Annotated in this window: 46 protein-coding genes (1 of these 46 only partly in view); 25 read left to right on the plus strand and 21 right to left on the minus strand. The window is 65.5% G+C overall.

Annotation, left to right across the window (positions count from 1 at the left end):
• From ACFOHJ_RS24925 to ACFOHJ_RS19235, 7 genes are all read right to left on the minus strand, one after another.
• Positions 1 to 143: IS1/IS1595 family N-terminal zinc-binding domain-containing protein (locus tag ACFOHJ_RS24925; RefSeq protein WP_449224169.1), on the minus strand; the 143-nt coding region annotated here is incomplete at its 3' end.
• A 165-nt stretch (positions 144 to 308) separates the two neighbouring features.
• A complete protein-coding gene (locus ACFOHJ_RS19210) occupies positions 309 to 1313 on the minus strand; it encodes a xanthine dehydrogenase family protein molybdopterin-binding subunit (RefSeq protein WP_378223526.1) in 1005 nt (334 codons plus the stop codon).
• Between the two features lie 3 nt (positions 1314 to 1316).
• Complete coding sequence (locus tag ACFOHJ_RS19215; RefSeq protein ID WP_378223529.1) at positions 1317 to 2684, minus strand: xanthine dehydrogenase family protein molybdopterin-binding subunit; 1368 nt, start codon at positions 2682 to 2684, stop codon at positions 1317 to 1319.
• 205 nt (positions 2685 to 2889) lie between these two features.
• The gene (locus ACFOHJ_RS19220; RefSeq protein WP_378223532.1) at positions 2890 to 3372 is read right to left on the minus strand and encodes a (2Fe-2S)-binding protein; all 483 of its coding nucleotides are present in this window, start codon (positions 3370 to 3372) and stop codon (positions 2890 to 2892) included.
• Positions 3373 to 3384: 12 nt separating this feature from the next.
• Positions 3385 to 4173 carry an FAD binding domain-containing protein gene (locus ACFOHJ_RS19225; protein ID WP_378223534.1) on the minus strand — a complete coding sequence of 263 codons (789 nt, stop codon included), beginning with the start codon at positions 4171 to 4173 and terminating at the stop codon, positions 3385 to 3387.
• A 19-nt stretch (positions 4174 to 4192) separates the two neighbouring features.
• Positions 4193 to 4636, minus strand: a complete 444-nt coding sequence (locus ACFOHJ_RS19230; RefSeq protein ID WP_378223537.1) for an SRPBCC family protein — start codon at positions 4634 to 4636, stop codon at positions 4193 to 4195.
• A gap of 114 nt (positions 4637 to 4750) precedes the next feature.
• Entirely contained in the window at positions 4751 to 5578 is an 828-nt protein-coding gene (locus ACFOHJ_RS19235) for a helix-turn-helix domain-containing protein (RefSeq protein ID WP_378223540.1), read from the minus strand.
• Positions 5579 to 5807: 229 nt separating this feature from the next.
• Between ACFOHJ_RS19235 and ACFOHJ_RS19240 the strand changes: the two genes are divergently transcribed.
• The 3 genes from ACFOHJ_RS19240 (at position 5808) to ACFOHJ_RS19250 (ending at position 9473) form a co-directional block, all read left to right on the plus strand.
• Positions 5808 to 6542 (plus strand): FadR/GntR family transcriptional regulator, encoded by a 735-nt coding sequence (locus ACFOHJ_RS19240; protein WP_378223542.1) that lies wholly within the window; start codon positions 5808 to 5810, stop codon positions 6540 to 6542.
• A gap of 47 nt (positions 6543 to 6589) precedes the next feature.
• Positions 6590 to 8143 carry an alkaline phosphatase family protein gene (locus tag ACFOHJ_RS19245; protein ID WP_378223545.1) on the plus strand — a complete coding sequence of 518 codons (1554 nt, stop codon included), beginning with the start codon at positions 6590 to 6592 and terminating at the stop codon, positions 8141 to 8143.
• A 100-nt stretch (positions 8144 to 8243) separates the two neighbouring features.
• The gene (locus tag ACFOHJ_RS19250; RefSeq protein ID WP_378223548.1) at positions 8244 to 9473 is read left to right on the plus strand and encodes an MFS transporter; all 1230 of its coding nucleotides are present in this window, start codon (positions 8244 to 8246) and stop codon (positions 9471 to 9473) included.
• A 19-nt stretch (positions 9474 to 9492) separates the two neighbouring features.
• Here the strand turns inward: ACFOHJ_RS19250 and ACFOHJ_RS19255 are convergent, their stop codons facing one another.
• The 7 genes from ACFOHJ_RS19255 to ACFOHJ_RS19285 all read right to left on the minus strand — a co-directional run bounded on the left by ACFOHJ_RS19255 (position 9493) and on the right by ACFOHJ_RS19285 (position 22425).
• Positions 9493 to 10479, minus strand: a complete 987-nt coding sequence (locus ACFOHJ_RS19255) for a sulfate ABC transporter substrate-binding protein (RefSeq protein ID WP_378223551.1) — start codon at positions 10477 to 10479, stop codon at positions 9493 to 9495.
• A 147-nt stretch (positions 10480 to 10626) separates the two neighbouring features.
• A complete protein-coding gene (locus tag ACFOHJ_RS19260; RefSeq protein WP_378223554.1) occupies positions 10627 to 11673 on the minus strand; it encodes a sulfate/molybdate ABC transporter ATP-binding protein in 1047 nt (348 codons plus the stop codon).
• Positions 11674 to 11684: 11 nt separating this feature from the next.
• On the minus strand, positions 11685 to 12566 hold the full coding sequence (gene cysW / locus ACFOHJ_RS19265) for a sulfate ABC transporter permease subunit CysW (protein ID WP_378223557.1): 882 nt from the start codon (positions 12564 to 12566) through the stop codon (positions 11685 to 11687).
• Positions 12559 to 13413, minus strand: a complete 855-nt coding sequence (gene cysT, locus ACFOHJ_RS19270; RefSeq protein WP_378223560.1) for a sulfate ABC transporter permease subunit CysT — start codon at positions 13411 to 13413, stop codon at positions 12559 to 12561. Before cysT ends, cysW begins: the two co-directional genes overlap by 8 nt.
• A gap of 34 nt (positions 13414 to 13447) precedes the next feature.
• Positions 13448 to 14476 (minus strand): sulfate ABC transporter substrate-binding protein, encoded by a 1029-nt coding sequence (locus ACFOHJ_RS19275; RefSeq protein ID WP_378223563.1) that lies wholly within the window; start codon positions 14474 to 14476, stop codon positions 13448 to 13450.
• A gap of 195 nt (positions 14477 to 14671) precedes the next feature.
• Entirely contained in the window at positions 14672 to 16753 is a 2082-nt protein-coding gene (gene pbpC / locus ACFOHJ_RS19280) for a penicillin-binding protein 1C (protein WP_378223565.1), read from the minus strand.
• A 194-nt stretch (positions 16754 to 16947) separates the two neighbouring features.
• Positions 16948 to 22425 carry an alpha-2-macroglobulin family protein gene (locus ACFOHJ_RS19285; RefSeq protein WP_378223568.1) on the minus strand — a complete coding sequence of 1826 codons (5478 nt, stop codon included), beginning with the start codon at positions 22423 to 22425 and terminating at the stop codon, positions 16948 to 16950.
• A 255-nt stretch (positions 22426 to 22680) separates the two neighbouring features.
• On the opposite strand from ACFOHJ_RS19285, the gene ACFOHJ_RS19290 reads away from it, so the two are divergent.
• The 6 genes from ACFOHJ_RS19290 (at position 22681) to ACFOHJ_RS19315 (ending at position 35574) form a co-directional block, all read left to right on the plus strand.
• On the plus strand, positions 22681 to 24612 hold the full coding sequence (locus ACFOHJ_RS19290) for an autotransporter assembly complex protein TamA (protein WP_378223570.1): 1932 nt from the start codon (positions 22681 to 22683) through the stop codon (positions 24610 to 24612).
• 4 nt (positions 24613 to 24616) lie between these two features.
• Entirely contained in the window at positions 24617 to 28798 is a 4182-nt protein-coding gene (locus ACFOHJ_RS19295) for a translocation/assembly module TamB domain-containing protein (RefSeq protein WP_378223573.1), read from the plus strand.
• Between the two features lie 259 nt (positions 28799 to 29057).
• Complete coding sequence (locus tag ACFOHJ_RS19300) at positions 29058 to 30716, plus strand: ABC transporter substrate-binding protein (protein ID WP_378223575.1); 1659 nt, start codon at positions 29058 to 29060, stop codon at positions 30714 to 30716.
• Positions 30717 to 30972: 256 nt separating this feature from the next.
• Complete coding sequence (locus ACFOHJ_RS19305) at positions 30973 to 32007, plus strand: ABC transporter permease (protein WP_378223577.1); 1035 nt, start codon at positions 30973 to 30975, stop codon at positions 32005 to 32007.
• Between the two features lie 12 nt (positions 32008 to 32019).
• Positions 32020 to 33177, plus strand: coding sequence for an ABC transporter permease (locus ACFOHJ_RS19310; RefSeq protein WP_378223578.1), 1158 nt, complete (start codon positions 32020 to 32022; stop codon positions 33175 to 33177).
• A 12-nt stretch (positions 33178 to 33189) separates the two neighbouring features.
• The gene (locus ACFOHJ_RS19315) at positions 33190 to 35574 is read left to right on the plus strand and encodes a dipeptide ABC transporter ATP-binding protein (protein ID WP_378223581.1); all 2385 of its coding nucleotides are present in this window, start codon (positions 33190 to 33192) and stop codon (positions 35572 to 35574) included.
• Between the two features lie 70 nt (positions 35575 to 35644).
• Here the strand turns inward: ACFOHJ_RS19315 and ACFOHJ_RS19320 are convergent, their stop codons facing one another.
• From ACFOHJ_RS19320 to ACFOHJ_RS19330, 3 genes are all read right to left on the minus strand, one after another.
• Positions 35645 to 36235, minus strand: a complete 591-nt coding sequence (locus ACFOHJ_RS19320; protein WP_378223583.1) for a transglycosylase SLT domain-containing protein — start codon at positions 36233 to 36235, stop codon at positions 35645 to 35647.
• A 139-nt stretch (positions 36236 to 36374) separates the two neighbouring features.
• Positions 36375 to 36764 (minus strand): DoxX family protein, encoded by a 390-nt coding sequence (locus tag ACFOHJ_RS19325; RefSeq protein WP_378223585.1) that lies wholly within the window; start codon positions 36762 to 36764, stop codon positions 36375 to 36377.
• A gap of 121 nt (positions 36765 to 36885) precedes the next feature.
• A complete protein-coding gene (locus tag ACFOHJ_RS19330; protein ID WP_378223588.1) occupies positions 36886 to 37662 on the minus strand; it encodes a VOC family protein in 777 nt (258 codons plus the stop codon).
• A gap of 233 nt (positions 37663 to 37895) precedes the next feature.
• Between ACFOHJ_RS19330 and ACFOHJ_RS19335 the strand changes: the two genes are divergently transcribed.
• From ACFOHJ_RS19335 to ACFOHJ_RS19355, 5 genes are all read left to right on the plus strand, one after another.
• Positions 37896 to 39248 carry an NAD(P)-dependent oxidoreductase gene (locus ACFOHJ_RS19335; RefSeq protein WP_378223590.1) on the plus strand — a complete coding sequence of 451 codons (1353 nt, stop codon included), beginning with the start codon at positions 37896 to 37898 and terminating at the stop codon, positions 39246 to 39248.
• Between the two features lie 4 nt (positions 39249 to 39252).
• Positions 39253 to 39672 carry a GFA family protein gene (locus tag ACFOHJ_RS19340; RefSeq protein WP_378223592.1) on the plus strand — a complete coding sequence of 140 codons (420 nt, stop codon included), beginning with the start codon at positions 39253 to 39255 and terminating at the stop codon, positions 39670 to 39672.
• A gap of 107 nt (positions 39673 to 39779) precedes the next feature.
• Positions 39780 to 41093 (plus strand): NAD-dependent dihydropyrimidine dehydrogenase subunit PreA, encoded by a 1314-nt coding sequence (gene preA, locus ACFOHJ_RS19345; RefSeq protein ID WP_378223594.1) that lies wholly within the window; start codon positions 39780 to 39782, stop codon positions 41091 to 41093.
• Between the two features lie 182 nt (positions 41094 to 41275).
• Complete coding sequence (locus tag ACFOHJ_RS19350; RefSeq protein WP_378223596.1) at positions 41276 to 41803, plus strand: RrF2 family transcriptional regulator; 528 nt, start codon at positions 41276 to 41278, stop codon at positions 41801 to 41803.
• Between the two features lie 2 nt (positions 41804 to 41805).
• Positions 41806 to 42264, plus strand: a complete 459-nt coding sequence (locus ACFOHJ_RS19355; RefSeq protein WP_378223598.1) for a carboxymuconolactone decarboxylase family protein — start codon at positions 41806 to 41808, stop codon at positions 42262 to 42264.
• 128 nt (positions 42265 to 42392) lie between these two features.
• Here ACFOHJ_RS19355 and ACFOHJ_RS19360 read toward each other — a convergent pair whose 3' ends face one another.
• Both ACFOHJ_RS19360 and ACFOHJ_RS19365 read right to left on the minus strand, forming a co-directional pair.
• On the minus strand, positions 42393 to 43127 hold the full coding sequence (locus ACFOHJ_RS19360) for an NYN domain-containing protein (protein WP_378223600.1): 735 nt from the start codon (positions 43125 to 43127) through the stop codon (positions 42393 to 42395).
• Positions 43128 to 43186: 59 nt separating this feature from the next.
• Positions 43187 to 43819 (minus strand): TetR family transcriptional regulator C-terminal domain-containing protein, encoded by a 633-nt coding sequence (locus tag ACFOHJ_RS19365; protein WP_378223602.1) that lies wholly within the window; start codon positions 43817 to 43819, stop codon positions 43187 to 43189.
• Positions 43820 to 44057: 238 nt separating this feature from the next.
• On the opposite strand from ACFOHJ_RS19365, the gene ACFOHJ_RS19370 reads away from it, so the two are divergent.
• The 11 genes from ACFOHJ_RS19370 (at position 44058) to ACFOHJ_RS19420 (ending at position 55414) form a co-directional block, all read left to right on the plus strand.
• Positions 44058 to 45386, plus strand: coding sequence for an aspartate aminotransferase family protein (locus ACFOHJ_RS19370; protein ID WP_378223605.1), 1329 nt, complete (start codon positions 44058 to 44060; stop codon positions 45384 to 45386).
• Between the two features lie 5 nt (positions 45387 to 45391).
• The gene (locus ACFOHJ_RS19375) at positions 45392 to 45682 is read left to right on the plus strand and encodes a cupin domain-containing protein (protein WP_378223607.1); all 291 of its coding nucleotides are present in this window, start codon (positions 45392 to 45394) and stop codon (positions 45680 to 45682) included.
• Between the two features lie 17 nt (positions 45683 to 45699).
• Positions 45700 to 46950 (plus strand): Zn-dependent hydrolase, encoded by a 1251-nt coding sequence (locus ACFOHJ_RS19380; protein ID WP_378223610.1) that lies wholly within the window; start codon positions 45700 to 45702, stop codon positions 46948 to 46950.
• 59 nt (positions 46951 to 47009) lie between these two features.
• A complete protein-coding gene (hydA, locus tag ACFOHJ_RS19385) occupies positions 47010 to 48461 on the plus strand; it encodes a dihydropyrimidinase (protein WP_378223612.1) in 1452 nt (483 codons plus the stop codon).
• The gene (locus tag ACFOHJ_RS19390) at positions 48461 to 49291 is read left to right on the plus strand and encodes an ABC transporter ATP-binding protein (RefSeq protein ID WP_378223614.1); all 831 of its coding nucleotides are present in this window, start codon (positions 48461 to 48463) and stop codon (positions 49289 to 49291) included. The genes hydA and ACFOHJ_RS19390 overlap by 1 nt, the downstream gene beginning before the upstream one ends.
• A 159-nt stretch (positions 49292 to 49450) precedes the next feature.
• A complete protein-coding gene (locus ACFOHJ_RS19395; protein WP_378223616.1) occupies positions 49451 to 49879 on the plus strand; it encodes an endonuclease domain-containing protein in 429 nt (142 codons plus the stop codon).
• Positions 49880 to 49881: 2 nt separating this feature from the next.
• Positions 49882 to 50760, plus strand: a complete 879-nt coding sequence (locus ACFOHJ_RS19400; RefSeq protein ID WP_378223618.1) for an ABC transporter permease — start codon at positions 49882 to 49884, stop codon at positions 50758 to 50760.
• Positions 50757 to 51869 (plus strand): ABC transporter permease, encoded by a 1113-nt coding sequence (locus ACFOHJ_RS19405; RefSeq protein WP_378223621.1) that lies wholly within the window; start codon positions 50757 to 50759, stop codon positions 51867 to 51869. The genes ACFOHJ_RS19400 and ACFOHJ_RS19405 overlap by 4 nt, the downstream gene beginning before the upstream one ends.
• A gap of 24 nt (positions 51870 to 51893) precedes the next feature.
• Positions 51894 to 52859, plus strand: a complete 966-nt coding sequence (locus tag ACFOHJ_RS19410) for an ABC transporter substrate-binding protein (RefSeq protein ID WP_378223623.1) — start codon at positions 51894 to 51896, stop codon at positions 52857 to 52859.
• A 352-nt stretch (positions 52860 to 53211) separates the two neighbouring features.
• Positions 53212 to 54495 (plus strand): cystathionine gamma-synthase family protein, encoded by a 1284-nt coding sequence (locus tag ACFOHJ_RS19415; protein ID WP_378223626.1) that lies wholly within the window; start codon positions 53212 to 53214, stop codon positions 54493 to 54495.
• Positions 54496 to 54604: 109 nt separating this feature from the next.
• Positions 54605 to 55414: a class I SAM-dependent methyltransferase gene (locus tag ACFOHJ_RS19420; protein ID WP_378223627.1), complete on the plus strand. Its 810-nt coding sequence runs from the start codon at positions 54605 to 54607 to the stop codon at positions 55412 to 55414.
• A gap of 220 nt (positions 55415 to 55634) precedes the next feature.
• Here the strand turns inward: ACFOHJ_RS19420 and ACFOHJ_RS19425 are convergent, their stop codons facing one another.
• Positions 55635 to 57284, minus strand: a complete 1650-nt coding sequence (locus tag ACFOHJ_RS19425; RefSeq protein ID WP_378223629.1) for a thiamine pyrophosphate-binding protein — start codon at positions 57282 to 57284, stop codon at positions 55635 to 55637.
• Positions 57281 to 57671, minus strand: the final stretch of a protein-coding gene (locus ACFOHJ_RS19430; RefSeq protein WP_378223632.1) for a CaiB/BaiF CoA transferase family protein. It continues 782 nt past the right edge of the window; the window shows 391 of its 1173 coding nt (coding positions 783-1173); the start codon falls outside the window, past its right edge — the gene reads right to left on this strand; it ends in the stop codon at positions 57281 to 57283. Before ACFOHJ_RS19430 ends, ACFOHJ_RS19425 begins: the two co-directional genes overlap by 4 nt.

A 57671-nucleotide genomic window follows, 5' to 3' on the forward strand; every position in this document is an offset into this window, starting at 1 on the left:
AACCGGCGCGGCCTGTCGGTGCAGTAGCGGCCGCAGGAGCGGCAGCAATAGCGCTGAGCCCCGGCCTTGGGGCCCGTCTTGCGAAGCTCCTCACTGTGGCAACGGGGACACTCCAATGGGCTTCTCCTCGGCAAATCAAACAAACAGCCGAAGAAGAATCCAAACTAAGTCTGATGTAAACACTGCCCCCTTGTGGGGAGGGGTCAGGGGTGGGGGTAGCCTGGTCAGCCACAGCCGTACCGTTTCCCGAGAGAGGTTCGGCAGGCGGTCGACTGTGTGGGGATGAAAACACCTTGCCGGCCTCCGGGCTAAGCCGCCCGTTGTTCCTTGATCGCGCGCAGGACGCGTTCCGGCGTGATCGGCAGTGTGTCCACGCGCACGCCGACCGCGTCGAAGATGGCGTTGGCGACGGCCGGGATCTGCGGGTTGGCGCACATTTCGCCCGGTCCCTTGGCGCCGTACGGCCCGTCGCCGGAAGGCCGCTCCAACACCACGATCTCGGTTTTCGCGACGTCGCCCGGCCCCGGCATGACATATTCGCCGAAGTCGATGCCGCCATGGTCGCGGTTCGGGTAGTAGGGTTCCGTCGTTTCGTAGAGCGCATGCGAAATGCCCATCCACGAACCGCCGACGAGCTGCTGCTCGACCATTTTCGGGTTCAGCGCGCGGCCGATCTCGAACACGTTCTTCACGTCGAGCACCGTCACCTCGCCGGTCTCGTCGTCCACCTCGACCTCGGCCACCGTGCAGGCGTGGGCGTAGCAGGTGGAGGGCTTCATCGCGCCGGTTTCCTTTTCCGGGTAGGAGCGCGGGATCAGGAACATGCCGCGTCCGGAAATCGAGCGGCCGCGCTTGAAATGCGCCGACAGCGCCACGTCGAAGATCGAGATCGATTTCTGCGGCGCGCCCTTCACCACGACGTTGCCCTGGCCGTCGGTTTCGAGGTCGTCGGCGTTCACTTCCAGTTCCTCGGCCGCCACTTCCAGCATCACCTGGCGCGCTTCCTTGGCCGCCTGGATGACGGCGTTGCCGGCGCGGTGGGTGCCGCGCGAGGCGAAGGTGCCCATGCAGTGCGGGCCGGTGTCGGTGTCGGCGGTGTCGACGGTGACGCGATCGGTCGGCACGCCGATCGTCTCGGCGCAGATCTGCGCCATGATCTGCTTCATGCCCTGGCCGAGGTCGACCGAGGACAGCGTCACCATGAAGTTCCCGGTCGGGGTGGAATGCACCAGGGCCTGCGTCGGGTCGCCGCCGAGGTTCATGCCGGTCGGGTAGTTGATGGCGGCAACGCCGCGTCCGCGCCTGATCGCCATTCTTCAAGCCTCCCTTGGATGCGAGGACAAAACGTAGAACCTATCCGCCACCGGCCAGTCGGCGAGGCGCGAGGCTTCCTGCATACACTCGATCAGCGCCGCCCCCTCGGTCGGCTGGCGATGCGCCTTGATGTCGCCGTCGCGGTAGGCGTTGATGAAGCGGAACTCGAGCGGGTCCATGCCGATCAGCCGGGCCAGCTTGTCCATCTGCACCTCCAGCGCGAAGTCGGCGATGGTCACGCCGAAGCCGCGCATGGCCGAGGACGGCGTGCGGTTGGTGTAGACGCAATAGGTGTCGATCCACACGTTGGGGATGGTGTAGGGGCCGGGATAGTGACCAGCGCCCTTCTGCGCGCCATAGGGTGAATGGCGCGAATAGGCGCCGGCATCAGTGTAGCCGGTGACCTTGCGCGCGACGATGCGGCCGTCGTTCATGACGCCGTCGCGCAGCACGATCTTCTCGGCGGCGCGCGGCGAGGAAATCTGCATCTCCTCCTCGCGGCTGTAGATGAAGGCGACCGGGCGACCGGTGAGCTTGGCGGCGAGGATGGCGACCGGCTCGGTGGTGACGTCCACCTTGCCGCCGAAGCCGCCGCCGACGGTGCCGCCGACAAGATGCAGCTTGCTGCCTTCCATCTGCAGGATGATCGAGGCGTTATCGAGCGTGAAGAACATCGCCTGCGTGTTGGTATAGCAGGTGAAGCGGCCGCTTCCATCCGGCACGACGATGCAGCCGGTGGTTTCGGTCGGCGCATGCTCGATGGGCGAGGACCAGTAGATCTGCTCGAGGATATGGTCGGCCTCGGCGAAGCCGGCCTCGACATCGCCGAACCGCACCTTCCGGCACTCGCCGCTGTCATACATGTAGTAGTTCTGGCCGTGGTATTCGTTGACGACGGGCGCGCCAGGGGCGAGCGCGCTTTCGATGTCGAGGACCGGCGCCAGCACCTCGTACTCGACCTTGACCTTGGCCGCAGCTTCCTGCGCGGCGCGCTCGCTGTCGGCCAGCACCGCGACGACGGCCTCGCCCTTCCAGCGCACCTTGTCTTCGGCCAGCACATGCTCGTCCTCCGGCCCGACCTGGATCAGGATCAGCACGGTGTAGAGGTTGTGCGGCACGTCCCTGGCGGTCAGTACCCGCGCCACGCCGGGATACTTTTCGGCTTCCGAGGTGTCGATGCTGACGATGCGGGCGTGATGGTGGGGGCTGCGCACCATTTTCAGGTGGAGCAGGCCGGGGAAGGTCCGGTCGGCGAAGAACGCCGTCCTGCCGGTGACGTGTCCCGGCGCATCGGAGCGCGGCCGGCCCTGGCCCAGCTCGTTGAGGTCGTCCTTGCGCTCGTCGGCGAAGTAGCTCTTGCGAAGTTCCATCGTCAGTTCCTCTCAACACCGATCGGAATGGGCGCGGGTAGTACCCCCACCCCTAACCCCTCCCCACGAGGGGAGGGGAAACCTGCGTCGGTGGCACTACCGGCTAACGCTGGCGATCTGTTCACGACGACAATGTCGGTGTCTCCCTCCCCCTTGTGGGGAGGGGACAGGGGTGGGGGTAACCGCCGCAGAAATCCAACCATCGTCAAGACGCGTTCTGCGAGTTGGCGCGGGCGGCCGTGAGAACGGCCCGGATGATCGGCTCGTAGCCGGTGCAGCGGCAGACATTGCCGGAGATCGCCTCGACCACGTCTTCGCGCGTCGGGTTGGGATTGTGGTCGAGCAGCGTCTTGGCCGCCATCAGCATGCCCGGCGTGCAGAAGCCGCACTGGGTGGCGAATTCGTCGAGGAAGGCGCGTTGCAGCGGGTGCAGAACGCCGCCGTCGGACAGGCCCGCCGTGGTGCGGATATCGGCGCCGCTGCAGGTCTCGGCGAGCATGAGGCAGGAAAGCTTCAGCTCGCCGTCGACGATGACCGAGCAGGCGCCGCAGCTTCCCTGATGGCAGCCGCCCTTGGGCGAGGTATCGCCGATCTTGTCGCGCAGCGCGTTGAGCAGTGTCGTGCCGCTCTCCACGAACTCGGCCGTTTCGGAACCGTTGAGGGTGAACTGAACCGGGACTTTCGCCATTTTCTCCCCCTTTTAGCCGAGCAGCAGCCGGCCGAGATGAACCGGCAGGACTTCCGAGCGATACCAGGCGCTGGCGACGGCATCGGTGGCGGGCGAGGTGCCTTGCGCGGCCACGGCCAGCGCCGGGGCGATGCCGTCCTCGGTACGTTTGCGGCCGACCAGCGCCTTTTCCGCCGCCCTGGCGCGCATCGGCCGGTCGGCCATGCAGCCAAGCGCGATGCGCGCCGAGGTGATGGTGTTGTCCGCGCCTTCCTCGACGACGGCGGCGAGGCTGAGGACGGAAATGCCTTTCGGCTTGACCCGCGACACCTTGAGGAAGCGGAAGCTTTTTTCCGGCGGCAGGGCGAAGCTGACGGCGGTGACGATCCCGCCGCCGCGCCGCTCCAGAAAGCCGTCGATGGGGACGGCCGTATCACCGGTATGGACGGTGGCGTCGAGCGCCAGCAGCGCCACCGCGAAATCCCCATAGGGGGCGGGCGCGAACAGGTTGCCGCCGACGGTCGCCATGTTATTCACCGCCGGCCCGCCGACCGCCCGTGCCGCGGCGGCGAGGATAGCAAGCTGCGGATGGCGGGCGACCTGCGCCATCGTAATGGAGGCGCCGATCTTCGCCTTGCCGCCGGAAATCTCGATCCGACCGAGCGCCGGATCGGTGGCGCGCACGTAAGTGGAGAAGGAGAGGTCGCCTTCGTTGGCGGCGCGCACCACCAGCGTGCCACCGCCGAGATAGCGGGTCCCGGCAGCCTTCAGGGCGGCGTTGGCGTCGGCTACCGTGGAGAATGTCTGGAGAGCAAGCGGCATGGCAATCTCCCGGTCCGGATCAGCCCTGTTTGGCGAAATGTTCCTTCAGGGCATTGAAGCCACCTTGGAACACGTTCTGGCCCATGCCCTGCGCCAGCTTCTCGGCGTCTTCGGGCGCGGTGTCGAAGGTTGCCGTCCACTCGGCATAGGTGCGGTCGCCGTCGGTCACGCGGCGCAACTGCAGGGTCGATGCGTGGTTCGTCAGCGGCTGCGGCGTTTCCAGGATGGAATAGGAGACGAGGTAGTCGGCGTCGGAAAAGGCTGTCAGCTTCTCACGCAACGTCGGGCCGCTGGCGAGCTGGAAATTGCGCACACAGCCGATCTCGGTGGCGTCCTTGCCGTCCTCGATATGGCTGGAAACCATGCGCGGGTGCCAGTTCGGCAGGCCGTTGAAGTCGCGAATACGCGCCCAGACCTTTTCTACCGGCGCGTCGATGACGCTGGAAATGGTGACTTTCGCCATGATGTTGGGCTCCTAGCTGGCCGATCCGTTGAGCGAGGAGCTTAGGCCGGCTTGTGAGCAGATGCTTATCAATGCGTCTGGCCGGCTTATCGCAGCGTCTGAAAAAGACGCCGGTCAGGCCGTCATGCGCGCCGCCTCGCGGTAGAGCGTCGGCGGAACGCCGACATGGTCGCGGAAGAAGCGGGAGAAATTGCCCTGCGTGGTGAAGCCGAGATTGCAGGCGACGGAAATCAGCGACGCTTCCGTGCCCTGCAACTGGCGCACCGCTTCCTGCATGCGCAGCGTGTTCCAGTAGATGTTGGGCGTCAGGTTGGTCTGTTCCTTGAACAGCGCGAAGAAATGCGGCCGCGACAGGCCAACGCTGCGGGCCACCTCGTCGAAGCAGATGCGCTCGCACACATTGCTCTTCATCAACTGGATGGCCTTGCGGACGCGGAAGTCCTGCATGGCCATGGCCCGCGGGCGCTCGCAGGCGGGCTCGGTCGCATCGGCGGCATCGAGCACGCTGTCGAGGAAACGCTCGATCTCGTAATGGGAGATGTCGCCCGCGCCGTCCATGTCGTCGAGATGGTCGAGCAGGGCGCCCGCCGCCTTGTGCAGCCATGAATCCAGCGCGATGGCCGGCTGGCGAAACAGCGGCGCGTTGGCGGGAAGGTCGCGGCGTGCCCGTGCCCACTCCGGATCGAGGTAGAAGGCGAGGAACAGGCCCGGCCTGCCGTCCTTCGACAAGGCATGGCTGTGCGGCTCGAAGGAATTGATGCCGGCGGCGGTTCCCGGCCCCAGCCGGACCGTCTCGCCGCCGATGTTCATCTCGCCGGCGGTGCCCTCCAGCCAGATGATGAGATGGGCTTCGACATGGGCGTGGGTGACGAAGTCGTTTCCCACATTGAGAACAGAAACATGCCCGAACTGGCCCCGATAGAGCCTGATCGCTTCCGTCATGGGTCTTACCTCCCGCAGGCTACCGGCCTCCCTTCACCTGCGGGCGGAATTGTGCGGGCGTGTTTTGCCCCCGTCAAGGCGCGCGAAAACAAGTTGACCGGCCCCGGATCGGCAGTGCGCCGATTTTCAGACTGAGTGATAGGAGACCGGTTGCGGCGGCCGTGCTGCCTTGGCAGTGGCATTCGGCGGCGCGGCCATGTAGCTTTGCGCCGCAAGGACAGAGGACGACATGGCGGACGGGAAAGCCGACAGGGATAAGCGGGGCGTGGGGCGCGGGGCGGGCGAGAGCGTGCATGCCTCGCTCGCCAACGAGATCGGCTTGCGCATCGTGCGCGGCGACTATCCGCCCGGCGCTCTCCTGCCCAACGAGGCGCAGTGGTCGCAAACCTTCAATGTCAGCCGCTCGGCGGTGCGCGAGGCGATCAAGATGCTGATGGCCAAGAGCCTGCTCGCCTCGCGGCCCAAGGTCGGCAGCCGCGTCGAGCCGAGGGAGCGCTGGAACCTGCTCGACCGCGACGTGCTCGCCTGGTACGCGACCTCGCCCGACCGCGAGTCGTTCCTGCGCACGGTGCAGGAGTTCCGCCACATCATCGAGCCGGAAGCGTCCGCTTTTGCGGCGCTGAGGCGCAGCGACGAACAGATGGAGGAGATCGGCCAGGCCTGCCGGGACATGGCGAGCGCGCCGACGCTGGAGGAGCGCACCCGCGCCGACACGCGCTTCCATCTCGCCATCCTGCGCGCCGCGGGCAACGATCTGCTGGTGCCGCTGGGCGTCCTCATCGAATCGGCGTTCGATCATCTGTTCAAGCACGTCACGCGCGAGGGCGACGACCTCGACTACGCGCAGGGCCTGCACGACACGATCGAGCGCAGCATCCGGATGAAGCGGCCGGAGGCGGCGCGGCGGGCGGTGCGCAAGCTTCTCGCCAATACCGACACGATCATCGGCCGGCCGCCCGAATAGAAGCGCGCCAGGCCGTCCGACCTTCCCCTCCAGCCGTGACAAGAGACATGCCGACGCGACGCCCCAATGTGTTGTTCATCTGCGCCGACCAGTGGCGGGCCGATTGCATTTCAGCGCTCGGCCATCCCAATGTGAAGACGCCCAATCTCGACGCGCTGGCGGCCGACGGGGTGCTGTTCCGCAATCATTTCGGCCAGTGCACGCCCTGCGGACCGTCGCGCACCAGCGTCCTGACCGGGCTTTACCTGATGAACCACCGCTCCGGCCGTAACGGCACGCCGCTCGATGCGCGGCACACCAACCTTGCGCTGGAAGCGCGCAAGGCGGGCTACGAGCCGACGCTGTTCGGCTACACCGACACCAGCATCGACCCGCGCGGAAAGGATCCGAACGATCCGGCGCTGACCGGCTACGACAAGGGCGTGATGCCGGGTTTCGTCACGCCGCTGCACCTGCCGGACGACATGGCACCCTGGGTCGCCGACCTCGCCGCCAAGGGCTACGACGTCAGGAACGGCCGCGACGACGCCTTCAAGCCGAAGACGCCCTTCGACAAGCCCGAGGATCGCGGTTTCCGCTTCATCCCGACCGTCTTTCCTGCCGCGCACAGCGAGACGGCGTTCCTGACCGACGCCTTTCTCAAATGGCTTTCGGTGCGAAGCGACAAGCCGTGGTTCGCGCATTTCGTGTTCTACCGGCCGCATCCGCCGCTGATCGCGCCCGAACCTTACAATCGCGCCGTGCATCCGAAGGACGTCGTGTTTCCGCAGCGTACGGCCACCGTGGAGGAAGAAAAGCGGCAGCATCCGCTGCTTGCCTACGAGCTCGACCGCATCAGCCAGCCGGGCCGCTACGATGAGCACAGCCCGCTCGATCCGGTGGCGGCAGACGACCTCGAAATCCGCCAGATGCGCGCGGCCTATTACGGGCTGGTGGCCGAAGTCGACCACCATCTCGGTCGCATCATCGAGCATCTCAAGGCAACCGGCGAATATGAGCGCACGCTCATCATCGTCACCAGCGACCATGCCGAGATGCTGGGCGAGCACTATGTCTGGGGCAAGGAAATCTATTTCGACCAGGCTTTTCGCCTGCCGCTGGTGATTCGCGATCCACGCCCGGATGCCGACGCCACGCGCGGCACCAGGGTCGAGGCCTTCACCGAGGCGGTGGATATCATGCCGACCATCCTCGACTGGGTCGGGCTCAAGGCGCCGCGCAGTTGCGACGGACGCTCGCTGGTGCCGTTCCTGCGTGGCGAGGCGCCGGAAGACTGGCGCGACGCGGTGTTCTTCGAGCACGACTTCCGTAACGTGAAGACGCAGGCCGCCGAGACGGCACTGGGCATTTCCTCCGACGAGTGCAGCTATGCGGTGATCCGGGACGGGCGCTACAAATACGTGCATTTCGCGGCCCTGCCGCCGCTTCTGTTCGACATGGTCGAAGACCCGCACGAAACCCGCAACCTGGCCGACCGGCCGGAGATGGCGGCGACCGTCCTGCATTATGCGCAACGGATGCTGAGCTGGCGGCTGAGCCATGCGGAGCGCACGCTGACCAACATGCAGCTTACCAAAGACGGCGTGTTTTCCCGGCCCTGATCTGGCTGGTTCCACCAGCGCGTCGCTGTGGCGCTGACCTCGGCGCGACGCCGGCTGTATCGTGGTTGCTTCCTCGACCCGATTGCAAAGAGAACACCGCGTGAGACTGGAAACGAGAACCGGCACCCTGGCCGACATCGACGGCAACTATGCCTGGCTGCGACTGGTCGTCTCCATGCTGTTCGGCACGCTGGGCGGCGTCGGCATGTGGGCGGTGGTGCTGGTGATCCCGACCGTGCAGGCCGAGTTCGGCGTCGACCGGGCGGATGCGTCGTTGCCCTATACGGCGGCGATGCTGGGCTTTGCCGTGGGCAACGTCATCGTCGGCCGCGCCATCGACCGGATCGGCTTCTGGATGCCCGCGCTGGGCACCGCGCTCGTGCTGGGAACGGGATTCATCCTGGCGGCGTCGACCACGTCGATCCTGCAGTTTTCCCTCGCCCACGGGTTGCTGATCGGCGTCGGCACCGCGTCGAGCTTCGGCCCGCTGATCGCCGACCTGTCGCACTGGTTCAACCGGCGGCGCGGCCTGGCGGTTTCTTGTGCCGCGACCGGCAGCTACCTGGCGGGCGTGTTGTGGCCGGCGGTCATACCCGGTGTGGTGGAGGCGCATGGCTGGCGTTTCGCCTATGTCGCGATCGGCATCGTCTGCTTCCTCGCCATGGCGCCGTTGACGCTGCTGCTGCGCCGCCAGCCGCCGCATGCCGCGCTTGCCGAAGGGCAGGGCGGCGGCCCTTCCCGGCCGCTGTCGTTGTCGCCGACGGCCTTACAAACCCTGCTGGTGATCTCGGGGTTGGGATGCTGCGTGGCGATGTCGATGCCGCAGGTGCACATCGTCGCCTATTGCCTCGACCTCGGCTACGGCATCGCGCGCGGGGCCGACATGCTGTCGATCATGATGGCGGCGGGGATCGTCAGCCGCATCGGTTCCGGCTTCATCGCCGACCGCATCGGCGGGGTGAGGACACTGCTCATCGGCGCCGTGCTGCAATGCCTGGCGCTGTTCCTCTACATCCCGTTCAACGGGCTGGCCTCGCTTTACGTCGTGTCGCTGGTGTTCGGCCTGTCGCAGGGCGGCATCGTGCCCTGCTATGCGGTGATCGTGCGCGAGACCATGCCGGCGAAGGAGGCCGGCCAGCGGGTCGGCATCGTCATCATGGCGACGATCCTCGGCATGGCCATCGGCGGCTGGATGTCGGGCTGGATCTACGACCTGACCGGTTCCTACGCCGCCGCCTTCCTCAACGGCATCGGCTGGAACTTCCTGACCATTTCGGTGGCGCTGTTCCTGCTGTGGTCGGCCCGCCGCGCTTCCTACGCCGGGCCGTGACCGTGGGTGCGCCGAACGGTCAGCGCTTGCCGTAGATCTGGTCGAGCAGGGCGCCTTCGGCGAAATGCTCCTTCTGGACCTTTTCCCAGCCGCCAAACACGTCTTCGACGGTGACGAGGCGGACCGGCGGGAACTTGTCCTTGAATTCAGCCGCGACCTTTTCGTCACGCACGCGCAGGCTGTATTCCGCCTCGATCTTCTGGCCTTCCGGCGTGTAGAGGAATTCGAGGTAGCTCTTGGCGAGCTCGCGGCTGCCGTTTTCATCGGCCACCTTGTCGACGATGGCGACCGGGAACTCCGCCAGCAGGCTGATCGAGGGGGTCACCGTCTCGTATTTGTCGGTGCCGTATTCCTTGGCAATGCCCTGCGTTTCGGATTCGAAGGTGATCAGCACGTCGCCGATGCCGCGCTCGGCGAAGGTGGTGGTGGAGGCGCGGCCGCCCGTGTCGAACACCGGCACGTGCGAGAATATCTTGCCGACGAACTCCTTCACCTTTTCGGCGTCGCCGCCGAACTTTTCCAGCCCGTAGGCATAGGCGGCCAGGTAGGTGTAGCGCGCATTGCCGGAGGTCTTGGGGTTGGGGAAGACGATCTGCACGTCGTCACGGGCGAGGTCGTCCCAGTCCTTGATGTTCTTGGGGTTGCCGGCGCGCACCAGGAAGGACGGCAGCGAGTAGAACGGCGAGGCATTGTCCGGGAAACTCTTTTGCCAGTCGGCGGAGACATAGCCGTTCTTGACCAGGAAATCGATGTCGGGGACCTGGTTGAAGGTGACGACATCGGCGGCGAGCCCCTCGACGATGGCGCGGGCCTGCTTCGAGGTGCCGGCATGCGACTGGTCGATCGTGACGCCGGGATGTTCGGCCACATAAGCCTTGTTGATGGCGACGAAGAGTTCGCGCCCGACGTCGTAGGAGGCGTTGAGGAGCTTGTCGGCCGACCAAGCCGAGGCGGAGGACAGGATAAGACCCGCGACGGCGGTTGCGGCAAGCAAGAGGCGTTTCATGGAAAGGCTCCGGTTTCAGAATTGCCGGAACATATAGCCGCGGGCAGCCGCCGCCCGCGAGGCAAAGGGCGCTCAGGCGAGGCGCATTGTTGGAACGTATAGTTCGAATTTCCGATATTTGAGGTAAAATTTTCTGCGCCGGACCGGCTATTCGCTGGCGCCGGGGAAAACCTTCCAAAGGCGCGGTCGGAAAGCCACGCGGCTCTTCTGCGCCGCCGGATGGTCGACCGGAAGCTCGATCTCGACGCGCTGGCGCTGGCCGCCGACCTCCAGCTCCACGCGCCGCGTGCCGGCGACGCGGCGGCTGGCGGCGACCGTGCCGGCGATGCAGCCCGCGCATTCCTCCAGAAGGTCCACGTCGTGCGGGCGGAAGAACAGCGTCGCCTTGCCGGCGGGGACGCCCTGGGCCGACAGGCCGATGGGGCGGTCGGCGATCCACAACTGGCCGTCTTCGACCTTGACCTGCAGGGAACTGGACTCACCGATGAAGCCGTAGACGAAGGGCGAGTTGGGCGTGTCGTAGACGTCGTCGGCGGTGCCGACCTGCTCGATCTTGCCCTGGCTCATGACGACCACCCGGTCCGCCAACTCCAGCGCCTCCTCCTGGTCGTGGGTGACGAAAACCGTGGTGTGGCCGGTGGCGTCGTGGATTTCGCGCAGCCAGCGGCGCAGTTCGCGCCGCACCTGGGCGTCGAGCGCGCCGAACGGCTCGTCGAGCAGCAGCACCTTGGGTTCGATGGCCATGGCGCGGGCCAGCGCCACGCGCTGGCGCTGGCCGCCGGAAAGCTGCGCCGGATAGCGCTTTTCCAGCCCCGACAGTTGCACGAGGTCGAGCAGCTTGGAGGCGCGGCGGCGTATTTCGCCGGCCGAAGGGCGTGTCGCGCCGGGGCGCACCTTGAGGCCGAAGCCGACATTGTCGGCGACCGTCATGTGCTTGAACAGCGCGTAGTGCTGGAAGACGAACCCGACATTGCGCTCGCGGATGCTGCGTTCCGAGGCGTCTTCCTCGCCGAAGAAGATCTTTCCGGCGGTCGGCTGCTCGAGACCGGCGATCAGGCGCAGCAGCGTCGTCTTGCCGGAACCGGACGGCCCCAGAAGCGCGATCAGTTCGCCCGAACGGATGTCGAGCGAGACATCGTGCAGGGCGGCGAAAGTGTCGAATTCCTTGCGCACATTGGCGACGCGAACATCCATGGTGATGCCTTTCAATGTCCGCGCGTTGCGGCGATTTCGGCGCCGTAGCGCATTTCAAGCAGGGTTTTGAGCGCGAGCGTGACCAGCGCCAGGCCGGCCAGCAGCGAGGCGACGGCAAAGGCGCCGGCGGCGTTGTAGTCGTTGTAGAGGATCTCGACGTGCAGCGGCATGGTGTTGGTCTGGCCGCGGATATGGCCCGACACCACCGACACCGCGCCGAACTCGCCCATGGCGCGCGCGTTGCACAGAAGCACGCCGTAGAGCAGGCCCCATTTGATGTTGGGCAGGGTGACGTACCAGAAGGTCTGCCAGCCGTTGGCGCCGAGCGAGATCGCCGCTTCCTCGTCCTTGGTGCCCTGTTCCTGCATCAGCGGGATCAGTTCGCGGGCGACGAAGGGGAAGGTGACGAAGACGGTGGCCAGCACGATGCCCGGCACGGCGAACAGGATGGTGATGCCGTGCGCCTTCAGCCACGGGCCGAGCAGGCTCTGCGCGCCGAACAACAGCACATAGACGAGGCCGGAAATGACCGGCGAGACCGAAAACGGCAGGTCCACCAGCGTGGTCAGGAAGGCCTTGCCCTTGAATTCGAACTTGGCGATGGCCCAGGCCATGGCGACGCCGAAGACGAGGTTGAGCGGCACGGCGATGGCGGCGACGATGAGGGTGAGGCGGATGGCCGAGACGGAATCGGGCTCGGCCAGCGTCGACAGGAAGAACTCTACGCCCCTGCCGAACGCCTGGACGAACACCAGCACCAGCGGCAAGACCAGGAACAGGCCGAGGAAGACGAAGGCAATCGCCATCAGCACGTAGCGCACCAGCCTCGTCTCGGTGATGCCCGAGGCTTCCTGATGTGCCGCATCGGCGGCGAAGAGGGCGGGGTCAGCCATAGCGCTTGCGGCTCCAGGACTGGATCAGGTTGATGACGAGCAGCATGGCGAATGAGATCACCAGCATGATCGCGGCGATGGCGGTTGCGGCCGGATAGTTGAACTCCTCCAGCCGTATGATGATCAGGAGCGGCGTGATCTCCGAGATATTGGGCAGGTTGCCGGCAATGAAGATGACGGAACCGTATTCGCCGACGCCGCGCGCGAAAGCGAGCGCGAAGCCGGTCAGGATGGCGGGCGTGAGCCCCGGCGCCAGCACGCGGGTAATGGTCTGGAGGCGGGTCGCGCCGAGCGTGGCGGCGGCTTCCTCCACCTCCTTGTCGATTTCCTCCATGATCGGCTGCACGGTGCGCACCACGAAGGGCAGGCCGATGAAGATCAGCGCGATCACGATGCCGAGCGGCGTATAGGCGACCTTGATGCCGAGCGCCGACAGCGGGGCGCCCAGCCAGCCGTTCGGCGCGTAAAGCGTCGTCAGCGAGATGCCGGCCACCGCCGTCGGCAGGGCGAACGGCAGGTCGACCATGGCGTCGATGACGCGGCGCCCCGGAAAGCGGTAGCGCACCAGCACCCAGGCGACGAGAGTGCCGAACACGACATTGACGAGGGCTGCGATCACTGCCGTGCCGAAGCTGATCTTCAGCGAGTTCAGCGTGCGCCTGTCGCTGGCGATGGCCCAGAAATCGGTCCAGCCAAGGGCGGCCGAGCGCCATGCCAGCCCCGACAGGGGAATGAGGATGATGAGCGTGAGGTAGGCAAGCGAGAGGCCGAGCGTCAATCCGAAACCCGGAATGACGCTCGGCTTCCTGAACCGCCAACCCGCCTCTCTCGCGGGCATTATGGTCATGTCGTCCCTGTCGTGTCCCAATTCATGGTGCGGCTTATTGGGCCGGCTTATAGATTTGGTCGAATATACCACCGTCGCCGAAATGATAAGGCTGGGCCTTCTTCCAGCCGCCGAAAACCGGATCGTCGATGGTGATGAGCTTGATGTCCTTTTCCCAGGCAAGGTCGGCCGGATCGACGAGGTCGGGCTTATAGGGCCGGTAGTGGTTCCTGGCGATCAGCGTCTGCCCTTCCTTGGAATAGAGATAGCCGAGATAGGCTTCGGCCACCTTGCGCGTGCCATGGGCGTCGACATTGGCGTCGACCACGGCGACCGGCGGTTCGGCGAGGATCGAGGAGGACGGATAGACGATGTCGAAATTGCCGGCACCGAACTCGTCGAAGGCAAGGAAAGCCTCGTTTTCCCAGGCCAGCAGCACGTCGCCCAGCCCCTTCTGGGCGAAGGTCACGGTCGAGCCGCGTGCGCCGGTATCCAGCACCGGCACGTTGGCGTAGAGCTTGCCGATGAACTGCTTGGTCTTTTCCTCGTCGCCACCGTCCTGGGCGTTGGCGAAAGCCCAGGCGGCCAGGTAGTTCCAGCGTGCGCCGCCGGAAGTCTTCGGGTTGGGGGTGACGACCTGCACGCCGTCCTTGACCAGGTCGTCCCAGTCCTTGATGCCCTTCGGGTTGCCCTTGCGGACTAGGAAGACGATGGTCGAGGTATAGGGCGCGGAATTGTTCTCGAACTTCTTGCGCCAGTCGGGCGAAATGGTCTTCGCCTTTTCCACGATGGCGTTGATGTCGCTTTCGAGGGCCAGCGTGACGACATCGGCGGCCAGGCCGTCGATCACGGACCGCGCCTGCGCGCCGGAGCCGCCATGCGACTGCTGGATGGTCACCGTTTCGCCGGTTTCGGCCTTCCAATAGGCGGCAAACGCCTCGTCATAGACCTTGTAGAGTTCGCGCGTCGGATCATAGGAAACGTTCAGGATGGTGGTGTCGGCGAAGGCGAAACCCAGTGTGCCAAACTGGACGGAAGAGGCGATCAATGCGGCAAGCAGCGTCTTGAAATGAGGGTGGGTCATTTTCGGACTCCGTTTGGTGACGGCGTAAATGTACTGGTTAGATAGTAATTGAATGCGTGCGCTCGTTGCGTTTTCGCCAGTCTTTCGGCAAATTTTCCGGCGCTTTCGCCGTTTTCGGGGAAAATTTTGCTCGCAGGCCGGCGTGCGGCCGGGGCGGCTCCATGGCTTTCGGAAGGGCGCCGAGCGCGTGTGCGCCTATTCCACGAACACTTTCACGCTCGCCGCGCGGCCGGCGGCGTCGATGACCGTCAGCGTCGAATAGCCGGCGCCGTCGGGCTGCCAGGTCGCTGTGCGGCGGCGGTCGGTGCCGGCAAGCGGCTTGCCGTTGGCGAGCCAGCGGAAGGGCGCGCGCCCGCCCTGCAGCTTCAGCACCAGCGGCGTCGCGGCGTCCGCCGTTACCCCGAGATCGACATGCGCGCCTTCGGGCGGAAAGACGATGCGCGGAGGCGGCTCGGTGGGGCCGGAGGAGGCGAGCCGCTCGGTGCCGAAACGGGCCTGCGTGACGGGCAATTCGCCGCGCCCGGGGTTGAACACGCCGGCAGGGCGCGGCGGCAGCGGCACGGCCGCGAGGCCGGAGCGGCTGAAGCCCTCGAACAGGATCGGCGCGGCGGAGACATAGCCGGAGAGGCCTGGCACCGCGCCGGCATCGGCGCGCCCGACCCATACGCCCAGCACATAGCGGCCGTCGAAGCCGACCGACCAGGCGTCGCGGTAGCCGTAGGAGGTGCCGGTCTTGTAGGCGATGGCGCGGGGCAGCGCGCCCTCCGGGGGCCGGACGCCGGACAGGATATCGGCGATCTGCCAGGTGGCGGCGGCGGTGAGGATGGTGGCGGCGGGAGCGGCGGCCGCTGCCGCTGCCGTCTCCGTGCCGTCGCGCAGCGAGCGCGCCTTCCCGCCATTGGCGAGCCCGGTGTAAAGCTGGACGAGGTCGCGCAGCGTGGTGCCGACGCCGCCGAGGCCGATCGCCAGCCCCGGCGCTTCGTTTACGGGAAGCACCGGGCTGACGCCGGCCTGGCGGAAGCGCGCCATCAGTCGGGCCGGGCCGACCGCGTCGAGCAGGCGGATGGCGGGCACGTTGAGCGACAGTTGCAGCGCCTGCCGGATTGACACATCTCCCTGATAGGCCATGTCGAAGTTCTTCGGCCGGTAGCCGGAGAAATCGGCCGGGCTGTCTTCGATCAACGTCTGCTGCGCGACGAGGCCCTGCTCGAAGGCGAGCCCGTAGATGAACGGCTTCAAAGTCGAGCCGGGCGAGCGCAGCACCCTGGTCATGTCGATCCAGCCAGAGCGGCTGGCGTCGAAATAATTGGCGGAACCGACTTCGCCCAGAATGTCGCCGGTGCGCGAATCGGCCAGCATCATGGCGACGGACAGTTTCGGGCCGAGCCTCCTGGCGGCGCTTCTCGCCACCGCTTCCAGCCCTTGCTGCACGGTTTTGCGGATGGTGAGTTGCGGCGAGGGTCCGTCGCCCGCCTTGCGCAGCGCGGCATAGGCGAGGTGCGGCGCAAGTGCGGGCAGGGCGTGCCGCGTTGCCGGCACCGCGTCGATGGCGGCGCGGGCGGCTTCGCGCTGCTCGAGTTTTCCGGCGGCGACCATGCGCGCAAGCACCCGGTCGCGGGCGGCCTGTGCCGCTACCGGATTGCGGTCCGGCCGGCGTTTCTCCGGCAGTTGCGGCAGGGCGACGAGCAGGGCCGATTCCGCCACGCTCAGCCGTTTCGGTTCCTTGCCGAACCAGGCGAGCGAGGCGGCGCGTACGCCTTCGAGATTGCCGCCATAGGGGGCGAGCGTTAGGTAGCGTTCGAGAATCTCGCGCTTGGAAAGCCGCCGCTCGATCTGGAGCGCGCGCAAGACCTGCCGGACCTTCGCGGCGAGACTGCGGCTTTCGCGCGGCTCGATCAGGCGGGCGAGCTGCATCGACAGCGTAGAGCCGCCGGAAACGATGTGCCCGCTGGTGGCGAACTGCAGCGCGGCACGGCCGATCGCCAGGAAATCGATGCCCCGGTGGTCCCAGAAACGCTTGTCCTCGTAGGTGACCAGCATGTCGAGGAACGGCTTGTCTATCTGGTCGAGGTCGGTCGCGAGCCGCCAGTAGCCGTCCGGCGTGGCGAAGGCGCGCAGGAGTTGGCCGTCACGGTCGAGCACTTCGGCCGAGACGGCGAGTTTTTCGGGAAGCGGCGGCGGAAAGGCGCGGTCGAGTTGCCAGAGAACGAGCGCGCCGAGGACGAGGCAGGCAACGCCGGCGGCCGCGCCGATGGTGAACTTGCGCAGGCGGGTCATGAGGGGGCACTGCCGGCAGTCGGGTGGCCGTCCCCCTCATCCGGCCGCTTTGCGTCCACCTTCTCCCCGCCGGGGAGAAGGGAGGGTTGCCGCTGCGGCCGACGTTTCCCTCTCCCCCACGGGGAGAGGTCGCCCGAGCGAAGCGGAGGGCGGGTGAGGGGGCTGAGCCAGAGCATGAACATGAACATGAACCTCTACTGCGCCTTCACCTCCATCATGCCGGTGGCAGTGCGGGCGGAAAACTGCGGGCGGTACATGTCTTCCACCACCGCGGCCGGGTGGGCGTAGACGCCGGGCGTCACCGCGCGCACGACATAGGCCAGCGTGATCGAACGATTGCTGCCGCCCTCGCCCGGGTTGAAGGCGGCGACGAAGCGGTCGTCGCGGAATTCCAAATGCGCCGCCTCGGTCTGGCCGAGCCACGAGAAATTCGACAGCTGCGCGCTGGAAACCAGGTTCGGATTGTCGATCTCGAAGCCGGCCGGCAGCAGGTCGGTTACCAGCAGGCGCGACGGCCAGCTGTTCAGTTCGTCGATCCTGAGCACCACGACATAGCGCTCGTTCTGCGCCGCCTCGGTGACGTTGGCCTCGTTGCCGTCCAGCGTGTAATAGGTCCGCTCGATGGTAAAACCGTCGCCGCCAGCCGGCAGCGGCTGGGCCGGGGCGGCGATGGTGGTGACCACCGCCTGCAGGTCGGTCCCGCCGGTATTGGCGATGGTCAGCGGCTCGCCGGCGATGTCGCTGCCGTTGAACTCGGCCGAGTAGGCGCCGGCGTGGACTTCTCCGTTGACGGTGAGGGCAATCGAGTCGTTGCCGGCCTTCAGCGCCCGCGCCGCGAGCAGCATCCAGGCCTGGTCCTGCGTGCTGGTCCAGCGCGTGTTGGCGCGCTCCTTCGTCACCAGCTTGACCAGTTGCGGGACGATCGCCGGCACCGGCTTGGTTTCGGCCGCCAGCGACAGCATGGCCGCCCCGTCGCGCAGCGCCGAGCCGTAGTCGGAGCGATACCAGTCGTATTCGCCCACCGCCTCGGCCTGCCGCAGGGCGGCAGCGAAGGTCGCCTGCGAGCGCTGCGCGTCGCCGTAGAGCGCAAGGGCCGCCCCCAGTTGCGCCACCGCCATCGGACTGGAGAATTCCTCGAGCCGGGTATCGGCGTAATAGCGCAGGTCGCCCACCGATGCCTTCTTGTTGCGGGCCAGCACATAGAGCGCATAGGCCATGGCGCTGCCGCGGCTTTTCACGTCCTGGTCATAGCCGAGCGCGTTCTGGAGATTGGCGAGCGCCTGGGTCATGGCGCTTTCGGGCACGTCGTATTTCTGTTCGCGCGCCCGCGTCAGGAAGTCGGTGACATAGGCGTCGAGCCACAGGTCGCCTTCGCCCGGTCCCCACAGGCCGAAGCCGCCGCTGGAGCCCTGGTTGTTCAGCACCTTGTAGACCGCGTCCTGGATGCGCTTGGCGAGGTCGGCGTCCTCGGCCATGCCGACGCCGGCCGCCATCTCGTTGAGGTAGAGAAGGGGCAGGGCGCGGCTGGTCGTCTGCTCCGAGCAGCCATAGGGATAGCGGTCGAGCGCCATCAAGAGCGAGGGCACGTCGAAGGCGGCCGCCTGCGAGACGCCGACACTGACGGATGCGCCGTCGAGCAGGCTTTCGGCAAGGAGCTGGCGGTCGATGCGCAGCGCGCCGCCATGGGCCTTGAGGTCGGCGACCATGCGGGTGGTGACCGGCAACTGCGCCGGCCGGATCGGCAGGGACAGCTTCCGCTCGACGCTGACGCCGCTGTCGTTGGCGAGTTTGACGGTGATCGAGGTATCGCCTGCGGCCACGCCGATCAGCGGCACGGTGAAGGACTGCCGCTTGCCGCCGGCGAGCGCCAGCTTTTGCGGCACGCCGTCCTCGCCGACGGAAAGGCCGCCGGTGGATTTGATCGACACCGCATAGTCGCCGTCGGGCGCGTCGGTGTTGGCCACGTCGAGCCGCATCGTGGCCGCGTCGCCGGGCGCTAGGAAGCGCGGCAGGCCGGCGGTGATGACGACCGGATCGCGGATGATGACATCGGAAACGGCATGGCCGACCGCATCGCCGGTCCAGGCGACCGCCATGATGCGCGCCGTGCCGTTGAATTGCGGTATGTCGAAGGCGACACCGGCCTTGCCCTCGGCGTCGAGTTCGACGATGCCGGAGAAGAAGGCGACCAGCTTTTCGGTCGGCGGTTCGCCCTGCGCCTGCATGCTGGCGCCGTCGCCGCCGGTCCTGAGCTTGCCGGTGACGCCCAGCGAACCGTCGATCAGCAGGCCGTAGAGGTCGCGCAGTTCCATGCCCATCCGGCGCTGGCCGAAGAACCAGTTTTCCGGGTCCGGCGCCTTGTAGTTGGTGAGGTTGAGAATGCCGACATCGACGGCGGCGACCGTCACATAGGCCTTCTCGCCGGGCTTGACGCCGGAAACCGCGACCGGGATCGACAGCGGCTGGCGCGGCTCGGTCTTTTGCGGCGGCGATAGTTCTACCGAAAGCTTCTTGTCGGCCGGGTCGACCTGCAGCCACTTCACGCCGATCGCGCGGGTCGGCATGCGCGATTGCTGCGCATCGCCCGGCCGGAACAGGGTCGCGGTGACATAGGCGCCGGCGCCCCAATCGTCGCCGACCGGCAGGTCGATGGTGGCGCCCCCTTCCGGCACGGTGGCGGTGACGGTCTTCAGCAGCTTGTCGGCGCCGATGGCGACGAAAAGCTCGCCGGCAAAATGCGGCGAGACCTTCAGCCTGGCCACTTCACCGGCGGCATAGGAGTCCTTGTCGAGGGCAATTTCGAGCCCGTCCGGCGTTTCGGTCGAGGAGGCGCTGACATACCAGCCGGCATCGAATTCGTAGCTGGTGGCCGGGCCGTCCGGGTCGGCGGTTTCGATTTCCAGCCGGTAGCGGCCCCAGTCGACGGGCAGGGAGACGGTCGCTTCCCTGTCGGCGGCAAGATCGACCGTGCCAGTGGCGACGGACTTGGTGAACTCCACCGCCTCGTAGCGCCAGGAACCGCCGCTGCGGTACCATTGGTAATTGCGCTCGACCTTCACCAGCGACCACGACGTATCCTTCAGCGCGGCCCGGCTGCCATTTGCATCGACCGCGATCAGGCTGAACTTCGCGGTTCCGCCTTGCGGCACCTCGTCGCCGGAAAAGTCGGGGCGGATGCCGATCATGTCGCCCTGCGGGCGGATGCCGATGTCGAGCGAGCGTTCGACGGCGCGCCCGCCCGTCTCGCGCATGCGTATGGTGACCTTGGCGTTGACCAGCCGGGTCGTTGCCGGAAGCTGGTCGGCCGCGACGGGAAAGCTTGCCTTGCCGTCGTCGCCGGTGAGCGGCAGGTCGGCGAAGGGCGTTACCTGCGCCTCGGTCGCCTGCTCGTCGGCGAGGCCGAAGGAAAAGCCCTTGAAGCGGTCCCAGGAGCGGGTCGTGGAAAGCGTCAGTTCGCCTTCGAGCGCCAGCCCGGCGGCCGGTGCGCCGTAGAGGAAGCGGCCGTCGACGCCGACCGTGGCGGTTTCGCCCTGCGCTATCTCCTTCTTGTCGGAGGACAGATCGAACTCGATGCGGTCGGGCACGAAGTCGTCGACCAGGAACATCTGGCTGGCCACCGCCGGCTGCTTGGGGTCGGTGTGCAGCGCCACCGTCCAGGTGCCGCGCATGGCGTTGGCGGGCAGTTCCAGGTCGACGGCATGGCCGCCGGCGGCAACGCCGTCGCTGACGATGCGGCGATCCTCGACGCCGTCGGGGCGGGTGAAGATGAAGGTAAGCGGCAGCTTCTCCACCGCCCTGGCGGCGTCGTCGCGCGCCAATGCCGAGACATGCACCGTCTCGCCGACGCGGTAGATGCCGCGCTCGGTCCACGCATAGACGTCGAGCGCGCCGGGGGCGGCGCGGCCTTCCACGCCACGGTCGGAAAGGTCGAAGCCGGCGCGGCTCATATCGAGGAAGACGAAATCCTGGTCGCCGTTCTTCGCCATCAGCACCGCCGGCACCTGTCCGCCTTCGCCACGGGTCAGGCCGGGATTGAAGGTGACGCGGCCTTCGGCATCGGTCGTCGCGGTGCCGAGGATTTCGTTGTTCTTGGCGAGCAGCGTCAGTTCGGCGCCGGCAATCGGCCTGGCGGTGGCGAGCGAGCGGGCAAAGACGTTAAGGCCGTCCTCGCCGGTATAGGTGGTGAGCCCGATGTCGGAAACGACGAACCACTGCGTGGCGCGCGATTCGTAGGTCTCGCTGCGGTCGTTGAGCGGTTGCGCGGTCAGCACGTAGACGCCTGGCTTGCGCACCGGCAGCGCCTCGTCCACCGGGAAAGCGGTGGTGACTTCCTTGTTCAACTCGCCGGCGATCGCCATCTCGCCTTCCCACACCGGCGCGCCCAGCTGGTCCCCGATGGAATCGATGTCGTAGCCGTCGAGCTGGCGCAGGAACTGGTAGCCGGACAGAAGCTGCGCCAACGCGCGGTCGCCGATGCGGAAGAGCTTTAGTTGGGCGGCGTCCATGTTGACGCTGACCAGTGGGATGCCGCGCCGCGTGCCGGCCGGCAGGACGAAGCTGTCGCCGGTGAAGCGGGCGGAAGGAGCGCGGTCCTGCACGTAGATGGACAGCACGGTGGGAGCGGCGATGACCTCGCCGATGGCCGCCGGCAGGCCGGCGCGGAAGGCGACGCTGTAGTGCTTGCCGTGTTCCAGCCCCTCGACGCAGATCTGCTTGTCCTTGGCCTCGATGCCCTTGGGCGGGCCGCCGTCGACCGTGACGAACTGGGCGTAGTCGACGCCGTTCCTGACCAGTTCCTCGGAAAACTGGGCGCAGATGCGCGGCGCGCTGGTGTCGGCATCGACCGAATGGTCGACGATGCGGAAGCCCTTGCGCGCCTTGAGGTCGTTATAGGCGGAAAGTACGGCGGGCGAGTTCACCAGCGCCAGGCTCGCCTCATAGGCCTGCAGGGCAGGGCGGTAGAGGTCGCGCTTGTCCAAGCCCGCCGCCAGTACGGCGAGCGCATCGGCACGAGTCCTGGCGGTGCGCAACAGCTTGTAGGCGTTGAAGGCGGCGGAAGTGGCGTTGGCCTGCAGCGTCGAGGCTTCCGTGCCGCCGTTGGGCGCGACGGCCAGCATCTCGCGCGCCAGCTCCAGCCAGGTCGCGCCATCGTCCGGCATAAGCGAGGCGATCCCCTCGTATTTGAGCATGGCGTTGCGGTGGTCGCCGGCCTGTGCCGACTGCTCGGCGGCCTCGCGTAGCGTGCCCAGGCCCTCCTCGGGCTTGTCGTAGCCGGGGCCGGTCAGCGCGTTGCGGTATTGCTGGGCCTGGTCGGCCATCCACGCAGGAAAGAAGGACAGCGGCGGCGGCGCGCCGATGTCGGCATCGCCGTCGAGCGCGACGACCTTGCCGGCGGTGGCGCCGTTGAACGGTTTCAACCCGTTGTAATCGGATTTGAGGAAGCACCACTTCGCCTTGTTGTTATAGGTGAAGGCGCGGCAGGCGGAATCGCCGAGGCATTCGGCCTCGCACTGGTCGAGCGTCACGTTCTGCGTGGAGCGCAGGTCGAAGCCGAAATAGTCGGCGTCCTGCGTGGTGACGATGCGCCGGCCCTCGGCGGCATGGGCCGCGCCGGCTAACGCAAGCAGGAGAAGGGCAAGGATCGAGAGACCGCGGATGGCGCGCGTTGTCATGACTTCCCTCCAGTGGTTGCCCTGCATGTTCAGGCTCCGGCCCTTGTTGTCAACCTGCGTGCGAGCAGGCCTCGATCGGCCACGGTTTCCAGCGCCGTGCCCGGCCGGTATGCTCGGCGAGTCACGTATTCTTGCAGCGCTGCAAGAAGGTGTGAATTCCAACCTCCGGCACTTTCCGACAAGTGGAATGTCACTGCTTTACGAGGACTTCAGACTTTCAATGCAATTTTAGGTTTTGCCGCTAAGGTTGGCTGGATGCAGGTGAAGGACGGGCAGATGAGCGAAAGCGGGGCGCATGCGCGCCGGCTTTCGCACGCGCTGTTGTCCGCCCTGCTCGGATCGACGCTGATCGCCACGGCGAGCAGGCCGGCGGCGGCCTTCGAGATTTTCGGAATCAAGTTGTGGAACTCGGCGGCCGACAAGGAAGACGCCGAGATCGTCAATCCGCTCCGCTATTCGGCGACCATCGAGGCGCCGGAGGCCGACCAGGATCTGCAGAAGGCGCTGGAGAACGCCTCCGGCCTCAAGGGCGGCGAGGACCGTCCGGTGTCGGGTTCGCTCGGCCTGATGACCAAGGCGCGCGGCGACCGCGAGCAACTGGTCGCGGCCCTTTATGCCAATGCCTATTATGAAGGCGTGGTCGATATCGCCATTGCCGGCAAGTCGCTGGATGATCTGCCGCCGGACGCCGAGTTCAACGGGCAGCAGCCGATCCCGGTGGTGGTGACGGTCCGCCCCGGTCCGAAATTCGTGCTGGGCAACATCCGGCTCGAGGGCGATGCCGCCGGCCTGATGGGCGCGGATTATGGCCTGATCGCCGGTGGCGACGCCAGTTCCGTCGCCGTGCTCAAGGCCGAGGCGAGGATCGTGCGGGCGCTGAAGGAAGAAGGCCGGCCGCTGGCCAAGGTCACCGACCGCGAGATTGTCGCCGACCACGCCACCTCGACGCTGGACGTGACGCTGACGCTCGCCGCCGGCCCTGTCGCCGGCTATGGCGAGACGACGGTCGAGGGCACCGAGGCGGTGGACCGCGACTTCACCGCCTACATGGCGGGCCTGAAGCCGGGCAGGCGCTACTCGCCCGAGGAAATGGACGAGGCGCGCGAGCGGCTGCTGGCGCTGGAAGTGTTTTCGAGCGTCACGCTCAAGGAAGCCGATCACCTCGACACGGCCGGAAATATTCCGATCGGCGTGCAGGTGAGCGAGCGCAAGTTCCGCTATTTCGGCATCGGCGGCACCGTCTCCAATACCGACGGGCTCGGCATCGAGGGGTATTGGGGCCACCGCAACCTGTTCGGCCGCGCCGAGAAGCTGCGCATCGACGGCTCCATCAGCGGCATCGGCTCGAACGCCATCGGCAAGTTGAACTACAATGCCGGTATCATGTTCGAGAAGCCGGGCGTGGTCGGGCCGGCGTCTAAATTTTTCGCCAACCTGAAGACCGTCTACGAACATCCGGACGCCTATGACCGTTTCTCGACCAAGGGCGGCGTCGGCCTCTCCTATGAACTGACGCCGCGCCAGACGGTGTCGGCGGAACTGTCGCTCGACTACTCGAAGATCACCGACGTTTTCGGCAAGCACGAGTACCTGATCGCCTCGGTGCCGCTGCAATATGTCTTCGACAACCGCGACGACAAGCTGAATCCGACCAAGGGGTTCCGGGCGTTGGCTTATGTGGAGCCGAGCTACGATCTCCTGCACGGGGCGACCTTCGTCAAGCTGAAGGGCGAGGGCTCGGCCTACCGGGCGCTGGACAGCGCCGGAAAGTTCGTCGCGGCCGGGCGGGTGGGGCTCGGCTCCATCATCGGCGCGTCGTTGGAGGATGTTCCGGCCGACCGGCGCTTCTATGCCGGCGGCGGCGGCTCGGTGCGCGGCTATGCCTACCAGGGCGTCGGCCCCAAGGGACCGGACGACAAGCCGATTGGCGGGCTTTCCTGGTTCGAAACCTCGGTCGAAATGCGCTATCAGGTGACGGAAACCATCGGCATCGTGCCCTTCGTCGATGCCGGCACGGTTTCGGAGAAGCGGTTCCCGGATTTTGCCGACCTGAAGGTAGGCGCGGGCGTCGGCCTGCGCTACATCACGCCGTTCGGGCCGCTGCGAGTCGATGCTGCGGTGCCGCTCAACCGTGGTCCGGGAGACCCCCGTTTTGGTATCTATGCCGGCATCGGCCAGGCGTTCTGACGGCATGACGATCGTAAAGCGCATCGGGCGCATTCTGTTCTATGGCGTGGTGCTGGTCCTGTTCGCGGCTGCCGGCGCGCTCATCGTGCTGACCAAGACCGAGCGCGGCCGCGAGAATCTCGCCGGTCTCGTCTCGACGCTGGGCTCGTCCGAGTCGAGCAAGGTCAAGGTCGGCGGCATCGACGGGATATGGGGCGGCAACCTCACGGTCGACCACGTCGTGCTCGAGGACAGGCAGGGGCCATGGCTGGTGCTGCGCGAGGTGGCCGTCGACTGGTCGCCGCTGGCGCTGCTGTCGAAGCGCTTCAGCGCCGAGCGTGTTGCCATCGGGCGCATCGAACTGGCGCGGCTGCCGGTTGCCGACCCGGATGCGAAGCCGAAGAACAGCGAGGGCACGACGACGCTTCCGCTATCGGTCGATATCGACCGGATCGACCTGCCGCAGATCGCGCTCGGCCCGGCGCTGGCCGGGGCGGGCGTCGCCGAGCTTGCGGCCAAGGCTTCGGTCCACGCCAAGGCCTCCCCGCTGGACATCGAGACGGTGCTCACCGTCGCCCGCAACGACGGCAGGGCCGGCAGCGTCGATGCGACGGTCAATTTCGCGCCCGCCGACAACCGGCTCGATCTCGACGTCAAGGCGTCGGAGCCGGCGGGCGGCGTCATCGCCAACTTTTTGAAGCTGCCGGATACGCCGCCGGTCGACATCACGCTCACGGGCAGCGGCCCGCTGGCCGACTGGAGCGGCAAGGGCACCTTCGCGGTGGACGGCAAGGTCGTCACGCAACTGGCGGCGCGCCACCAGTTGACCGACAAGGGCAACCGCATCGAAGCCAGCGGCAGCGGCGATTTTGCGCGCTTCGTGCCGGCAAGGGTGAAGCCGCTGCTTGCCGGCACGGTGACCTTCGACCTCGCCGGAACCGCGACCGAGACCGGCGGCGTGGAAATCGAGCGGGCGCAGGTGGACAGCGACGCGCTGCGCGGCACCGCCACCGGCACCGTCAATCCGCAGGGCGCGAGCGACTTCGCGCTGGAGTTCAAGTCGGCCGGGCCGACGCTGCCGCTGTCGCTGGGTAGCGAGGAAAGCCCGATCGACCTCGAGCTGAGGTCGGCGTCGCTGCGTGCCTTCGGCGAGGGCCGGGCGCCGGCGGTGGATATCGCCGCCTCGCTCGCCAAGGTTTCCACCAATGTCACCAAGGTCGACAACATCCAGCTGGCGCTGCATTCCGACGCCTTCGACATCGAAAGCCGCAGCGGCCCGATCTCGGGCGAGGTGAGCGCCGACAGGCTGGGGCTGGACAATCCGACCGTCGCGCCGCTGATCGCCGGCCGCATCGTCGCCAAGGTCGCGGGCGACCTTACCAAGGACACGATCACGGTCGGCAGCGGCTCTATCACCAGCGATGCGCTGAAGGGAGGCTTCGACGGCAAGGTCTCGCTGGCCGACGGCTCCATCGAACTCAACGTCAAAGCCGATGCCGCTTCGGCTGCGCTGCCGGCCGCCGCACGGCCGGTGCTCGGCGAGCGCACCGTGCTGTCGGTCTCGCTCAAGCGCGACAGCAACGGCAATGTCACGGCCGAGGGGCTGGACCTCGCCGGCGGCGCGCTGTCGGCCAAGGGCAGCGGCAGCTTCATCGACGGGCAGATCAGCGCCGACCTGAAGGGCGGGGTAACGGATGTCTCGCTGCTGTCGAAGGACGCCAAGGGGGCGATCGGTTTCGCGCTGTCGGCAAAAGGAGCCCCGGCGATGCCGGACGTGGCGCTTTCGCTGGGCAGCGACAAGCTCGTCGTGGCCGGGCGCGACATCACCGGGCTGAAACTTTCCGCCGAAGGCAAGGCCGACATGGCCAACCCCGCCGCCAAGCTGACGCTGGCCGGCGACGTTGCCGGGCAGGCGCTTTCGGGCGGCGCAGAGCTCGCGACCAGCGAAGGCCAGCGCTCGATTAAGGGCCTGTCGCTGGCGCTCGGCCAGAACAAGATCGCCGGCGACCTGCTGCTGGACGACGCCTTTACCCCGGAGGGGACGATTTCTATCGACCTGCCGGACATCGGGCCGCTGGCGGCCCTGGCGCTGGAGAAAGCCGAAGGCGACGTGAAGGGCACGATCCGTTTTTCCAAGAAGGACGGCACGCCCGATGTCGCGCTCGACGTCGCGACGGCAATGCTCAGGCGCGGCGATCTTTCGGCGAAGAACGTTTCCATCAATGCGCTGGTCGCCGACTATCTCAAGGCGCCGGTCATCTCCGGCATGATCAAGGCCGATGGCGTCAATTCGGGCGGCACGGTCGTCAGCGGCATCGCCATCGACCTCAAGCGCGAAGGCGAATGGACCGGCTTTTCCGGCGGCGCGACCGTCAAGGACATTCCGGCAAGCGCTGCCGGCCGGGTGAAGGTGGCGAACGGCACCACCACGGTGGAACTGGGCTCGGGGCAGGCGACCATGCGCGGCCTCAAGGCGACGATCGCGGCCCCGTCCACCATCACCATCGCCAACGGCATCACCACCATCGGCAAGCTGGTCATCGGCCTCGGCGGCGGCACGGCAACGGTTTCCGGCACAGCCGGGCAGACGCTCGGCATCGATGCGGTGCTGGCGAATGTGCCGCTGTCGCTGGCCAATGCGTTTTCGCCGGGCTTGCAGGCGGGCGGCACGGTGTCGGGCACCGCCAAGGTCACCGGGGCGGCGGCCGATCCGAAAGTCGCCTTCGACATCAAGGCGGCGGGTGTCGGGGTCGCGCAGACCCGCGACGCCGGCTTCGGCGGCATCGGCATTGCGGCCGACGGCAGCTTTGCCGGCAAGAAGCTCAGCTTCAAATCCAGCATCAGCGAGGGTTCCGGGCTGGCGCTGAAGGGCGGCGGCTCGGTGACGCTGGCCGGCACGCCCGACCTGGCGCTGGATTTTTCCGGCCCGGTGCCGTTTGCTTTCCTGTCGCGCAAGCTGGCGGAGCAGGGGCTGTCGCTGTCGGGCACCGCCAATGTCAATGTGCAGGTGCGCGGACCGGCCAGCAAGCCGGCGATCACCGGGACGGTCACGTCTTCCGGCGCGCGCTTCATCGACGCGGGCACCGGCATCGCCATCAACGACATCGCGCTCGATGTCGGCATGGCCGGCAACGTCGCGCGCATCAACCGGCTGACCGGCAAGCTGTCGACCGGCGGCACGCTGACCGTCGGCGGCACCGTCGGCCTGGACGCCGCGCAGGGCATGCCCGCCGATCTTTCGATCAAGCTCGCCGACGGTCGCTACACGGATGGCCGCGTCGTCACCGCCAACCTTGCCGGCGACCTGACGGTAAAGGGCCCGATCGCCTCGGCCCCGGTTGTGGCCGGCACGATCAATCTCGGCAGGACCGTGATCACCGTGCCGGAGAAGCTGCCGGGCTCGCTGTCGGCGCTCGGCGTCAAGCACAAGAACGCGCCGGCGGCGGTGCGCGAACAGGACCGGGCGCTGAAGCCGGCCGCGAGCAGCGGCGGCGGTGGCAGCGGCGGCCTTTCGCTCGACATAACGGTCAATGCGCCGAGCCAGATCTTCGTCCAGGGGCGAGGTGTCGACGCCGAACTCGGCGGCAACCTGCGCCTTACCGGCCCGACCTCGTCGCCGCAGGCCGTCGGCGCCTTCACGCTGAAGCGCGGGCGGCTCGAAATCCTCGGCAAGCGGCTGACCTTCACCGAAGGCACGCTGACCTTCTCCGGCTCGCTGGTGCCCTATATCAACCTCGTCGCGCAATCGAGCGCCAGCGACGCGACGGTGACGATCACCGTGTCCGGCGAGGCGACCGATCCCAAGTTCACCTTCTCCTCGGTGCCGTCTTTGCCGGAGGACGAGGTGCTGGCGCGGCTGATCTTCGGCCGTTCCATGTCCAACCTGTCGCCCCTGCAGATCGCGCAACTGGCGGAAGCGGCGGCGCAACTCGCCGGCGTCGGTGGTTCGACGTCGCTGCTGCAGAACCTCAGGAGCGCCATCGGCGTCGACGACCTGGACGTGACGACGGACGACCAGGGCGGCACCGCCGTTTCGGCCGGCAAGTACCTCAACGACCGCACTTACCTGTCGCTGCAGAAGGGCGAGAAGCCCGGTTCCGGCAAGGCGCGCATCGATCTCGACGTCGGCAAGGGCGTGAAGCTGCGCGGCGAGGCGTCGGAGACGGGCGAGGCCAAGGGCGGCATTTTCTACGAACGGGAATATTGAGGCGCCCGGCGGCGCCAGCCGCCGTCTTGTCCCCCGCGAATCTGCCAGATGGCGGAGCCCGCTCGGCGCCGGATGCGCGCGAAATCGTTAGCGAACGTGCGTTTCTAACAGATTTGCGCCAGAATTGTCGCATTCGCGCAAACCGTCGTCCCCACGACATTGCACATTTCACCACAAATTCCTGATCTCGCTTCTTTGACAACGGGGGCTGGATACGGAATGCTAACGGGCGAAAAGCCGAACAATGGGAGAGTGAGGAATGACCCTTTTCAAGAGCAACGGCGATCGTGTTCCGGCGGTTATCGAGAAACTGGCCGAAAGCGCGAAGGCGGGCGAAATGGACCGCCGCGAATTCCTGGCCATGGCGAGCGTCATGGGCGCTTCCACGGCGATGGCCTACGGCATGATCGGGCTGGCCGCGCCGACGCCGGCGCATGCCGAGGAAACCCCGGTCAAGGGCGGCGTGCTGCGCTGCGCCATGCCGGTCAAGGCGCAGAAGGACCCGCGCAGCTACGACTGGTCGGAACTGGCCAACTGCACGCGCACCTTCCTTGAGCCGCTGGTGAAGTACACGCCGCAATACACGTTCGAGCCGATGCTGCTCGAAAGCTGGGACGTGAACGACGACGCGACCGAATACACGCTGCATGTGCGCAAGGGCGTGACCTGGAACAACGGCGACGAGTTCAACGCCGACGACGTCATGTTCAACCTCATTCGCTGGTGCGACAAGTCGGCCGAGGGCAACTCGATGGCCGCTCGCATGGGCGGCATGGTCGACCAGAAGACCGGCAAGGCGGCCGAAGGCGCCATCACCAAGGTCGACGACTACACCATCAAGCTGAAGCTCCCTTCCTCCGATATCTCCATCATCCCGAATTTCGCCGACTATCCCGGCCTCGTCCTGCATCGTGACTTCGAAAAGAACGGCTCCGACATCGTCAAGAACCCGATCGGCACCGGCGCTTTCGAACTGGTTTCCTACGACGTCGGCTCCAAGGTCGTGGTCAAGCGGCGCGAGAACGGCAAGTGGTGGGGCGGCGAGGCCTATCTCGACGGCGTCGAGTTCATCGACTACGGCAACGACTTCAACGCCTATGTGAACGCCTTCGAATCGCGCGAAATCGATACCTGCCACCAGACGATGGCGGATTTCATCGACATTCTCGACGGCATGGGGCTGGTGAAATCGGAGTCCAAGACCGCTACGACGATCACCTGCCGCACGAACATCAACCACAAGCCCTACGACGACCAGAAGGTGCGTAACGCCTTGCAGATGGCGGTGGACAACGCCACCGTGCTGCAACTCGGCTACAACAATCTGGGTTCGGTGGCCGAGAACCACCATGTCAGCCCGATCCACCCCGAATATTACGAACTGCCGAAGAAGGGCCGCGACATCGAGGGCGCCAAGAAGCTCATGGAAGAAGCCGGCCAGATGAACTTCGAGCACGAGCTGATCACTGTGGACGAGGACTGGCACAAGAACACCGGCGATGCGATCGCCGCGCAGCTTCGCGAGGTTGGCTTCAAGGTCAAGCGCACCGTGCTTCCGGGCGCGACGTTCTGGAACGACTGGACGAAGTATCCGTATTCGACCACCAACTGGAACATGCGTCCGCTGGGCGTCCAGGTGCTGGCCCTCGGCTACACCTCCGGTGCCGCGTGGAACGAATCCGCCTATGCCAATCCGGAGTTCGACAAGAAGCTCAACGAAGCGCTGGCCATCGCCGACCCGGAAAAGCGCAAGGAAGTCATGAAGGACGTCGAGCAGATCCTGCAGGACTCCGGCGTCATCATCCAGCCGTTCTGGCTGTCGTTGTTCAATCACTCGACAAAGCAGGTGAAGAACAACCCGATGCATCCCACCATGGAAGACAATTACGAGCGGACCTGGATCGATCCGAACGCCTGATCGGTTGCCGCCGGCCGGGGACGGGGAGCCATGAGGCCACCCGTCCCCGGTGGTCTCATGAGCGTCGGGCCGAAAGACTGACTGCCCTATCCTGATACCCCGATGCTCACCCGGAACTGGCGGAGCGTTCCCGTGCGATCCAACCGTTGCATGGCGCTCTGGACTTTTGTTCGAGCACGATCTTTTCTGAAATCCGGTTCCCGTTTTTCGGGATCATGCTCTGACGACCAACCCAACGCCTCGAGGAGGGGCCCAGGTGATATCGTTCATAGCCCGGCGGCTGGCGACCATGGTCTTCACCATGATCTGCCTGACACTTGTCGTCTTCTATCTCGTCAATCTGGAACCCAACCTGAAGAAGCTCGCGCTGGCGCAGACCAACAGCCGCGCCACCCAGGCCGAAGTCGATAGCTGGCTGGTGCGCAACGGCTACCGCGAGCCGTTCCTGAAGCAATACGGGCAATGGATAGGCGTGTGGCCGAGCCAGCCCGGCCGCAACGAGGCGGGCGAGCCGCAACCGCGCTTCAACTACTGCGACGAATCCCTGGAGCCGAAGCTGTCGGGCGTGCTGCAAGGCAATTTCGGCTGCTCGACCAAGTTCAGGACGACGGTTGCCAAGAAACTGTTTCCGGCGCTGGAGGCGACCGGCATCCTGATGTTCTTCGTGCTCCTGGTGATGGTGCCGGTGTCGCTGCTGATTGGGATATTGGCCGGCATGCGGGAGGGCTCGCGCACCGACCGGGTACTATCGGTCGCCTCGATCGCGTCCACGGCGACGCCCGAATATGTCTCGGGCGTGATTTTCACGGTGATCTTCGCAAGTTGGCTCGGCTGGCTCAACGGCTCGGCGGCGAGCGCGACCTTCGACGGCATCACCTTCACCAATTTCACGCTGCCGGTGATCACGCTGGCGATCTACGGCATCGGCTATATCGCGCGCATGACGCGCGCCTCTATGGTCGAGGTGATGACGCAGCAATATATCCGCACTGCGCGCCTCAAGGGCCTCAGTTTCCCGACGGTCGTCATCAAGCACGCGCTGCGCAACGCGCTGATTGCGCCGTTCACCGTCATCATGCTGCAATTCCCGTGGCTGCTCACCGGCGTTGTCGTCGTCGAGGTGATGTTCCGCTACCAGGGGTTCGGCTACACGCTGGTGGAGGCCGCCGGCAACAACGACATCGACCTCTTGCTCGGCTGCTCGCTGGTGTCGGTGTTCATCGTCCTGATCACGCAACTCATCTCGGACGTGGGATATGCCTATCTCAACCCGCGCATCCGGGTTCAGTAGAGGGAAGAGGCGATGCAGACCACCTACCTCGATGCCTGGCAGATCGTCTTCAACGTCGTGGCGCGGTTCTGGCCGGTGTGGCTGGCGCTCGTCCTCGTGATGGGAGCGAGCTTCGCGACCCGGAAAAGGCTCGGCCTCTATGGCCAGTTGTACGACAGCGGCGTCGGCGTTGCCGGCGTCGGCATCTGCCTGTTCTGGCTGTTCACGGCGATCTTTTCCTCGACCATCGCGCCGTTCGACCCGCTGGGCCAGCTTCCGGTGATGAAGGATGCGCTGCCGGGCGCGGTCGAGCCGCAGTCGGGCCTCGCCTATCTGTTCGGCGGCGACAAGCTGGCCCGCGATATCTTTTCACGCATGGTCTACGGCAGCCAGATCGTGCTGATCATCGCGCCGGCCGCCACCGGCTTCGCGCTGATGGTGGGCATCACGCTCGGCCTGCCGGCCGGCTACTATGGCGGCAAGATCGATGCGGTGCTGTCGTTCCTGGCGAACCTCGTGCTGGCTTTCCCGGTCATCCTCTTGTTCTACCTGCTGGTCACGCCCGGGATCATGGAAACGCCCATTCCCTACGGCATGGCGGGCGTCTTCTTCCTGTTCCCGATCATCTTCTTCTGCGTCCTGTTCTGGACGCGCTACAAGAAGCGGCCGGACCGCATCTACTGGCTGATGGCGCTGACGCTGGTGCTTGGCGGCTGGGTCTATGCCGGGCTGGTGTTCAACGCCGATCCGCTTCACATCATCCGCATGTCGCCGAACCAGCTCAACATCTTCGTGGCGGTGGTGTTTGCCTCCTCGCCCGGCGTGTTCCGCATCGTGCGCGGCCTTACCATGGACATCAAGACGCGCGATTATGTGGCCGCGGCGCAGACACGCGGCGAGAGCCCCTGGTACATCATGCTGTGGGAAATCCTGCCCAACGCACGCGGGCCGCTGATCGTCGATGCCTGCCTGCGCATCGGCTACACCACGATCCTGCTCGGTACGCTGGGCTATTTCGGCCTCGGCCTGGCGCCGGAAAGCCCGGACTGGGGCACCGCCATCAAGGACGCCAGCCGGCTGTTGCGCCAGTTCATCCATCCGGCCCTGCCGCCGACGATCGCGCTGATGTCGTTCGTGCTGGGGCTGAACCTGCTCGCCGATGCGCTGCGTGAGCAGTCGATGAAGGACTGAGGAGTTTTCGCCATGAACGAAACCGTCAAAGCCGAAGCCACCGCGAACGCCCAGCCGATCATCGAGATCGAGAACCTGTCGATCTCGTTTTTCACCCGCAAGGGCGAGATCCCGGCGGTGATGGATTTTTCCTGCACCGTCATGCCCGGCGAGGCGATGGGCATCGTCGGGGAGAGCGGCTGCGGCAAGTCGACGGTGTCGCTCGGTATCATGCGCGACTTGTCCAATATCGGCAAGATCGTCGGCGGGCGGATCAAATTCCAGGGCAAGGACATGGGCGAGATGTCCGAGGAGGAGCTTCGCTCCATCCGCGGCAACAAGATCGCCATGATCTACCAGGAGCCGATGGCGAGCCTCAACCCGGCCATGAAGGTCGGCAAGCAGTTGATGGAAGTGCCGCTGATCCACGACAAGGTCTCGAAGGAGGAGGCCTACAATCGCGCGCTGGAAATGGTGCGGGCGGTGAAGCTGCCCGACCCCGAGCGCATGATGCGCTCCTTCCCGCACCAGCTTTCGGGCGGCCAGCAGCAGCGCATCGTCATCGCCATGGCGCTGTTGTCGAAGCCGGCGCTGCTTTTGCTGGACGAACCGACGACGGCGCTCGACGTGACGGTGGAGGCCGGCATCGTCGAGCTGGTCAAGGGGCTGGGCGAGCGCTTCGGCACCTCGATGATCTTCGTGTCGCACAATCTCGGGCTGATCCTGGAGACATGCGACAGGATCACCGTGATGTACTCGGGCGAGGCGGTGGAAACCGGCCGCATCGAGGACGTGTTCGACCGCATGCGCCACCCTTATACGCAGGGGCTGTTCCGCTCGATCCCGCTGCCCGGCGCCGACAAGAACTCGCGGCCGCTGATCGCCATCCCCGGCCAGTTGCCGCTGCCCCACGAACGGCCAAAAGGCTGCAATTTCGGCCCTCGCTGCCAGCATTTCGTCGAGGGCGTGTGCAACGCCGCCGAGATTCCGATGATCCCGGTCGAGGGGCACGAGGGGCATTTCTCGCGCTGCGTGCGCTTCAACGAGATCGACTGGAACGAACTGCCGGCGGGGGCCGGCAAGGAAACGGAGAAGGTCGTTCCGGGCAAGCCGGTGCTGGAGATCGACGATCTCAAGAAATACTACAAGGTCGGCGGCAGCGAGGTGTTCGGCGGTGGCGATGGCCGAGTGGTCAAGGCCAACGAAACGATCTCGTTTACCGCCCGCGAATCCGAGACGGTCGCCATCGTCGGCGAGTCCGGCTGCGGGAAGTCGACGCTGGCGAAGGTGCTGCTCGGCCTCGAGACGGCAAGCTCCGGCAGCGTCAAGCTCGACGGCAGGGATATCCAGTCGACCGGTGTCGAGAAACGCGACGTCGACACCGTCTCCTCTATCCAGATGGTGTTCCAGAACCCGTTCGACACGCTGAACCCCAGCCATACCGTCGGCTCGCAGATCATCCGCACGCTGGAAAAATTCCATGTCGGCAACAACCCGGCGGAGCGACGCCAGCGCATGCTGGAACTGCTCGACCTGGTGAAGCTGCCACGCGCCTTCGAGACGCGCAAGCCGCGCCAGCTTTCGGGCGGGCAGAAGCAGCGCATCGGCGTCGCGCGCGCCTTTGCCGGCGAGGCGAGGGTGGTGGTCGCCGACGAGCCGGTCTCGGCGCTCGACGTGTCGGTGCAGGCGGCGGTCACCGAATTGCTGATGGACATCCAGCGGCGCAACAAGACGACGCTTCTGTTCATCAGCCACGACCTGTCGGTGGTGCGCTATATCGCCGACCGGGTGGTGGTGATGTATCTCGGCTATATCGTCGAGCAGGGGACGACCGACCAGATATTCTCGCCGCCCTACCACCCCTATACGGAGGCGCTTCTGTCGGCGATCCCGATTGCAGACACCTCGGTGGTGAAGAAACATATCGTCCTCGAAGGCGACATTCCCTCGGCCATGAACCCGCCGAGCGGCTGCCCGTTCCAGACGCGCTGCCGCTACAAGCATCTCGTGCCCGGCAACAGATGCGAAACCGAAGTGCCGCCATCGAAGGACCTCGGTGGGGGTCACATGAGCCGGTGCTGGCTGTCGGACGAGGAACTGGCGAAGATGGGGCCGGTGATCAGCTTCGACAGGGACGCCAAGGGCCGCGACGATGCGCCGTCGGACCCCGAGCGCCGCACAGGGCCGGGCTTCGGCGTCGACGTACCGCGGCGGCCGCGCGGCAAGACGGGAACGGTCGACCTCTCCGACGACGCCGATGCCGAAGAGGAGGCAGACGGCGAGGCCCGCATGGCGCGCAGCCAAGGTGCCGCGCGCCGGCCGAAAAGCCGCTCGGTCCAGGTCGGCTGGGGCGAGCAATCCGACGACGCCAAGGCCCATTCGCCGTTCAGCAAGGGCAAAGGCCCGCGGAAGAACTGAGGTTTTAAGCGTCGCCCATTCGCCTGGCTGCCGGGGAGGGGCGGTGATTTCGGTCGACCTCGAATGGGGCCTACTGGCACTGCCTCAGCTGGGCTTCGTAGCGGCGGGCCATTTCGTCGGTGTCGCGGGCGTAGCGTTGCAGGCCGGCGTTGTTTTTCCAGCTACCGCGCCCGTAGGCCGTCCAGCCGGAATAATAGGCGAGGTAAAGGTTGTAGGTGTCGTTCCGGGCCACGCCGAAGGTATCGGCGGTCTTGCGGTGGTACCAGCCGACGAAATCGACCGCATCGGCGAAGCTGGTGCGGCGCGCGGTGAAGTTGCCGCTCTCGCGCTTGTACTGCGCCCAGGTGCCGTCCAGCGCCTGCGAGAAGCCGGTGGCGCTCGACGGCCGCTTCCACGGGATGAAGCCGAGCAGCGTGGTGCGCGGCGGCTTGGCGTTCGCCTTGAAGCCGGATTCCTTGCGCACCGTCGCCATCAGCACGTGAACGGGGACGCCGTATTTGGCTTCCGCGCGCTTTGCCGCCGCCTGCCAGTTGTCCATCCACCCGTCGCGCTGGTCGAAGACGGCGCAGATGTCGTTGATGTGCCGCGGCGCGGTGGCGCAGGCCGACAGCGCAAGCAGGGAAAGGACCGGAACAATTTTACTAAAACGCGACGCAACCATCGCCGGTGCAATAGGCCAAAAACATAAAGGGAATCTTGCCCCCGTTCTTAACTATTGGGGCGGACGGCCTGATGCTCCTGGAGCGGTCAATCCTTGTCGTTGTGCCGGAGCTTATTCCGCCCGCGCAAAACCGAAGGGATCAGGCGCGGCGGTTGTCGAGCGCAAAGGCGCCGGGCCCGGCAAACACGAGGTAGAGGAAGATGAAGCAGAATGAGATTGCGGCGTCGCCGCCGTTGTTGACCGGGAAAAAGTCGCGCGGCATGTGCGCCGTGAAATAGGCGATGGCCATTTCGCCGCTGAGAAGCAGTGCAACGGGTCTGGTGAAAAGACCCAGGGCCAGGAGAATGCCTCCCGCGAATTCGAGAATTCCGGCGCCGAGGGAGAGGCTGTCCAGCGCGCCGGCATGCGTGCCGGCCGGGAAGTCGAACAATTTCTGGCTGCCGTGCTCGACGAACTGCAGCGCCGTCATGATACGCAGCGCTGCCAGTGCGAAGGGCTGATAGCGTCCGAGAAAATCAAAAGCCTTCATGCATGGCTCCGTGGCGTGCCCATGCGGGGAAATAGTGTCGTGCAGCGCGAAACTCTCCCGCTCGCGCTTTCAATCCTTCGTGAGCGGGGAGGGGGCTGAGGCCGCGCCCTGACGACCTTGATCAGCGCTTCGGGGCGACCAGCGCGAAATGGGCGCCTTGCGGGTCCTGGCACTGGATGATCCAGCTTCCGCCGGGAACCTCCACCGGCTCCACGGTCACCGTGCCGCCGCCGTCGGTAACGCGCCCTGCCGCGGCGTCGATCGCCTCGACGTTGAAATAGAACTGCCAAGCCGGCACCGGCAGGTGCGGCGGCTTGTTCATGATGCCGCCGGTCGGTTCGCCGTCGACGGCGAAGATTTGGTAGATGCCCATCACCCCCATGTCGACGTCCCGGTGCTGCGTCCAGCCGAACTGGCCGGCGTAGAAGTCGAAGGCCTTTTCCCGGTCGGCGGCGTAGAGTTCGTGCCAGCCGACATGGCCGGGCGTCGTCATCGGCATTGGCGGCTGGTCCTCGCCGTTTGGCTGCAGGAGCATGAACAGCGCGCCTTGCGGGTCGGCGACCACGGCGAAGCGGCCGACATCGGGAATATCGGCCGGCTCGCGGCGGACGCTGCCGCCGGCCTCGACGATGCGTTGCGTCGCGGCGTCCACGTCCCGGGTATGGATATAGCCGACCCAGGCCGGCGCCATGCCCATGCGGGCAGCCTCGTCGGGCATGGCCATCAGTCCGCCGACGCCCCGCTCGCCGGCCTTCACCACCGTGTAGCGGGGCATGCCGTCCGCGGTTTCGAACGCTTCCGCGGTCCAGCCGACGACCTTAGTGTAGAACCTTTCGGCGGCGTCGATGTCGCTTGTCAGCAATTCGTACCAGAAGAACGATGTCGCATTGTCAGGCATGGCAATTCCTCGGCGCGTTCGTTTCAGGAGCACCACCCACCGCGGCAACCGATAAGGACGACAGCAAGCGGGCAAGATTGTGTTGCGAGCCCGAAGCAAAGCGAAAACATGATAAAATCGATCATATTTTTACGGTGCGATTTCAGGGAGTTACCCGGAAAATTGACCAATTGATAAAAAAATAAAACGTGCTAGCCTGCCTGAAAAATATAACGACAAATGCGGGAACCCTGATGGCACTCAGTCTTTTCAAGGATGGTATTGCCGGCGGCAGGCTGTCGTCCGAGCAGTACGACGAGAACTTCTCCGACCTGCATGCGCCGCTCGACGACCATGAGGCGCTGGTCGAGGCGGATCGTTGCTATTTCTGCTACGATGCGCCGTGCATGCATGCCTGCCCGACTTCCATCGACATTCCGATGTTCATCCGGCAGATCGCCACCGGCAATCCGATCGGCTCGGCCAAGACCATCTTCGACCAGAACATCCTGGGCGGCATGTGCGCCCGCGTCTGCCCGACCGAGACGCTGTGCGAGGAGGCCTGCGTGCGCGAGGCGGCGGAAGGCAAGCCGGTCCAGATCGGCCGCCTGCAACGCTACGCCACCGACACGGCGATGGAGGAAGGCAAGCAGTTCTATACGCGCGCGGCGCCGACCGGCAAAAGGATCGCCGTGGTCGGGGCAGGGCCGGCAGGCCTCGCGGCCGCGCATCGGCTGGCGCGCTACGGCCATGCGGTGACCGTCCTTGAGGCGAAGGAAAAGCCCGGCGGCCTCAACGAATACGGCATCGCCGCCTACAAGAGCACCGACGATTTCGCCCAGGCCGAAGTCGACTACGTGACCGCCATCGGCGGCATCGATATCGAGAACGGCAAGGCGCTCGGCCGCGACTTCCAGCTCTCCGACCTGACCCGCGACTATGACGCGGTGTTCCTCGGCATGGGGCTTGGCGGCATCAACGCGCTGTCTGCCGAGGGCGAGGACGCCGCGGGCGTCGCCAACGCGGTGGAGTTCATCGCGGAGCTTAGGCAGACGAGCGACCTTGCCAGCCTGCCGGTCGGGCGACGCGTCGTCGTCATCGGCGGCGGCATGACCGCGATCGATGCTGCCGTGCAGTCGAAGCTGCTCGGCGCCGAAGAGGTGACGATCTGCTACCGGCGAGGGCAGGAGCACATGAACGCCTCCGGTTTCGAGCAGGATCTGGCCGCCGCCAACGGCGTCACCATCCGCCACTGGTTGCAGCCGAAGCGGGTGATCGCCGAGGATGGCAAGGTTCGTGCCATCGAACTGGAATATACTGCTCTATTGGACGGCAAGCTCGCCGGCACCGGCGAGACGCTGACGCTGGCCGCGGACCAAGTGTTCAAGGCGATCGGCCAGACCTTCGTTCCGGCCGCCCTCAACGGCAGCGGCGCTGCGATCGAACTGGAAGGCGGGCGCATCAAGGTCGACGGCGAGGGCCGCACCTCGCTGGCCAAGGTGTGGGCCGGCGGCGATTGCGTGCGCGCAGGCGAGGACCTGACCGTCACTTCCGTGGCGCAGGGCCGCGACGCCGCCGAAAGCATCAACCGCGCGCTGGCCGAGTAGCGCCATGGGTGTCGAACTCAATGGCGGCTGCTACTGCGGGGCCTTGCGCTACCGCATTACGGCCGCGCCCCTGCGCAAGGGCCAGTGCCATTGCCGCCCCTGCCAGCATTTTTCGGGCGGCGGGCCGAACTATTTCATGGTCATTCCCGCAGACGGCTTTGCCTATACCCGCGGGGAGCCGAAAACCTTTCGCCGCAGCGACCTGGAAAGCCCACGCACGCGCGAGTTTTGCGGCAGCTGTGGCACGCACCTCCTGTCGCAGCGGCCGGGCATGGCGCATCCGATCGTCAAGGCCGGGACGCTTGACGACCCCAATGCCTTTGGCGGGCCGGAGTTTGCGATGTTCTGTGAGGAAAAGGCGGTCTTCCACCTGATCCCCCAAGGCATTCCAGCCTTCGACAAGATGCCCGAGGCAAGCCGGTGACGGTGCGGCGCAGCGCCCTACTTATTTGTCTCGCCAATGGCGGGAGCCTGAACCACGAACGTTGTGAATAGCGGGCCGGCAGGCCGCGAAGCCAAAGGACGAAACCCATGGCAGACATCCGCAACAATTTCATTGGCATCAAAAGCCCGAACCCGTTCTGGCTGGCTTCCGCGCCGCCGACCGACAAGGCCTACAACGTCGTCCGCGCCTTCAAGGCCGGATGGGGCGGCGTGGTGTGGAAGACGCTGGGCGAGGAAGGCCCGCCGGTCGTCAACGTCAACGGGCCGCGCTACGGCGCGATCTGGGGCGCGGACCGCCGCCTGCTCGGCCTCAACAACATCGAACTGATCACCGATCGCGACCTGCAGACCAATCTGCGCGAGATGAAGCAGGTCAAGATGGAGTGGCCGGACCGGGCGCTCATCGCCTCGATCATGGTGCCCTGCGTGGAGGAAAGCTGGAAGGCGATCCTGCCGCTGGTGGAGGAAACGGGCGCTGACGGCATCGAACTGAACTTCGGCTGCCCGCACGGCATGAGCGAGCGTGGCATGGGGGCGGCCGTCGGCCAGGTGCCGGAATATATCGAAATGGTGGTGCGCTGGTGCAAGCAGTACACGCGCATGCCGGTCATCACCAAGCTGACGCCCAATGTCACCGACATCCGCAAGCCGGCGCGGGCGGCGCATGCCGGCGGCACGGACGCGGTGTCGCTGATCAATACGGTGAACTCGATCACCTCCGTCAACCTCGACACGTTCTCGCCGGAGCCATCGATCGACGGCAAGGGCTCGCATGGCGGCTATTGCGGCCCGGCGGTCAAGCCGATGGCGCTGCACATGGTGGCCGAGATCGCCCGCGACTCCGAGACGCGCGGCCTGCCGATCTCCGGCATCGGCGGCGTCACCACCTGGCGCGACGCGGCCGAATTCCTGGCGCTCGGCGCCGGCAACGTGCAGGTCTGCACGGCGGCGATGACCTACGGCTTCAAGGTCGTTCAGGAAATGATCGCCGGCCTGGAGAACTGGATGGACGAGAAGGGCCACCGTTCGCTCGACGACATCATCGGGCGGGCCACGCCCAACGTCACCGACTGGCAGTATCTCAACCTCAACTATGTCGCCAAGGCGCATATCGACCAGGACGCCTGCATCAAGTGCGGCCGTTGCCACATCGCCTGCGAGGATACCTCGCACCAGGCGATCACCTCGATGCTCGACGGCGAGCGCCACTTCGAGGTGATGGACGACGAATGCGTCGGCTGCAACCTGTGCGTCAATGTCTGCCCGGTGGACGGCTGCATCACCATGGTGCCGCTGCAAGCCGGCGCGCTCGACCAGCGGACCGGCAAGACCGTCTCGCCGGACTACGCCAACTGGACGACGCATCCCAACAATCCGACGGCGCGGCAGGCCGCGGAATAGGCTCCTCCCGGGCCAGGCGGGGTCGCTTCGAAAGGAGCGGTCCCGCCTGCGCCTGAATGGCCCTCCTTTTTCCTCTCGCGATTTTTCAGGAAGTGTCAGCAATGGCGCGGATTCATCTCTGCGACTATTGAAGACAGGAATTATCCACGATATATCTTATCCATGATTGAAAGGGTCTGAGCATGAAGCTGAGCGAAGGCGTGGAAGCCGCCATCCATTGCGCCGCGACGCTGGCGGGCGTCGAGGACGGAGCGACGATGCCGGGTTCGGCGCTGGCCGCGCAGTTCGACCTGTCGCCGAGCTATTTGTTGAAGCACCTAAACGCCATGACCGCCGCCGGCGTGCTGGAATCGGTGCCGGGGCCGGCCGGCGGTTATCGACTGGCGCGGGCGCCGGAACGCATCTCGCTGCTCGACATCGTGCTGGCGGTGGAAGGGCCGCAGCCGGCTTTCCGCTGCGGCGAGATCCGCCAACGCGGGTCGGTGAAGCTTCCGGCGTCGGCTTACGTGAAGCCGTGCGGCATCAACGTGGCCATGCTGCGGGCCGAGAAGGCCTGGCGGGCGGTGCTCGCCTCCGAAAAGCTTTCCGACATCGTGGCTGGCTTCATGAACGATGCCGACCCGCGTTCGGTCGCGGCCGCTTGCGCCTTCGTCGAGCGCTACCAGCGGCCGCAGAAATCCAGTTCCCTCAAGCGTCAAGAAAGGAAATGACCATGAAACAGAGAATGCAGTATTTCGCCAAGGCCCCGGACCTCCTGAAGCAGGTGCAGGCGCTCAACAAGGCGGTCGAGGAAAGCGGGCTCGAACATTCGCTGCTGCACCTCATCAAGCTGCGTGCCTCGCAGATCAACGGCTGCTCGTTCTGCGTCGACATGCACAGCAAGGAGGCCCTGCGCGACGGCGAGACGCTGCAGCGCGTCATCCTCGTCTCGGCGTGGAAGGAATCGCCGCTTTATTCCGAGCGCGAGCGCGCCGCTTTCGCCTATACCGAGGCGGTGACGCTGATTTCGAAGGATGGCGTTCCGGACGCGCTCTACGAGGCGACCCTGAAGCACTTTTCCGAGGAAGAACTGGTTAAGCTCACCGTCGCCATCGGCATGATCAACATGTGGAACCGGCTCAGCGTCTCGTTCCACGGCATCCACCCGGTCGAGCGCGCCAAGGCGGCCTGAACCGGTTGCGAGCGAGCGGGGGAGGCCTGCGTGCCTCTCCTGTGAATTCGGTAAAGCCCTGCATTGTCCGCTCTCCAGAAAGGGGGGCGGACAATGCGTTTTTGGGGGGCGCCTTTCGAGGTTGCCGTTCAGGCTGGACGGCGCAGCCTCACTCTTATGGCCCCGCCGGTGCCGTCCTGCTCGATCTTGCCGGTCTGTTTCAGGTTCTTGAGGAACTTGCCCTTGCCGGATATCTGCGCCGCCAGGTCAGGCGCATCCCGGCGCATGGCCGCAGCCAGCATCGACAGATGGACGAAGCCGGCCGCATCCGCGCCGTCGAGTTTGCGGATGAAGTCGACGATTTGGCTGGTCGGCGTAGTTGGGCCCTTGGCCTTCGTGGTTGCGCTGCTCGCGACGGGCGGAGCAATGGCTGGCTTGTCCGTATTTGTTTCGAGGAGGAAAAACTCGTTGAAGTTGGCGCGAAACCCGTCGTTCGCCTTGGCCTCGCCGAAGCCGTAGACCTTCTTGCCGTGCTGCCGCAGCCTTGCGGTCAATGGCGCGAAATCGCGATCGCTCGAGACCAGGCAGAAGCCATCGATCCTCTCCGAGTAAAGCAGGTCCATGGCGCGAATGGTCAGGGCGATGTCCGCGGAATTCTTATGCTTGCCTTCGGAAAGCTGGAACACCAGTTCGAGGCAGTGGTCGCGTGCCGCTTTTATCCAGCCTGGAAGGCGGTTCTCGGAAAAGTCTCCGAACACGCATCTGACGATCGGATCGCCGAGCGAGGCCACGTGCCGATTGAGCTCCGGCAGGAGCTGTGCCGGAACATTTTCTCCGTCGATCAATAGTGCGAGATTCAATGCGAATGCCTTGCCAAGTCCCAACTACCCAAGGATATCAGCAGGCACTCAACTACAGGTTTCCAAAATCGGCAGTATTCGAATTATGATTGCGGCGGCTTCAGCCCCTCGACGAACAGCCGCTCCAGGAAGCGGGCGGCGTCCTCGAAGCGATCCTCGCCGCCGCGGCCGTTGCCCAGGACGGCGCGCACCTGCACGTCGAAATCGGCATAATGCTGCGTCGTCGCCCAGATCGAGAAGATCAGGTGGTAGGGATCGGTGCGGGCGATGCGGCCGGCGCGCATCCAGCCTTCGATGATTGCGGCCTTTTCGTCGACCAGCGTTTTCAACTCACCTTCCAAAAGCGGCATGATGCGTGGCGCGCCTTGCAGGATCTCGTTGGCGAACAGCCGGCTTTCGCGCGGGAAATCGCGCGCCATTTCCAGCTTGCGGCGGATATAGGCCCTGAGTTCCGTCAGCGGGTCGCCGATATCGTCCAGTTCGCGCAGCGGCTGCAGCCAGGTATCGAGCAGCCGCTGCATCAGCGTTTCATGGATATCTTCCTTGCGATGGAAGTAGTACAAAAGGTTCGGCTTCGACATCGCCGCCTGTTCGGCGATCTGGTCGATGGTGGAGCCGCGAAAGCCGTTGGCGGAAAACACCTCCAGTGCCGCCTCGAGGATGATTTCGCGCTTTTCCCGCTGGATGCGGGTGCGGCGGGGAAGGGCTGCCTCCATGATGCGCTACGCCTTTTTCGCCAAGGTGCGGGGATCGTTCTGGACCAATTCGCTGGACCAGTTTCTCGTGGCCTGTGGAGCGCGCTTTCCGGGTTGCATATGCGCTACTTAATCCCTTGACCGCCGCCACGGCGGTGCTAACGTTTGTCCAAACGGTCAAAATTTTGCGTAGCATGAAAATGCGCCGAAGACCAAGCGTTGGCCACACGAAACAAGGTTTGGAAAGGATAGCTTGGTCATGTCTAACCGGCTCAAGGTAACGCCGAACGATCTCTCTGCATTCTGGATGCCGTTTACGGCCAATCGTCAGTTCAAGCAGGCGCCGCGCATGCTGGTCGCCGCCAAGGACATGCACTATACGGCAAGCGACGGCCGCAAGATCATGGACGGCACCGCCGGCCTGTGGTGCGTGAACGCCGGCCACTGCCGCCCCAAGATCACCGAGGCGATCCAGCAGCAGGCGGCGGAACTCGACTACGCGCCGGCCTTCCAGATGGGCCATCCGATCGTGTTCGAACTGGCCAACCGGCTGGTCGATATCGCGCCCAAGGGCATGGACCATGTCTTCTTCACCAATTCCGGTTCGGAATCGGTCGAAACCGCGCTGAAGATGGCGATCGCCTACCACCGCGCCCGCGGCGAGGGTTCGCGCACCCGCCTGATCGGCCGTGAGCGCGGCTATCACGGCGTCAATTTCGGCGGCATCTCGGTCGGCGGCATCGTCTCCAACCGCAAGATGTTCGGTACGCTGCTGACCGGCGTCGACCACATGCCGCACACGCATTTCCCGGACAAGAACTCGTTTTCGCGCGGCGTGCCGGAGCATGGCGTGGAAGTCGCCAACGAACTGGAGCGCATCATCGGCCTGCATGACGCCTCGACCATCGCGGCGGTCATCGTCGAGCCGGTCGCCGGTTCCACCGGCGTCATCCTGCCGCCGAAGGGCTATCTCAAGCGCCTGCGCGAGATCTGCGACAAGCACGGCATCCTGTTGATCTTCGACGAGGTCATCACCGGTTTCGGCCGCCTCGGCGTGCCGTTCGCCGCCGACTATTTCGGCGTCACCCCCGACATCATGACCACGGCCAAGGGCGTTTCCAACGGCGTCATTCCGATGGGCGCGGTGTTCGTGAAGAAGGAAATCCACGACGCCTTCATGAACGGCCCGGAACACATGATCGAGTTCTTCCACGGCTACACCTATTCGGGCAACCCGATCGCCTCGGCCGCCGCCCTCGCGACCCTCGACACCTACAAGGAAGAGGGCCTGCTCAACCGCGGCGAGGAACTGGCGCCGTACTGGGAGGACGCCCTGCATTCGCTCAAGGGCGAGCCGCATGTCATCGACATCCGCAATATCGGCCTCGTCGGCGCGATCGAGCTGGAATCGATCCCCGGCGCGCCGACCAAGCGGGCGTTCTCGGCCTTCATCAAGGCGTTCGAGCGCGGCCTGCTCATCCGCACCACTGGCGACATCATCGCGCTGTCGCCGCCGTTGATCATCTCCAAGGGGCAGATCGACGAAATGATGGACCATGTGCGCGAAGTTCTGCGCATGGTGGAGTAAGACGAGTGAGCCGTCCGCAAGCGACCCACGAAGTGCTTGTCGATGACGGCAAGGTCCGCGTCACGCGCTGGGACTTCGTTCCCGGCGCGGAGACCGGCTGGCATCGCCACGGCATGGATTACGTCATCACGACGATCACGCCGTGCCGGATGCTTCTGGAGGAACCCGGCGGAGGAAGCCGCCGGGTCGACATGGACGCCGGCATTGCCTACCGGCGTGATGAAGGCGTCGAACACAATGTCGTCAACGCGGCGGAGGAGCCGATGTCTTTCATGGAAATTGAACTGAAAGGCTGAACTGCCAGGGAGGAAGCATGGCCGCGCGCGGCGAGAATCTGCGAATCAATTCAGATCGCTTGTGGGATTCGCTGATGGAAATGGCGAAGATCGGCCCCGGCGTCGCCGGCGGCAACAATCGCCAGACGCTGACCGATGCCGACAAGGAAGGCCGTGAACTCTTCCAGTCCTGGTGCGACGCCGCCAGCCTGACCATCGGCGTCGACAAGATGGGCACCATGTTCGCCCGCCGCGAGGGCACCGACCCGGACGCCCTGCCGGTTTATGTCGGCAGCCACCTCGACACGCAGCCGACTGGCGGCAAGTATGACGGCGTGCTCGGCGTGCTGTCGGGCCTGGAGATCGTGCGGTCGCTGAACGACCTCGGCATCAGGACGAAACATCCGATCGTCGTCACCAACTGGACCAATGAGGAGGGGGCGCGCTTTGCCCCGGCGATGCTGGCGTCCGGCGTGTTCGCCGGCGTGATCCCGTTCGACTACGCCTATGGCCGCCAGGACCTCGAGGGCAAGACCTTCGGTGACGAGCTGAAGCGCATCGGCTGGGTCGGCGACGAGGAAGTGGGCGCGCGCAAGATGCACGCCTATTTCGAGTATCACATCGAGCAGGGGCCGATCCTCGAGGCCGAGAACAAGCAGATCGGCGTCGTCACCCATTGCCAGGGCCTGTGGTGGCTGGAATTCACGCTGACCGGCAAGGAGGCCCATACCGGTTCGACGCCGATGAACATGCGCGTCAACGCCGGGCTCGCCATGGCCCGCATCTTCGAGATGGTGCAGAAGGTGGCGATGGACAACCAGCCGGGCGCCGTCGGCGGCGTCGGCCAGATGAAGTTCTCGCCCAATTCGCGCAACGTGCTGCCGGGCACGGTGGTGTTCACCGTCGACGTGCGCTCGCCCGACCGGGCGAAGCTCGACGCCATGCGGGCGCGGGTCGAGAAGGAGGCCGTGCCGATCTGCGAGGAACTCGGCGTCGGATGCTCGATCGAGGTGGTCGGCCATTTCGACCCGGTGACCTTCGACCCGGTGCTGGTGGGGCGCGTGCGCAAGGCGGCTGAGGACCTCGGCTACAGCCACATGAACCTCATTTCCGGGGCCGGGCACGACGCCTGCTGGGCCGCCAAGGTGGCGCCCGCGACCATGGTGATGTGCCCTTGCGTCGGCGGGCTTTCGCACAACGAGGCCGAGGATATTTCCAAGGAATGGGCCGCCGCCGGCGCCGATGTTCTGTTCCATGCCGTGGTGGAGACGGCAGAAATCGTGGAGTGAACTCTATCTGTTATCGAACGCTGCTCACAAGAAGCGCGAATGAAACAAGGGAACGTCATATGACCAGAGTGATCAAGAACGGCACCGTCGTCACGGCCGACCGCACCTACAAGGCGGACGTCCTGTTTCAGCATGGCAAGATCGTCGCCATCGGGTCGGACCTGCATGGCGATCATGAGTTCGACGCCACCGGCTGCTATGTGATGCCGGGCGGCATCGACCCGCACACGCATCTCGAAATGCCGTTCATGGGCACCTATTCGGCCGACGATTTCGAGAGCGGCACGCGTGCGGCGCTTGCCGGGGGCACAACCATGGTGGTGGATTTCTGCCTGCCGGCGCCGCAGCAGTCGCTGCTCGACGCGCTGAAGATGTGGGACAACAAGACCACGAAGGCCTCGTGCGACTTTTCCTTCCACATGGCGATCACCTGGTGGGGCAAGCAGGTGTTCGACGAGATGGCCGAGGTCGTCGACAGGGGCATCAACACCTTCAAGCACTTCATGGCCTACAAGGGCGCGCTGATGGTGGACGACGACGAGATGTTCTCGTCGTTCCAGCGTTGCGCCGCGCTCGGCGCGCTGCCGCTGGTGCATGCCGAAAACGGCGACGTGGTCGCGGCCCTGTCGCAAAGGCTTTTGGCCGAAGGCAACAACGGCCCCGAGGGACATGCCTTTTCGCGCCCGCCGGAAGTCGAGGGCGAGGCCACCAACCGCGCCATCATGATCGCCGACATGGCCGGCGTGCCGCTCTACGTCGTGCACACCTCCTGCGAACAGAGCCACGAAGCGATCCGCCGCGCGCGCCAGAAGGGCATGCGTGTCTATGGCGAGCCGCTGATCCAGCACCTGACGCTGGACGAAAGCGAGTATTTCAACAAGGACTGGGATCACGCCGCGCGCCGCGTCATGAGCCCGCCCTTCCGCAACAAGCTGCACCAGGATTCGCTCTGGGCGGGCCTGCAGGCCGGCTCGCTGCAGGTGGTGGCGACCGACCATTGTGCCTTCACCACCACTCAAAAGCGCGTCGGCGTCGGCGATTTCACCAAGATCCCCAACGGCACCGGCGGGCTCGAAGACCGCATGCAGGTGCTGTGGACCAAGGGCGTCAACACCGGCCGGCTGACCATGAACGAGTTCGTCGCGGTCACCTCCAGCAACATCGCCAAGATTCTCAACATCTACCCGAAAAAGGGTGCGATCGTCGAAGGGGCGGACGCCGACATCGTGGTGTGGGACCCGAAGCGCAAGAAGACCATTTCGGCCAAGAGCCAGCAGTCGGTGATCGACTACAACGTGTTCGAGGGCATGGAGATCTTGGGCGCGCCGCGCTTCGTGTTCACGCGCGGCGATCTCGCGGTCGAGGAGGCGGACGTGCGGGCCGAGGCCGGCCATGGCGAGTTCGTGCCGCGCGAGCCGAATGGAGCCGTGAACAGGGCGCTTTCGACGTGGAAGGAAATCTCCGCGCCCCGTAAGGTGGAACGTAGCGGCATTCCGGCTACTGGCGTTTGATGCCGGGCCTCACCTTGACGCTTGAAGAAAGAGCCAGCTTGAAGCTAGCACAGGAAACCGTTGTCGAGGCAAAGGCGCTCGGCCTGACATTCCATACCGCGGACGGCCCGGTGCAGGCGCTCTCCGGCGTCGACCTCACCATCGGCAAGGGCGAATTCGTTTCCTTCATCGGCCCTTCCGGTTGCGGCAAGACCACGCTTCTGCGGGTCATCGCCGATCTCGAGAAGCCCACTTCCGGCACCATTTCCATCAATGGCATGAGCGCCGAACAGGCACGCGAGCGCAGGGCCTATGGCTACGTCTTCCAGGCCTCGGCGCTGCTGCCGTGGCGTACGATCGAGCGCAACGTGGCGCTGCCGCTCGAGGTGATGGGCGTGGCGCGGGCCGAACAGGGCGAGCGCATCCGGCGGACGCTGGAACTGGTCAACCTTTCGGGCTTCGAGAAGAAGTATCCGTGGCAGCTTTCCGGCGGCATGCAGCAGCGCGCCTCCATCGCCCGCGCGCTCGCCTTCGACGCCGACCTTCTGCTGATGGACGAGCCGTTCGGGGCGCTGGACGAGATCGTGCGCGACCACCTCAACGAGCAGTTGCTGAAGCTGTGGGCGCGCACCGACAAGACGATCTGCTTCGTCACCCACTCGATCCCGGAGGCGGTGTATCTGTCGACCCGCATCGTGGTGATGTCGCCACGCCCCGGTCGTGTCACCGACGTCATCGAATCGACGCTGCCGCGCGAACGCCCGCTCGACATCCGCGAGACGCCCGAGTTCCTCGCCATCGCCGCCCGCGTCCGCGACGGCCTCAGGGCAGGGCACTCCTATGAGGATTGAGGGGATGCATCGGCGGCGTACCCCCACCCCTAACCCCTCCCCACAAGGGGGAGGGGGACATAGCCATCGGCGCTTGCGGCTAGTCGGATACGTCGCTGGCGGGTGCTGCCGAGATCCCCTCCCCCTTGTGGGGAGGGGTTAGGGGTGGGGGTATCCTTCATGCCGACAGCCGTCGATCCCGTTAGCATTTTCCGCGCACGGAAATTGCGCAGGGGTATGACGCAGGGCGAGAGGAAGCTGTGGGCCGAATTGAAAGAGTTCCGTCGCTGGTATGGCATCCATGTCCGCCGTCAGGCTCCGATAGGGGCTTACATTGCCGATTTTGCGATCCACAAGCATCGCGTCGTGATTGAAGTGGATGGCGAGCATCATTTTGAATCTGAGAGGCAAATCCGCGATCGTAAGCGCGACGAGTGGCTTGCCGGCCAAGGCTACAGGGTGCTGCGCTTCAGCACGGGCGAGTTGTCGGATTCCTTTAACGGGTGTGTAGAGGAGATTTTACGGGCCTTGGGCCTCATGGACGATCAGCGGCATCCCCCCACCCCTAAGCCCTCCCCACAAGGGGGAGGGGGACGGTGGAGCGCCTGACCATGGATCGCCTTCGCGACAAGATCGTCCCCGTCACCACGCTTCTGGCGCTGCTGGTCGTCGCCTGGTACGCATTCGCGGTCGTGCTGAACGGGCCGTTCCAGCGCGACCTTGACCGGCGTGCCGGCGAGACGCCGAGCTATACGGAGTTCCTGGTCAAGACCTGGTCGCAGCCGAAGCCGACGCTGCCGGCGCCGCATCAGGTGGCGCAGAATTTCTTCAAGACCACGTTCCAGGTCAAGCCGTGGAGCAACCGCAGCCTCGTCTACCATTCCTGGGTAACGCTTTCCTCCACCTTCGTCGGCTTCGCCTTCGGGGCGCTGCTCGGCATCCTGATCGCGGTCGGCATCGTGCATTTCGCCTCGCTCGACCGCAGCCTGATGCCGTGGATCATCACTTCGCAGACCATCCCCATCCTCGCCATCGCGCCGATGGTGGTGGTGGTGTTCGCGGCCATCGGCATCACCGGCCTGTTCCCCAAGGCGCTGATTTCCACCTATCTGTCGTTCTTCCCGGTGGCGGTCGGCATGGTGAAGGGGCTGCGCTCGCCCGAACTCATGCATCTCGACCTCATGCACACCTACAACGCCAGCCGGCCGCAAATCTTCTGGAAGCTGAGGGTGCCGGCGTCGATGCCGTTCCTGTTCGCCTCCATGAAGGTGGCGGTGGCGGCGAGTCTGGTCGGCGCCATCGTCGCCGAGCTGCCGACGGGTGCCGTGGCCGGTATCGGCGCCAAGCTGCTCAACGGCTCCTACTACAGCCAGACCATCGAGATCTGGGCGGCCCTGGTCGCCGGCTCGCTGGTCGCCGTGGTCCTCGTCGCGCTGGTCGGTATCGCCGAGCGCATCACCGGGCGCGCCATGGGCGGGAGGCCGGCATGATCGGGCGCGGCTGGTCCTGGCAGGCGATTTCGGCGCTCGTGCTCGCCATCGTCGGCGCCTTCTTCGAAGCGGGTGCTGCACAAGGCTCCGCGGGTGTGTGGCCGGCGCTCGGGCTGGTGGCCGCCGCGGCTGTGGTTTCGACGCTGCTTGCCACGCGCCGGTACGCGGAAGCGCTGCTGCTCTTCATCGGCACGCATGGGGCGGCATGGCTGCTGCTCTCAGGCATTACCGGCCACGAAGGCAATGCGGGCGCGTCCTTTTACCTGGCTCTCGCCGGCGCATGGCTGCTGGCCTGGCGCTGCGCCACGGTGCTTTCGGCCCTGAAGCCGTCCGGGCGCGGCGAATCCATCGCGCTCAGCCTGATCATTCCGGTGATCTTCGGCGCGTGGATCCTCATCCTGTGGGAAGCGATCGTGCGCGGCGCCGGCATCCCCTTCCTGCTGCTGCCGCCGCCGAGCGCGATCGCGGCCCGCATCGCCACCTCGGCCGACGTACTGTCAATGGATGTCAGGCAGACCGTCTTCAAGGCGGTCGCGGCCGGCTATGTCATCGGCTGCGGCGCCGGCTTCGTGGCGGCCATCGCTGCCGACCGCTTCGTCTTCCTGCGGCGCGGGCTCCTGCCCATCGGCAACATGGCGGCAGCGCTGCCGATCATCGGCGTGGCGCCCATCATGGTGATGTGGTTCGGCTTCGACTGGCAGTCCAAGGCGGCGGTCGTGGTCATCATGACCTTTTTCCCGATGCTGGTGAACACGGTCGTCGGGCTGACTGCCGCCGGCCATATGGAGCGCGACCTGATGCGCACCTACGCTTCCGGCTACTGGCAGACGCTGTTCAAGCTCCGGCTGCCGGCGGCGATGCCGTTCATCTTCAACGCGCTCAAGATCAACTCGACGCTGGCCCTGATCGGCGCCATCGTCGCCGAGTTTTTCGGCACGCCCGTGGTGGGCATGGGCTTTCGCATCTCGACGGAGGTCGGCCGCATGAACATCGACATGGTGTGGGCGGAAATCGCGGTTGCAGCCGTTGCCGGTTCGGTCTTCTATGGCGCGGTCGCCCTGATCGAGAGGGCCGTGACGTTTTGGCATCCGTCTATCCGTGGTGGCTAGGCGAACTTCAGAGGTGGGAGAACAATGAAAAGACTGATTGTTTCCATGCTTGCCGGCGCCATGTCGCTGGCTGCCGTTCAGAGCTTTGCCGCAGACCAGGTGACGCTGCAATTGAAGTGGGTGGCGCAGGGCCAGTTCGCCGGCTATTTCGTCGCCAAGGACAAGGGGTTCTATGAGGAGGAGGGCCTCGACGTCGACATCAAGAACGGCGGGCCCGACATTGCGCCCGAGCAGGTGATCGCCGGCGGCGGCGCCGATGTCATCGTCACCTGGATGGCGGCCGCCCTTGCGGCGCGCGACAAGGGCGTCAACCTCGTCAACATCGCCCAGCCCTATGCCAAGTCCGGCCTTGAACTGATCTGCCCGAAGGACGGCCCAGTCAAGACGGAAGCCGACTTCAAGGGCCACACGCTCGGCGTCTGGTTCTTCGGCAACGAATATCCGTTCTATGCCTGGATGCACAAGCTCGGCTACCCGACCGAGGGCGGGCCGGACGGCGTCACCGTGCTGAAGCAGAGCTTCGACGTGCAGCCGCTGATCCAGAAGCAGGCCGACTGCATCTCGGTCATGACCTACAACGAGTACTGGCAGGCGATCGACGCCGGCTTCAAGCCGGAGGACCTCATTGTCTTCAACTACACCGCGCTCGGCAACGACCTGCTCGAGGACGGTCTCTACGTGCTGCAGGACAAGCTCAAGGATCCGGCCTTCCAGGACAAGATGGTGCGCTTCGTGCGCGCGTCGATGAAGGGCTGGCACTATGCGGTCGAGCATCCGGACGAGGCGGCGGAAGCCGTGATGGAAGCCGGCGGGCAGGACGAGAACCATCAGAAGCGCATGGTCGGTGAAGTCGCCAAGCTGATCGGCAACGGCAAGCTCGACCCGGTGACCTACGAGCGCACCGCCAAGGCGCTGCTCGACCAGAAGATCATCTCCAAGGCTCCGGAAGGCGCCTACACCACCGAGATCACCGACAAGGCGATCCAGTAAGTTTCGGGTAGCCGATAAGCGTTTGAGGGGGCGGGCGACCGCCCCTTCTTGTTGGGGCGGTATTCGGGCGGATTGCCGGCGCTGTGGGCTTCAGCACCCCCACCCCTAGGCCCTCCCCACAAGGGGGAGGGGAATCCAGGTCACCGACCCTTGTGCAGATTGTCACCGATTCTCGTGCTGCTTGGTGACGACATCGTTCCCCTCCCCCTTGTGGGGAGGGGCTAGGGGTGGGGGTGCTTACTCAGGTGCAGCCTGTGGTTTGCGTGAATTCACCGCTTCCAGGACGCAAATTGCGGGACGCTGGTCGTTGAAAGGCTTAAGCTGCGCGGGTTCGCACCTACAGGAAGCTGCCATGACCGCGCCCAAGCCGTCCAGAACCCATATCGGCAATCACAAGCTGCACCCCGAAACGATGATGCTGGGCTACGGCTACGACCCGCTTCTGTCGGAAGGGGCGGTCAAGCCGCCCGTGTTCCTGACCTCGACCTTCCTGTTCAAGACGGCGGAGGAGGGGCGCGATTTCTTCGACTACACCTCCGGCCGCAAGGAGCCGCCGAGCGGGACGGGGGCAGGGCTGGTCTATTCGCGCTTCAACCATCCGAACAGCGAGATCGTCGAGGATCGGTTGGCGATTTACGAGGAAACGGAAAGCTGCATCCTGTTTTCGTCCGGCATGTCGGCGATCGCGACTGCGGTCCTCGCCTATGCTCGGCCGGGCGATGTGATCCTGCATTCGCAACCACTCTATGGCGGGACGGAAACGCTGATTTCGCGCACGCTCGCCGGTTTCGGCATCGCGACGGTGGCGTTTTCCGATGGCGTCGATCCAGTTGGCGTGCGCAAGGCGGCCGCGGAGGCCGCAGCCAAGGGCCGGGTGTCGATCGTGCTGGTGGAAACGCCTTCCAATCCCATCAACAGCGTCATCGATATCGCCCTGATGCGCGCCGTTGCCGACGAGCTCGGCCAGGCCCAGGGCCATCGCCCGGTGGTGATGTGCGACAACACGCTGCTCGGGCCGATCTTCCAGCGCCCGGTCGGGCTCGGGGCCGATCTTTCGCTCTATTCGCTGACCAAATATGTCGGCGGCCATTCCGACCTCATCGCCGGCGCGGTGATGGGCTCGAAAGCGGTGACGCGGCCAATCAAGCTCCTGCGCGGCGCGATCGGCACGCAACTCGACCCGCATTCGTGCTGGATGCTCGGGCGCTCGCTGGAAACGCTGTCGCTGCGCATGGAGCGTGCCGACGCCAATGCGCAGCGGGTGGCGGAATTCTTGCGCGACCATGCCAAGGTGCGCAAGGTGCATTACCTGCCATTCCTCGGCGAAGACACGCCGGCCGGGCGCGTCTTCCGGGCACAGTGCAGCGGCGCCGGCTCGACCTTCTCGTTCGACATCGAGGGCGGCGAAAAGGCGGCCTTTGCCTTCCTGAACGCGCTCCAGGTGTTCAAGCTGGCGGTCAGCCTCGGCGGTACGGAGTCGCTTGCCAGCCATCCGGCGGCGATGACGCATTCGGGCGTTCCGGTGGAGGTGCGCGAGCGCATCGGCGTGCTGGATTCGACCATCCGGCTGTCGATCGGCGTCGAGCATCCGGACGACCTGATCGCCGACCTAGCGCAGGCGCTGGCCCACGCCTGAACGCTGCCTCCATCAGCCGAAAGAGGGATGGGCGCGGCCCGACGCTTCGTGGAAACCGGTACCGGGCGATGGTAGCATGGCGGCCGTCGCATAAGCTGCGGGGCACCCCATGTTGGAAACGGACAAGGTGTTCGCCGGATCGGTCCCGGAAAACTATGACCGCTATATGGTGCCGCTGATCTTCGAGGTCTACGCTGCCGATATGGCGCGACGCGTCGCGGCTCTTTCACCTGCTGCCGTTCTGGAAATCGCCGCAGGCACCGGCGTCGTCACCCGGGCGCTCGCACCGAAGCTTTCCCCTGGCACGAGTTATGTCGTGAGCGACCTCAACCAGCCGATGCTCGACTATGCCGCGTCGCAGCAGCCTGCCGACGATCGCATCCGATGGATGCAGGCGGACGCTCTGGCGTTGCCCTTCGAGGACGCTTCCTTCGATGTCGTGTTCTGCCAGTTCGGCGTGATGTTCTTTCCCGACCGCGTGGCCGGCTATCGCGAGGCGAGGCGCGTTCTGAAGCCGGGCGGCCGTTTCCTGTTCAGCGTCTGGGACCGTATCGAGGAAAACGTCTTTGCCGAAGACGTGATGAAGGCGCTGGCGCGGATGTTTCCCGATGACCCGCCACGCTTCATGGAGCGCACGCCGCACGGCTACCACGATACGGCGCAGATCCTCGGCGATGTGGAAGCGGCGGGTTTTTCCCGCTTGAGCATCGAAACGAAAGCGGAGCAGAGCAGGGCTCCCTCGCCGCGCTTCGCGGCCATCGCCTATTGCCAGGGAACACCCGTTCGCGGCGAAATCGAAACCCGGAACGGGGATTTGCAAGCGGTGACTGATATCGCCAAAGCGGCGCTCGCCGATCGGCATGGGCACGGTGAGATTTCCGCAAAAATCCAGGCGCACATCGTCGATGCTGCCGTTTGACGGGTCGTAGGGTGTACCCCCACCCCTAACCCCTCCCCACAAGGGGGAGGGGGATTCTTGGGCAGCGACATAGAATGACGACGCGGTCGAGATGGGTCGTTAGCGTCTCCCTCCCCCTTGTGGGGAGGGAATAAGGGTGGGGGTGCTGGCAGCCTCGACTAATGATAATTTACATCCGATAGTTCGCCCGAAACGCGGCCTAATTCTTGACGCTTGGAGGTCAGCGCTTCTCGCGGATGTCGGTCAGCGTCCTTGTGGGCGTGATCGCTTCGGGGTCGAGCTTGACCTCGATGATGGCCGGCTTGCCGCTCTGGCGCGCACGCTCGAAGGCGGGGATGAAATCCTCGGTCTTTTCCACCGTCTCGCCATGGCCGCCGAAGGCGCGGGCATAGGCGGCGAAATCGGGATTGCGCAGCATGGTGCCGGAGACGCGGCCGGGATATTCGCGTTCCTGGTGCATGCGGATGGTGCCGTAGATGCCGTTGTTGAGGATCACGACGATGATCGGCAGGTCGTATTGCACGGCGGTCGAGAATTCCTGGCCGTGCATGAGGAAGTCGCCGTCGCCGGCCCAGACGATCACCTCGCGGTCCGGGAACACGCTTTTCGCGCCGACGCCCGCTGGCAGGCCGTAGCCCATCGAGCCGGAGGTGGGAGCCGCCTGCGTATTGTAGCGGCGGAAGCGGTGGAAGCGATGCATCCAGGTGGCGAAATTGCCGGCGCCGTTGCAGATGATGGCGTCCTGCGGCAGCACGCCTTCCAGATACTCCACGATCGGCCCCATATGTACGGCGCCGGGCCCGGTCTTCGGCGGGGTCGACCACGTGAGATAATCGGCATGCGCCTGTTCGGTCTCGCCGGTCCAGCCAGGTGCCGCCGGCCCCTTGCGTTTGGCGAAGGCTTCGACGAACGCGGCCGGCGAGGCGTTGATGGCCAGCGTCGGCCGGTAGACGCGGCCGAGTTCATTGGCGTCGGCGTGGACGTGGACCAGCTTCTGGTTAGGATAGGGGCTTTTCATCAGCGTGTAGTCGGAGGACGGCATTTCGCCGAAGCGGCCGCCGACAAGCAGGATCAGGTCGGCATCCTTGACGCGCGCGGCGAGCTTCGGGTTGAGGCCGATGCCGACATCGCCGGCGTAGTTCGGGTGCAGGTGATCGAACAGCATCTGGCGGCGGAAGGAAACGCCGACCGGCAGTGCCCAGTTTTCCGCGACCTGCTGAATGTGCTTAAAGCCCTCTTCGCCCCAGCGCGTGCCGCCGAGGATGACGAAGGGTTTTTTGGCCTGCGACAGCAGCTTTTCGAGTTGATCCAACTCGGCTTCGCCTGGCCGCGTCTCGACCGGGGTGAAGGGCAGGGCGGTGGGAGCCTCGACCTCGTCGGTCAGCATGTCCTCCGGTAGCGCGATGACGACCGGGCCGGGGCGGCCGGAGGTGGCCACGGCGAAGGCGCGGGTGACGAGTTCGGGAACGCGGGCGGCGTCCTCGATCTCCACCACCCATTTGGCGATGTCGCCGTAGAACGCCTTGTAGTCGACCTCCTGGAACGCCTCGCGGTGTTTCGCGTGGGCTGCGATCTGGCCGATGAACAGGATCATCGGGATGGAATCCTGCCGGGCGATATGGACGCCGGCCGAGGCGTTGGTGGCGCCCGGGCCGCGGGTGACGAAGCAGATGCCGGGCTTGCCGGTCAGCCGGCCCTCGCAGTCGGCCATCATGGCCGCACCGCCCTCCTGGCGGCAGACGATGGTCCTGATCGTCGAATCGTGCAGTGCATCGAGCACGGCGAGGTAGCTTTCGCCCGGAACGCAGAAGATTCGTTCTACGCCGTTGGCTTCGAGCGCTTCGACAATCAGTTTTCCGCCCGTTTTCATTTTGCGGCCTTCTCCAGTTCGGCAAGAATTTCTTCGGTATGCTCGCCAAGGCGCGGCGAGGGTCGGTCATAGGTGAGCGGCGTTGCCGGCATCAGCATCGGCGAGCGCACGGACGGCAGGGCATTGCCATGGCCGTCGTCCAGGGAAAGGCGCATGCCGCGCGCGATCGCCTGCGGGTCGGCGAAGGCCTGGCCGATGTCGTTGATCGGGCTGGCCGGCACGTGCGCCGCCTCCAGCTTCGGCAGAAGCTCGTCGCGCGTGAGGGCGGCGAGCGGCGGCAGGATCGCCTCGCGCAGCGCCGCCCGGTTGGCGACACGCGCCGAATTGGTAGCGAAGGCGGGATCATCGGCGAGGTGTTCGAGGCCGATCGCCGCGCAAAACTTGCGG

Origin of the sequence: Aquamicrobium soli, assembly GCF_042646345.1 — a bacterium.
In the GTDB taxonomy this organism is placed as follows: Bacteria; Pseudomonadota; Alphaproteobacteria; order Rhizobiales; family Rhizobiaceae; genus Mesorhizobium; species Mesorhizobium soli_A.

Excerpts from the sequence above, each read along its gene's own strand:
- pbpC (WP_378223565.1), bottom strand. The coding sequence starts at position 16,753 with ATGACCCGCCTGCGCAAGTTCACCATCGGCGCGGCCGCCGGCGTTGCC.
- ACFOHJ_RS19215 (WP_378223529.1), bottom strand. The coding sequence starts at position 2,684 with ATGGAACTTCGCAAGAGCTACTTCGCCGACGAGCGCAAGGACGACCTC.
- ACFOHJ_RS19225 (WP_378223534.1), bottom strand. The coding sequence starts at position 4,173 with ATGCCGCTTGCTCTCCAGACATTCTCCACGGTAGCCGACGCCAACGCC.
- ACFOHJ_RS19285 (WP_378223568.1), bottom strand. The coding sequence starts at position 22,425 with ATGACAACGCGCGCCATCCGCGGTCTCTCGATCCTTGCCCTTCTCCTG.
- ACFOHJ_RS19400 (WP_378223618.1), top strand. The coding sequence starts at position 49,882 with ATGGATCGCCTTCGCGACAAGATCGTCCCCGTCACCACGCTTCTGGCG.
- ACFOHJ_RS19405 (WP_378223621.1), top strand. The coding sequence starts at position 50,757 with ATGATCGGGCGCGGCTGGTCCTGGCAGGCGATTTCGGCGCTCGTGCTC.
- ACFOHJ_RS19355 (WP_378223598.1), top strand. The coding sequence starts at position 41,806 with ATGAAACAGAGAATGCAGTATTTCGCCAAGGCCCCGGACCTCCTGAAG.
- ACFOHJ_RS19330 (WP_378223588.1), bottom strand. The coding sequence starts at position 37,662 with ATGCCTGACAATGCGACATCGTTCTTCTGGTACGAATTGCTGACAAGC.
- ACFOHJ_RS19320 (WP_378223583.1), bottom strand. The coding sequence starts at position 36,235 with ATGGTTGCGTCGCGTTTTAGTAAAATTGTTCCGGTCCTTTCCCTGCTT.
- ACFOHJ_RS19425 (WP_378223629.1), bottom strand. The coding sequence starts at position 57,284 with ATGAAAACGGGCGGAAAACTGATTGTCGAAGCGCTCGAAGCCAACGGC.
- ACFOHJ_RS19220 (WP_378223532.1), bottom strand. The coding sequence starts at position 3,372 with ATGGCGAAAGTCCCGGTTCAGTTCACCCTCAACGGTTCCGAAACGGCC.
- ACFOHJ_RS19260 (WP_378223554.1), bottom strand. The coding sequence starts at position 11,673 with ATGGATGTTCGCGTCGCCAATGTGCGCAAGGAATTCGACACTTTCGCC.
- ACFOHJ_RS19290 (WP_378223570.1), top strand. The coding sequence starts at position 22,681 with ATGCAGGTGAAGGACGGGCAGATGAGCGAAAGCGGGGCGCATGCGCGC.
- ACFOHJ_RS19240 (WP_378223542.1), top strand. The coding sequence starts at position 5,808 with ATGGCGGACGGGAAAGCCGACAGGGATAAGCGGGGCGTGGGGCGCGGG.
- ACFOHJ_RS19395 (WP_378223616.1), top strand. The coding sequence starts at position 49,451 with ATGCCGACAGCCGTCGATCCCGTTAGCATTTTCCGCGCACGGAAATTG.
- ACFOHJ_RS19230 (WP_378223537.1), bottom strand. The coding sequence starts at position 4,636 with ATGGCGAAAGTCACCATTTCCAGCGTCATCGACGCGCCGGTAGAAAAG.
- ACFOHJ_RS19335 (WP_378223590.1), top strand. The coding sequence starts at position 37,896 with ATGGCACTCAGTCTTTTCAAGGATGGTATTGCCGGCGGCAGGCTGTCG.
- preA (WP_378223594.1), top strand. The coding sequence starts at position 39,780 with ATGGCAGACATCCGCAACAATTTCATTGGCATCAAAAGCCCGAACCCG.
- ACFOHJ_RS19255 (WP_378223551.1), bottom strand. The coding sequence starts at position 10,479 with ATGAAACGCCTCTTGCTTGCCGCAACCGCCGTCGCGGGTCTTATCCTG.
- ACFOHJ_RS19210 (WP_378223526.1), bottom strand. The coding sequence starts at position 1,313 with ATGGCGATCAGGCGCGGACGCGGCGTTGCCGCCATCAACTACCCGACC.
- ACFOHJ_RS19325 (WP_378223585.1), bottom strand. The coding sequence starts at position 36,764 with ATGAAGGCTTTTGATTTTCTCGGACGCTATCAGCCCTTCGCACTGGCA.
- ACFOHJ_RS19410 (WP_378223623.1), top strand. The coding sequence starts at position 51,894 with ATGAAAAGACTGATTGTTTCCATGCTTGCCGGCGCCATGTCGCTGGCT.
- ACFOHJ_RS19235 (WP_378223540.1), bottom strand. The coding sequence starts at position 5,578 with ATGACGGAAGCGATCAGGCTCTATCGGGGCCAGTTCGGGCATGTTTCT.
- ACFOHJ_RS19275 (WP_378223563.1), bottom strand. The coding sequence starts at position 14,476 with ATGACCCACCCTCATTTCAAGACGCTGCTTGCCGCATTGATCGCCTCT.
- cysT (WP_378223560.1), bottom strand. The coding sequence starts at position 13,413 with ATGACCATAATGCCCGCGAGAGAGGCGGGTTGGCGGTTCAGGAAGCCG.
- cysW (WP_378223557.1), bottom strand. The coding sequence starts at position 12,566 with ATGGCTGACCCCGCCCTCTTCGCCGCCGATGCGGCACATCAGGAAGCC.
- ACFOHJ_RS19420 (WP_378223627.1), top strand. The coding sequence starts at position 54,605 with ATGTTGGAAACGGACAAGGTGTTCGCCGGATCGGTCCCGGAAAACTAT.
- ACFOHJ_RS19365 (WP_378223602.1), bottom strand. The coding sequence starts at position 43,819 with ATGGAGGCAGCCCTTCCCCGCCGCACCCGCATCCAGCGGGAAAAGCGC.
- ACFOHJ_RS19300 (WP_378223575.1), top strand. The coding sequence starts at position 29,058 with ATGACCCTTTTCAAGAGCAACGGCGATCGTGTTCCGGCGGTTATCGAG.
- ACFOHJ_RS19245 (WP_378223545.1), top strand. The coding sequence starts at position 6,590 with ATGCCGACGCGACGCCCCAATGTGTTGTTCATCTGCGCCGACCAGTGG.
- ACFOHJ_RS19380 (WP_378223610.1), top strand. The coding sequence starts at position 45,700 with ATGGCCGCGCGCGGCGAGAATCTGCGAATCAATTCAGATCGCTTGTGG.
- ACFOHJ_RS19415 (WP_378223626.1), top strand. The coding sequence starts at position 53,212 with ATGACCGCGCCCAAGCCGTCCAGAACCCATATCGGCAATCACAAGCTG.
- ACFOHJ_RS19340 (WP_378223592.1), top strand. The coding sequence starts at position 39,253 with ATGGGTGTCGAACTCAATGGCGGCTGCTACTGCGGGGCCTTGCGCTAC.
- ACFOHJ_RS19350 (WP_378223596.1), top strand. The coding sequence starts at position 41,276 with ATGAAGCTGAGCGAAGGCGTGGAAGCCGCCATCCATTGCGCCGCGACG.
- hydA (WP_378223612.1), top strand. The coding sequence starts at position 47,010 with ATGACCAGAGTGATCAAGAACGGCACCGTCGTCACGGCCGACCGCACC.
- ACFOHJ_RS19295 (WP_378223573.1), top strand. The coding sequence starts at position 24,617 with ATGACGATCGTAAAGCGCATCGGGCGCATTCTGTTCTATGGCGTGGTG.
- ACFOHJ_RS19310 (WP_378223578.1), top strand. The coding sequence starts at position 32,020 with ATGCAGACCACCTACCTCGATGCCTGGCAGATCGTCTTCAACGTCGTG.
- ACFOHJ_RS19370 (WP_378223605.1), top strand. The coding sequence starts at position 44,058 with ATGTCTAACCGGCTCAAGGTAACGCCGAACGATCTCTCTGCATTCTGG.
- ACFOHJ_RS19315 (WP_378223581.1), top strand. The coding sequence starts at position 33,190 with ATGAACGAAACCGTCAAAGCCGAAGCCACCGCGAACGCCCAGCCGATC.
- ACFOHJ_RS19390 (WP_378223614.1), top strand. The coding sequence starts at position 48,461 with ATGCCGGGCCTCACCTTGACGCTTGAAGAAAGAGCCAGCTTGAAGCTA.